44 protein-coding genes and 4 tRNA genes (1 of these 48 only partly in view) are annotated in these 41,126 nt (G+C 62.5%); 30 read left to right on the top strand and 18 right to left on the bottom strand.

What is annotated here, in order from left to right; translation table 11 throughout:
- The 3 genes from SM766_RS15440 to SM766_RS15430 form a co-directional block, all read left to right on the top strand.
- A partial coding sequence (locus tag SM766_RS15440; RefSeq protein ID WP_368948352.1) for a biotin/lipoyl-containing protein occupies positions 1-356 on the top strand: 356 nt, incomplete at its 5' end.
- 214 nt (positions 357-570) lie between these two features.
- Complete coding sequence (locus tag SM766_RS15435; RefSeq protein WP_368948351.1) at positions 571-2,145, top strand: hypothetical protein; 1,575 nt, start codon at positions 571-573, stop codon at positions 2,143-2,145.
- Positions 2,146-2,344: 199 nt separating this feature from the next.
- Entirely contained in the window at positions 2,345-2,731 is a 387-nt protein-coding gene (locus tag SM766_RS15430; protein WP_274834958.1) for an MAPEG family protein, read from the top strand.
- Positions 2,732-2,749: 18 nt separating this feature from the next.
- Here SM766_RS15430 and SM766_RS15425 read toward each other — a convergent pair whose 3' ends face one another.
- Complete coding sequence (locus tag SM766_RS15425) at positions 2,750-2,947, bottom strand: hypothetical protein (protein ID WP_274834960.1); 198 nt, start codon at positions 2,945-2,947, stop codon at positions 2,750-2,752.
- Positions 2,948-3,101: 154 nt separating this feature from the next.
- Between SM766_RS15425 and SM766_RS15420 the strand changes: the two genes are divergently transcribed.
- The 7 genes from SM766_RS15420 to SM766_RS15390 all read left to right on the top strand — a co-directional run bounded on the left by SM766_RS15420 (position 3,102) and on the right by SM766_RS15390 (position 8,229).
- Positions 3,102-3,176, top strand: a tRNA-Gly gene (locus SM766_RS15420).
- 187 nt (positions 3,177-3,363) lie between these two features.
- Positions 3,364-4,323, top strand: a complete 960-nt coding sequence (locus SM766_RS15415) for a DNA cytosine methyltransferase (RefSeq protein WP_065273031.1) — start codon at positions 3,364-3,366, stop codon at positions 4,321-4,323.
- A gap of 57 nt (positions 4,324-4,380) precedes the next feature.
- The gene (locus tag SM766_RS15410) at positions 4,381-5,277 is read left to right on the top strand and encodes a NaeI family type II restriction endonuclease (RefSeq protein ID WP_065273030.1); all 897 of its coding nucleotides are present in this window, start codon (positions 4,381-4,383) and stop codon (positions 5,275-5,277) included.
- 114 nt (positions 5,278-5,391) lie between these two features.
- Positions 5,392-5,466, top strand: a tRNA-Gly gene (locus SM766_RS15405).
- Between the two features lie 146 nt (positions 5,467-5,612).
- Positions 5,613-5,687, top strand: a tRNA-Gly gene (locus SM766_RS15400).
- A 214-nt stretch (positions 5,688-5,901) separates the two neighbouring features.
- Positions 5,902-7,254, top strand: a complete 1,353-nt coding sequence (locus SM766_RS15395) for an aminotransferase (RefSeq protein WP_368948350.1) — start codon at positions 5,902-5,904, stop codon at positions 7,252-7,254.
- Between the two features lie 156 nt (positions 7,255-7,410).
- Positions 7,411-8,229, top strand: coding sequence for a calcium-binding protein (locus tag SM766_RS15390; RefSeq protein ID WP_274834966.1), 819 nt, complete (start codon positions 7,411-7,413; stop codon positions 8,227-8,229).
- 92 nt (positions 8,230-8,321) lie between these two features.
- On the opposite strand, the gene SM766_RS15385 is transcribed toward SM766_RS15390, so the two are convergent.
- Positions 8,322-8,561, bottom strand: a complete 240-nt coding sequence (locus SM766_RS15385; protein WP_065273027.1) for an Lrp/AsnC family transcriptional regulator — start codon at positions 8,559-8,561, stop codon at positions 8,322-8,324.
- 214 nt (positions 8,562-8,775) lie between these two features.
- Here SM766_RS15385 and hisB point away from each other — a divergent pair, with 214 nt between their 5' ends.
- Positions 8,776-9,363 carry an imidazoleglycerol-phosphate dehydratase HisB gene (hisB, locus tag SM766_RS15380; protein WP_368948349.1) on the top strand — a complete coding sequence of 196 codons (588 nt, stop codon included), beginning with the start codon at positions 8,776-8,778 and terminating at the stop codon, positions 9,361-9,363.
- 18 nt (positions 9,364-9,381) lie between these two features.
- Here the strand turns inward: hisB and SM766_RS15375 are convergent, their stop codons facing one another.
- Complete coding sequence (locus SM766_RS15375) at positions 9,382-10,017, bottom strand: DUF2306 domain-containing protein (protein ID WP_368948348.1); 636 nt, start codon at positions 10,015-10,017, stop codon at positions 9,382-9,384.
- A 103-nt stretch (positions 10,018-10,120) separates the two neighbouring features.
- Here SM766_RS15375 and SM766_RS15370 point away from each other — a divergent pair, with 103 nt between their 5' ends.
- On the top strand, positions 10,121-10,711 hold the full coding sequence (locus SM766_RS15370) for a TetR/AcrR family transcriptional regulator (RefSeq protein ID WP_347509602.1): 591 nt from the start codon (positions 10,121-10,123) through the stop codon (positions 10,709-10,711).
- A gap of 73 nt (positions 10,712-10,784) precedes the next feature.
- Entirely contained in the window at positions 10,785-11,423 is a 639-nt protein-coding gene (gene hisH, locus SM766_RS15365) for an imidazole glycerol phosphate synthase subunit HisH (protein ID WP_274830038.1), read from the top strand.
- 30 nt (positions 11,424-11,453) lie between these two features.
- Here the strand turns inward: hisH and SM766_RS15360 are convergent, their stop codons facing one another.
- Complete coding sequence (locus tag SM766_RS15360; protein WP_274834972.1) at positions 11,454-12,182, bottom strand: helix-turn-helix transcriptional regulator; 729 nt, start codon at positions 12,180-12,182, stop codon at positions 11,454-11,456.
- A 136-nt stretch (positions 12,183-12,318) separates the two neighbouring features.
- Here SM766_RS15360 and SM766_RS15355 point away from each other — a divergent pair, with 136 nt between their 5' ends.
- The 3 genes from SM766_RS15355 (at position 12,319) to SM766_RS15345 (ending at position 14,660) form a co-directional block, all read left to right on the top strand.
- Positions 12,319-12,855, top strand: coding sequence for a peroxiredoxin-like family protein (locus SM766_RS15355; RefSeq protein WP_274833007.1), 537 nt, complete (start codon positions 12,319-12,321; stop codon positions 12,853-12,855).
- A 399-nt stretch (positions 12,856-13,254) separates the two neighbouring features.
- The gene (locus SM766_RS15350; RefSeq protein WP_368948347.1) at positions 13,255-14,250 is read left to right on the top strand and encodes a calcium-binding protein; all 996 of its coding nucleotides are present in this window, start codon (positions 13,255-13,257) and stop codon (positions 14,248-14,250) included.
- Between the two features lie 158 nt (positions 14,251-14,408).
- Positions 14,409-14,660, top strand: coding sequence for a WGR domain-containing protein (locus SM766_RS15345; protein ID WP_274830041.1), 252 nt, complete (start codon positions 14,409-14,411; stop codon positions 14,658-14,660).
- Between the two features lie 48 nt (positions 14,661-14,708).
- Here the strand turns inward: SM766_RS15345 and SM766_RS15340 are convergent, their stop codons facing one another.
- The gene (locus SM766_RS15340; RefSeq protein WP_368948346.1) at positions 14,709-15,107 is read right to left on the bottom strand and encodes a DUF2147 domain-containing protein; all 399 of its coding nucleotides are present in this window, start codon (positions 15,105-15,107) and stop codon (positions 14,709-14,711) included.
- A gap of 158 nt (positions 15,108-15,265) precedes the next feature.
- Between SM766_RS15340 and hisA the strand changes: the two genes are divergently transcribed.
- From hisA to SM766_RS15320, 4 genes are read left to right on the top strand one after another with little or no spacing between them, the layout of a single operon-like run.
- Entirely contained in the window at positions 15,266-15,988 is a 723-nt protein-coding gene (gene hisA, locus SM766_RS15335; protein ID WP_274833024.1) for a 1-(5-phosphoribosyl)-5-[(5-phosphoribosylamino)methylideneamino]imidazole-4-carboxamide isomerase, read from the top strand.
- Positions 15,989-15,992: 4 nt separating this feature from the next.
- A complete protein-coding gene (locus tag SM766_RS15330) occupies positions 15,993-16,313 on the top strand; it encodes a hypothetical protein (RefSeq protein ID WP_368948345.1) in 321 nt (106 codons plus the stop codon).
- A gap of 2 nt (positions 16,314-16,315) precedes the next feature.
- Positions 16,316-17,077 (top strand): imidazole glycerol phosphate synthase subunit HisF, encoded by a 762-nt coding sequence (gene hisF, locus SM766_RS15325; RefSeq protein WP_274830045.1) that lies wholly within the window; start codon positions 16,316-16,318, stop codon positions 17,075-17,077.
- A gap of 15 nt (positions 17,078-17,092) precedes the next feature.
- Complete coding sequence (locus tag SM766_RS15320; protein WP_065273020.1) at positions 17,093-17,410, top strand: phosphoribosyl-ATP diphosphatase; 318 nt, start codon at positions 17,093-17,095, stop codon at positions 17,408-17,410.
- A gap of 240 nt (positions 17,411-17,650) precedes the next feature.
- Here the strand turns inward: SM766_RS15320 and SM766_RS15315 are convergent, their stop codons facing one another.
- The 4 genes from SM766_RS15315 to rlmB all read right to left on the bottom strand — a co-directional run bounded on the left by SM766_RS15315 (position 17,651) and on the right by rlmB (position 20,192).
- A complete protein-coding gene (locus tag SM766_RS15315) occupies positions 17,651-18,121 on the bottom strand; it encodes a CoA-binding protein (RefSeq protein ID WP_368948344.1) in 471 nt (156 codons plus the stop codon).
- A 310-nt stretch (positions 18,122-18,431) separates the two neighbouring features.
- Positions 18,432-18,884: a YHS domain-containing (seleno)protein gene (locus SM766_RS15310; protein WP_065273018.1), complete on the bottom strand. Its 453-nt coding sequence runs from the start codon at positions 18,882-18,884 to the stop codon at positions 18,432-18,434.
- Positions 18,885-19,044: 160 nt separating this feature from the next.
- Positions 19,045-19,296, bottom strand: a complete 252-nt coding sequence (locus tag SM766_RS15305) for a hypothetical protein (protein WP_274833000.1) — start codon at positions 19,294-19,296, stop codon at positions 19,045-19,047.
- Positions 19,297-19,400: 104 nt separating this feature from the next.
- On the bottom strand, positions 19,401-20,192 hold the full coding sequence (rlmB, locus tag SM766_RS15300) for a 23S rRNA (guanosine(2251)-2'-O)-methyltransferase RlmB (RefSeq protein WP_065273016.1): 792 nt from the start codon (positions 20,190-20,192) through the stop codon (positions 19,401-19,403).
- 120 nt (positions 20,193-20,312) lie between these two features.
- Between rlmB and SM766_RS15295 the strand changes: the two genes are divergently transcribed.
- A tRNA-Tyr gene (locus SM766_RS15295) sits at positions 20,313-20,396 on the top strand.
- A 290-nt stretch (positions 20,397-20,686) separates the two neighbouring features.
- Here SM766_RS15295 and SM766_RS15290 read toward each other — a convergent pair.
- The 8 genes from SM766_RS15290 to bioB all read right to left on the bottom strand — a co-directional run bounded on the left by SM766_RS15290 (position 20,687) and on the right by bioB (position 29,895).
- Positions 20,687-21,208: a DUF2478 domain-containing protein gene (locus SM766_RS15290; RefSeq protein ID WP_065273015.1), complete on the bottom strand. Its 522-nt coding sequence runs from the start codon at positions 21,206-21,208 to the stop codon at positions 20,687-20,689.
- Between the two features lie 120 nt (positions 21,209-21,328).
- Entirely contained in the window at positions 21,329-23,365 is a 2,037-nt protein-coding gene (locus SM766_RS15285) for an ABC transporter permease (RefSeq protein ID WP_368948343.1), read from the bottom strand.
- Positions 23,362-24,417, bottom strand: coding sequence for a quaternary amine ABC transporter ATP-binding protein (locus tag SM766_RS15280; protein WP_274830052.1), 1,056 nt, complete (start codon positions 24,415-24,417; stop codon positions 23,362-23,364). The genes SM766_RS15285 and SM766_RS15280 overlap by 4 nt, the downstream gene beginning before the upstream one ends.
- Positions 24,418-24,428: 11 nt before the next feature.
- Positions 24,429-25,388 carry an ABC transporter substrate-binding protein gene (locus tag SM766_RS15275; RefSeq protein WP_368948342.1) on the bottom strand — a complete coding sequence of 320 codons (960 nt, stop codon included), beginning with the start codon at positions 25,386-25,388 and terminating at the stop codon, positions 24,429-24,431.
- Positions 25,389-25,766: 378 nt separating this feature from the next.
- Positions 25,767-27,062: an adenosylmethionine--8-amino-7-oxononanoate transaminase gene (bioA, locus tag SM766_RS15270; RefSeq protein ID WP_368948341.1), complete on the bottom strand. Its 1,296-nt coding sequence runs from the start codon at positions 27,060-27,062 to the stop codon at positions 25,767-25,769.
- 15 nt (positions 27,063-27,077) lie between these two features.
- Positions 27,078-27,707, bottom strand: a complete 630-nt coding sequence (bioD, locus tag SM766_RS15265) for a dethiobiotin synthase (RefSeq protein WP_368948340.1) — start codon at positions 27,705-27,707, stop codon at positions 27,078-27,080.
- A complete protein-coding gene (locus SM766_RS15260) occupies positions 27,704-28,891 on the bottom strand; it encodes an 8-amino-7-oxononanoate synthase (RefSeq protein WP_368948339.1) in 1,188 nt (395 codons plus the stop codon). Before SM766_RS15260 ends, bioD begins: the two co-directional genes overlap by 4 nt.
- Positions 28,888-29,895 (bottom strand): biotin synthase BioB, encoded by a 1,008-nt coding sequence (bioB, locus tag SM766_RS15255; RefSeq protein ID WP_368948338.1) that lies wholly within the window; start codon positions 29,893-29,895, stop codon positions 28,888-28,890. The genes SM766_RS15260 and bioB overlap by 4 nt, the downstream gene beginning before the upstream one ends.
- 470 nt (positions 29,896-30,365) lie before the next feature.
- On the opposite strand from bioB, the gene thiC reads away from it, so the two are divergent.
- The 7 genes from thiC to thiD are packed head-to-tail and all read left to right on the top strand — an operon-like array spanning position 30,366 to position 36,440.
- A complete protein-coding gene (gene thiC / locus SM766_RS15250) occupies positions 30,366-32,186 on the top strand; it encodes a phosphomethylpyrimidine synthase ThiC (RefSeq protein WP_274837718.1) in 1,821 nt (606 codons plus the stop codon).
- Positions 32,183-33,151 carry an FAD-dependent oxidoreductase gene (locus SM766_RS15245; RefSeq protein ID WP_368948336.1) on the top strand — a complete coding sequence of 323 codons (969 nt, stop codon included), beginning with the start codon at positions 32,183-32,185 and terminating at the stop codon, positions 33,149-33,151. Before thiC ends, SM766_RS15245 begins: the two co-directional genes overlap by 4 nt.
- On the top strand, positions 33,120-33,317 hold the full coding sequence (thiS, locus tag SM766_RS15240; protein ID WP_347509634.1) for a sulfur carrier protein ThiS: 198 nt from the start codon (positions 33,120-33,122) through the stop codon (positions 33,315-33,317). The genes SM766_RS15245 and thiS overlap by 32 nt, the downstream gene beginning before the upstream one ends.
- 3 nt (positions 33,318-33,320) lie before the next feature.
- Entirely contained in the window at positions 33,321-34,088 is a 768-nt protein-coding gene (locus tag SM766_RS15235) for a thiazole synthase (protein WP_368948335.1), read from the top strand.
- A complete protein-coding gene (locus tag SM766_RS15230) occupies positions 34,088-34,681 on the top strand; it encodes a thiamine phosphate synthase (protein ID WP_368948334.1) in 594 nt (197 codons plus the stop codon). The genes SM766_RS15235 and SM766_RS15230 overlap by 1 nt, the downstream gene beginning before the upstream one ends.
- Positions 34,678-35,652 carry a ThiF family adenylyltransferase gene (locus SM766_RS15225; RefSeq protein WP_368948332.1) on the top strand — a complete coding sequence of 325 codons (975 nt, stop codon included), beginning with the start codon at positions 34,678-34,680 and terminating at the stop codon, positions 35,650-35,652. The genes SM766_RS15230 and SM766_RS15225 overlap by 4 nt, the downstream gene beginning before the upstream one ends.
- Positions 35,649-36,440 (top strand): bifunctional hydroxymethylpyrimidine kinase/phosphomethylpyrimidine kinase, encoded by a 792-nt coding sequence (gene thiD, locus SM766_RS15220; protein WP_368948331.1) that lies wholly within the window; start codon positions 35,649-35,651, stop codon positions 36,438-36,440. The genes SM766_RS15225 and thiD overlap by 4 nt, the downstream gene beginning before the upstream one ends.
- A gap of 30 nt (positions 36,441-36,470) precedes the next feature.
- On the opposite strand, the gene SM766_RS15215 is transcribed toward thiD, so the two are convergent.
- Positions 36,471-38,966 carry an ATP-binding protein gene (locus SM766_RS15215; protein ID WP_368948330.1) on the bottom strand — a complete coding sequence of 832 codons (2,496 nt, stop codon included), beginning with the start codon at positions 38,964-38,966 and terminating at the stop codon, positions 36,471-36,473.
- Positions 38,967-39,492: 526 nt separating this feature from the next.
- Between SM766_RS15215 and dctP the strand changes: the two genes are divergently transcribed.
- On the top strand, positions 39,493-40,590 hold the full coding sequence (gene dctP / locus SM766_RS15210; protein WP_065273001.1) for a TRAP transporter substrate-binding protein DctP: 1,098 nt from the start codon (positions 39,493-39,495) through the stop codon (positions 40,588-40,590).
- A 94-nt stretch (positions 40,591-40,684) separates the two neighbouring features.
- A protein-coding gene (locus tag SM766_RS15205) for a TRAP transporter small permease subunit (protein WP_368948329.1) crosses the window boundary here: on the top strand, positions 40,685-41,126 show its start. 881 nt of this gene lie beyond the right edge of the window; the window shows 442 of its 1,323 coding nt (coding positions 1-442); its start codon is at positions 40,685-40,687; its stop codon lies off the right edge, out of view.

Raw genomic sequence — 41,126 nt, 5'->3', positions numbered from 1 at the left:
GCCTGCAGGCCATCGGCGAGACCGATGAGAACGGCGAGGTGAAGGTGTTCTTCGAACTCAACGGCCAGCCGCGGGTGATCCGGGTGCCGAACCGTCTGGTGAAATCCACCACCGCTGCCCGTCCCAAGGCCGAAGCGGGCAACCCCGACCACATCGGCGCGCCGATGCCCGGCGTCGTCGCCTCGGTCGCGGTACAGGTTGGCCAGCAGGTGCATGAGGGCGACATGCTGCTGACCATCGAAGCGATGAAGATGGAAACCGGCCTGCACGCCGAACGCGACGCGGTGGTCAAGGCCGTGCACGTCCAGCCCGGCGGCCAGATCGATGCAAAGGACCTCCTCATCGAACTGGAATAAGACACAAGGCCCAGACCACAAAAAAACCACAAGCCGCAGCCCCAAAAGGCTGCGGCTTTTTTCGTGCCGCACGCAGGCCGGATCCACTGCCCCGCGAATACGCGACAACGGGGAAAATTCGGCAAGCCTCCTCATTTCGCTGCTGTCAATCTTGATCCTTTGCGGGACCAGCCCAAAATAGCTGCCAGTTTTTATCCAGTTTTCGAGGTTTCCAATGTCTTCAGCGAAATTGACAGCTCCTGTCGGTCAGTCCCCACGCTCCAGTTCCGGGGATGAGGTCAAGAACAAACCAGACGACGTGCTGTTGGTGCGCAGGATGCTGGAGGCCAATAAGATCGGGCCGCTTGGCGCCTCCAAGAAGATGGATACCGGCCTGCTGAAGGCCATCGGCACCTTTCAGAAGAAAAGCGGCTTCAAGAATCCCGACAAGGTCGTCGATCCCGGCGGGCGCACCTTCAAGGCGCTGCTGCCAGCCTACAAGAAGATGAAGGCCGAAGAGGAAAAGGCCGCCAAACAACCCATGATGGAGGTCACCTTCCGCGGCAAGAAGATCCGCTGCACGCCCAAGGAATACGAGAAGGTCAAGCTGGACGTCCTCAAACGGCTGACGCCCTATATGAAATCGGTCCTGCGCAACCATGAAACCGCGCTGGAGACCTATCAGCACTATCTGGACGTGGCTCAGCTGAAAGATGGCGTGCTGAACGCCGTCGCGCAGGTCATCATCATCGAGGCCGGATCGGTCAAGATGCCCGATAACAAGCTCTGTGGCCGCTCCATCCGTGCCAGTGGCAAGCTGGAGCGGGCGATCATGACGAAGGACCTCAAGCTGATCGATGAGGCCCTGCCCGAGGCAGAAAAGGCGATTGGCGCCTTCAACGCGGATCTTTTGCGGTTTCTGAAGGAATTCACCGGCTCTGCCCGGACTACGGCCACCGTTCTGTCCGTCTCCTCGGCCGCCTGTTTTGCCGTCGTAGGGGCGCTGGCCGCCCCGGTTCTGGTGACCGGAGCGGGCATGACGGCTGGCGGCGCGGCTGTCACCTCTGGTGCCGGTGTCGGCCTTTTGCAAAGCGCCAGTCAGGAGCTTGGCAAACATGCCAGCGGTCAGAAGGTGACCGTCTGGGGTTCGATCCAGGCCATGGTGATCGATGGCACCGTCGGCGGGTTGACCGGCGGGATCGGCAGCAAGGTACCGCTCGGCTTTTGCGATGACGCGGCAAAATGGGTCGCACCCAAGCTGGCGTCCAAGGTCGCCTTCCTGTCCACCAAACAGCTTGAGAAATTCATCGCCAATTACATCGCCGGCTCCGGACAAGAGGTGATCAAAACCGTTCTGGGTGAAGCCGTGAAGGAAGTCGGCCGGATCATGAAGACCGGCAAGCCCCCGACCGAAAAGGAATTCCAGGCCATCGTAACCTCACTTCTTTATTCGGCACTTCTTGGCGGGATGGTGAAGAACCTCGGCAGCTTCCAGAAAAAATGGGCCTATAAGAACAAGGATCTTCTGCAGGGCACGATCCTGCCGGAGCGGCTGGCGAAACTGGCCAAGACCAACAACATCCCAAATACGCTCAAGGCCAAGCTCTGGGCTGAGGTGTTGAACAAGGTCAGCGATGAAAGCCTGAAGGTCGGCTATGGCGTGATTCTGTCCCGCGCCACCGGCAAGGAAAGCGAGGCACAGATGACCGATATGGCTGCCAAGGCCGCCGCCAAGGACAAGGCGCTGATGAAACTGGTCGACAACGAACTGGCCAAGGCGCTGAAAAAGCACAAGATCCCGGTCAAATAATCACCTCAACGGATACGCCCCTGGAGCAGTGGGGACCACTCCCCCTGCCCTCGGCATCCCGCCCGCGCTTCCGCGGCGCGCATTCCCTCGCGTGAACCCGCTCTGAATCGGCTTCAAAAGCCCCGCAGGATTGTTCAGTATTAAGTTCCAAAAACGAACCCACTTATCACACTGCAATTCCTATGGGGAGGATAGGCCGATGCTTCCGATTACATCACTTTATGCCGGCGGGGCGGCGCTCTTGTTTGTCTACCTGTCGCTTGGCGTCAGTCGCCAGCGGCTGAAACACAAGATTTCCGTCGGAGATGGCGGCAATCGCGCATTACTGATGGCCATCCGCGCGCAGGGAAATTTCGTGGAATATACTGCGCTTGGCCTGGTTCTTCTGGCGCTGAGCGAAGCACAGGGCGCACCTGCACTGGCCACGCATGCGCTGGGGGTGATGTTGCTGGGCGGACGGCTGATGCACGCGGTCGGTTTTACCGCGCGCCCGCAGATCCTGATCCTGCGTCAGGCCGGGATCGTGCTGAACCTTCTGATGCTGCTCGTCGCAGGGCTGGGTTTGATCGCGCACGCGCTTTTCTAAGGTGAAGAGTGGCTGAGCCTAAACGTCGTGCCCCTGCACCGGGGCCGTGACCTCGGGGGCGCTGATCGTTTTAACATAGACCGGCGCGGGCCGGATCGCGCCCGGGTCAACCTCAGATGCGGTTTCCGGGCTCTGTCCCCCCGCGGGCGACAGCGCCTTGGCCAGCGCTATGGTCGCGATCAGCGCGCCAATACGGGCATAGTCGGCAGGTTTCATCTTAGACAGCTCCCCTCTGTTTCTTTTCATCTGTATGAAACGCAGCAGCCCGCAGGTTCCGTCGCAGAAAATGAGAGTTTTTTCCGGGGCGGCACGATTTTCCACTTGCAGCCCCGCGGCGGAATGAATATTTCACCCCTCACCGAATGGCAGCGCGGGCGTAGCTCAGGGGTAGAGCATAACCTTGCCAAGGTTAGGGTCGGGCGTTCGAATCGCCTCGCCCGCTCCATTTGGACCACTAAAAGGCCGCCGCTCTGGCGGCCTTTCGTGTTTTCGGATCCTGGTGTTTTTGGGCCTTGCCAGTTCCTGTCGCCGCAGGGGAAGACGCCGCGAGAGACTTGCGCGGAATCGCCTTTGCGGCTACCACTTCTGCGCAAGGAACAGAGCAAGAACGACAAACGGGGCTGACAGGCAGGATGCTGACATCGGTTGAATTATGCGCAGGTGCAGGCGGCCAGGCCCTTGGGCTGGAGCGCGCGGGCTTTGATCACACCGCGCTCGTCGAGATCGACAAACACTGCTGCGCCACCCTGCGCCACAACCGCCCCACATGGAACGTGCTGGAAGAGGACGTGCGCCGGTTCAAGGAAGAAGCCAGTGATTACAAGGGCATCGACCTGCTGGCCGGCGGCCTGCCCTGCCCGCCGTTTTCCGTCGCCGGCAAACAGCTGGGCGAACAGGACGAGCGCAACCTCTTTGACGATGCCATCGATATCGTCGATGCCACCCGCCCCCGCGCGGTGATGATCGAAAACGTGCGCGGGTTTCTGGACGCGGTGTTCCACGACTACCGCGAGAAACTGAAAGGCCAGCTGTCGAAACTGGGCTATGAAACCGACTGGCGGCTGCTGAACGCCTCGGACTTTGGTGTGCCGCAGCTGCGCCCGCGGGTTGCCATCGTGGCCCTGCGCAAGGAATTCGCCGGGCAGTTCAACTGGCCCGATCCGCTGCCGCACAACCCACCCACGGTGGGCGCCACCCTGCTGGACCTGATGCAGGAACGTGGTTGGCGCGGCGCCGAAGACTGGGCCGCCAAGGCAGATGAAATCGCCCCAACCATCGTTGGTGGCTCCAAGAAACACGGCGGACCGGATCTGGGCCCCACCCGCGCACGCCGCGCCTGGGCCGCGCTTGGCGTCGAGGGGCGCACCATCGCCAACGAGGCGCCCGATCCCTTTCACAACGACATGCCGCGCCTGACCGTCCGCATGGTGGCGCGCATCCAGGGCTTTCCCGACGCCTGGCATTTCACCGGCGCCAAGACCAACGCCTACCGTCAGGTCGGCAATGCCTTCCCGCCGCCGGTGGCCGAAGCGGTGGCCCGCCAGTTGCGCGCCGCGATTGCCAAGCCGAATCTTCATGCCGTGCGGGCCTAAAGCCGCCTTGCCCAATCTGAGCCAAGAGCTGGGCCCGGCGGCCGGGCGGAGCCCAGGATGAAACAGACCCTTCCCGACAGCCTGATTCTGCCCGGACACCCGGATTATGATCTCCTGACCGAGATCGCAGGCGAGATCACCGCCCGCGCAGGTGGCGCGATGGAACTGGCGAGCCGGTTTCCAGCCATGCTGCGCACCTGCATCGACGATGTGATCATGACGCCGAAAACCGGGCGCCGCGCCTATGAGGAACTGGAAAAGACCGAAAAGACCTATATCGGCACCCGCGTCGAGATCGAGCTTCGCGCTCTCTTGCGGCTGCCCCGGGGCCGCCTGGATACCGAGGTTCTGGGCCGCGACATGGATATCAAGAACACCATGGGCAGCAATTGGATGATCCCGACCGAAGCGCTGGATCAAGTCTGCCTGCTGGTGGCCGCGGACGAGGCTCGCGCGCGCTGTTACCTTGGCCTGATCCTGGCGCGGCCCGACTACCTTACTGCCGGGCAGAACAAGGACGCCAAACGCTCGGTCTCGGCCATGGGGTTCGGCCATATCCTGTGGCTGCTGAGGGATCATCCCTACCCAGCGAATTTCTGGCGCAGCCTGCCCGAGGAGACCGTCACCCGGATCTTCTCCGGCGCCACCGGCAACGAACGCATGGCGCGGCTGTTCCGGCTTGTTCAGGGCCGCCCGGTCGACCGCGACGTGGTCGAGGCGGTGGCCCAGCAAAAGGACTTCATGCGCCGGATACGCTCGGACAAAGGACGCGGCACCCGCGACATTCTGGAGCGCGAGGGGATCCTGCTGTTGTCGGGACAATACGATGGCCAGCTGATCCGCGCGCTGGATCTGCCCGCCTGCCCCGCCAGCGCCTTTGTCTCTTGCCAGCCTGAAACAGAGCAGCATCGGCGCATGGCGCTGCAGGCCGGGTTCGATCTGCCCAGGGCGTGAATGCCAACCTCCCCCAGCCATCGGGCGGCTCTGCTTTTTCTGTACCGGCGGGCATAATTTTCCTCTTGCACAGTCTCCGTGAAGCTCCTAAATACCCGCTCATCGAATGGTAGCGCGGGCGTAGCTCAGGGGTAGAGCATAACCTTGCCAAGGTTAGGGTCGGGCGTTCGAATCGCCTCGCCCGCTCCATTCGGATCAAAACAGCCGCCCTCCGGGGTGGCTTTTTGTTTTCCGCTTTCCCGCATTTGACCAGTCATAGAAATCCCCGCAGAGGCGGCATTTTTCCCTTGCAGCCCCCCGCATGATTTCCTAAACACCGCTCACCGAATGGCAGCGCGGGCGTAGCTCAGGGGTAGAGCATAACCTTGCCAAGGTTAGGGTCGGGCGTTCGAATCGCCTCGCCCGCTCCATTTGGACACAAGAGGCCGCCCTTCGGGGCGGTTTTTGTGTTTTTGGCCCTTTCCTCCCTCCCCCTATCTCATAGGCCAATCCCCCCGCTGCCACCTTTTGATCAAATTCCTTTTGACGCCACCTACAAAACGCGCCAATGCTTGCCGCATCCCTGCCCCGTGCAGTCCGCCGTTCCAGCCCGCCCCGCGCGTTTTTCTTCAAAGGAGTTCAGTCATGGCACCTGTCATCTATCCCACCACCAACCTGACCGCGACCGAGCAGATGTGCATTGACCACGCCCAGGGGATCTATGTCTACGACACCGACGGCAAGGAATATATCGAAGGTCTGGCAGGTCTGTGGTGCACCTCGCTGGGCTATGGCAACACCGAGCTGATCGAGGCGATCACCGAGCAGCTGACCAAACTGTCCTTTTCCCACACCTTCGGCGGCAAGACCCACGCGCCGATCCAGGAACTGGCGGAAAAACTGAAGACTATGGTGCCAATCGAGGATGCCTATTTCTTCTTCGGCAACTCCGGCTCGGATGCCAATGACACCCATTACAAGATGCTGCGTTACTACTTCAATGCCATCGGAAAACCGGAAAAACGCAAGATCATCACCCGCGAGCGTGGCTATCATGGTGTGACCGTCGCCGCCGGATCGCTGACCTCCCTGCCCGCAAACCTGGCGCATTTCGACGCGCCCGTTGAGGCTCTGCACATCCTGCGCTCGGACGCACCGCATTACTACACGGGCCGCAAGGGGAACGAGACCGAAGCACAATTTGTCGACCGTATCATCGACAATCTGGAGCAGCAGATCCTTGCCGAGGATCCCGACACCATCGCCGCCATGATCATGGAGCCGATCACCGGCGCCTCTGGCGTGATTGTCCCGCCCGAAGGCTATTACGAAAAACTGCAGGCGGTTCTGCGCAAATATGGCATCCTGGTCTGGGCGGATGAAGTCATCACCGGCTTTGGCCGCACCGGCGCCGATTTCGGCTGCACCACCATGGGCATCAAACCCGACCTGATGACCTTCGCCAAACAGCTCTCCTCGGCCTATTTCCCGATCTCCGCCTCCGTGATCCCCGGCTGGATGTACAAGGAAATGGTTGCGCCCTCGAATGAGGTCGGCGTCTTTGGCCACGGCTACACCTATTCCGGTCACCCTGCCGCCTGCGCCGCCGCCCTCAAAACGCTGGAAATCTATGAGCGTGACAACCTGTTCGGCCACGCGGCCGAGGTTGGCGATTACATGCAGGCGCAACTTCGCGAAATCTTCACTGATCACCCGCTGGTGGGCGAGGTCCGCGGCAAGGGGCTGATCGCGGCGCTGGAACTGGTGTCGAACAAGACCACGGGCGCAACCGTACCCGGCGGCAAGGGCGGCGCCCTCGCGGTCAAGGCCTGCCAGGACGAAGGGCTGATCCTGCGCGCCGTCGCGGGTAACGCGCTCGCCTTCTGCCCGCCGCTAGTCATCACCAAGGCGGAAGTGGACGAAATGCTGAAACGCGCCAAATCCGCCGTGGACAGCACCTATGAAGCGCTGAAGGCCGAAGGGCTGATCGACGGCTAAACCCACCCTCGCGCGCCCCGGACTGCCCAAAGACCGGGGCGCGATCTCGGCCCTGCCGATCTGCGTCTCTTCTGCTGTATTTTCCCCTTACTCCCGCCAGCGCTTTGACCTGTAACTGAAACCGGTTTGGTATCAGTAATTGCAGGAGACATGCATATGGTTGAGTTGATCTATGAAGGCACGGAACGCTACGTGATGACCCAGAGCGGCATCGGCTGGTTCAGTTTTCATTTCAACCTGAAGGCCGAAGTCACGGACGCATCATCCACCGGGTTTACCCTGATGCGAAATACCGATCTTGGCATTCCCGGCTTTGATCCGATCCCCGACACCTCTCCCGATGTCTACAACGGGACTGGCCTGCAATTCCAAAGCATCACCCGCGACGGCCACAGTATCCTGACGCCGTATTCCGGATTGATCGAGGGCGTCACCGAAACCGGCACCAATTTCACCACAACGGTCACCAATCTCAACATTGATGCAGAAGATTTCTTCCGCGTGTCTGAAACAGACCGCAATCGGGACAATGTGAAATTGTTCAAACAGGTCTTTTCCGGCGATGACTTCTTCGATCTGGGGTCCCGCGGAGACAAGGTCAAAGGCTACAATGGCAATGATGAAATGCTGGGCCGGGGCGGCGGTGACAAGCTTTGGGGCGGGCGTGGCAATGATACCCTCAAGGGCGGCGGCGGCCGTGACCTTTTGCAGGGCGATCAGGGCGATGACATGCTGGTGGGGGGCCGCGGCGCCGACACCTTCAAGTTCAAGGGGCGCAACATCGGCGATGATACGATCGAGGACTGGCGCGATGGGACTGACCTCATCGCCATCAAACACCGCAGCGTTGATGATTTTTCTGATCTGACGCTGACCCAGAATGGCAACGATGCCGTGATTTCCTATCGCGCGGGCAGCATTACCCTGGCGGATACCAATATTTCCGATCTGGACGGGTCGGATTTCCTGTTCTGATTTAGGTCTTCTTCAGGTGCATCGGCGCAGGAACGAAAAACGCCTGATCTCCGGCAGGGGATCAGGCGTTTTGCATCAGCAATGCGGACGGCTCAGAAAACCTTGTAGGTCATCGTGGTTAGCGAGCGTTCGATATTCGGGATCACCAGCAGGTGGTCGTTGATGTATTTCCCGACATCCGCGTCCTTGGGGATGTAAAGCTTCATCAGCAGGTCGTATTCGCCGCTGGTGGAGTAGAGCTCGGAATGAATTTCGCGCAGGGCGATATCTTCGGCCACCTTGTAGGTGGTGCCGGGTTTGCAGCGGATCTGGATGAAAACGCAGGTCGACATGGGCGCCCCTTCATTGGGTTTTCTTGAGTAACGATTTGGCCGCTAAGCTGGCACGCCGCGCAGGCAGGCGCAATCCCACAGATGCAGCTGCAACAGGGCCCGAGTTTCGTCCTGCGCGCTCTTGAGTGAGACAGCCCCTGCACCCTATAAGCGCAGCACCAGCCCATGGGCGCCATATGGCCCAAGGGGCAGTTTGACGAAGGATGGCCCGCAGATGCGCAGCGCTCAGATCACCCGCTCCACCGCCGAGACCGAGATTTCGGTGGAGATCAACCTCGATGGTACCGGGGCATATGACAACCAGACCGGTGTCGGCTTTTTCGATCACATGCTGGACCAGCTGGCGCGGCACTCGTTGATCGACATGACCATTCGTGCCAAGGGTGATTACCACATCGACGATCACCACACGGTCGAGGATACGGGCATTGCGCTGGGTCAGGCGCTGGTCGCCGCGCTTAGCGACAAGAAAGGCATCCGCCGCTATGGCGAATGCCACCTGCCGATGGACGATGCCCAGGTGCGCTGCGCGCTGGACCTGTCGGCGCGCCCCTTCCTGATCTGGAACGTGACCCTGCCGACGCCCAAGATCGGCACATTCGATACGGAACTGGTGCGTGAGTTTTTCCAGGCGCTCAGCACCCATGGCGGCATCACCCTGCATATCGACCAGATCCACGGGTTCAACAGCCATCACATCGCCGAAGCGGCGTTCAAGGCCGTGGCCCGCGCCCTGCGCGATGCGGTCGAAACCGACCCGCGCAAGGCAGACGCCATCCCGTCGACCAAGGGCGCGCTCTGACGTCTTTTCAGACCGCAATCAGACCGTGGCGCCCAGCGGCGCGCCACGGCCCCGGCGCAGGATCCATTCCGCGAGCAGAAGATTGGGCACCCAGGCCAGCCAGCAGATGATCGGATAGCTGGCCTCAAACCCCACGGTCGCCACCCCGACGGGCAGGTAAATCCGCAGCGTCACAGCCGCCAACGTCAGTGCGGCAGAGCGGATCATCCAGGCCCGGTGCTGCGCAATACGGCGGTTCATCGCATGCCAGATCGCCGTGCCCGTCACCCACAGCCAGAGCAGCGACAACACCCCCAGGCCCGCCGCGGCCACCGGCCCCTCCTCGGTTGTATAGGCCAGCCAGATACCGCTGATCCCGGCCAGCAGGATCGCGACGCCGTATAGACGCCCCAGCCAGCGGTGCATCCCACGGCGCCGTTGCCGGATCCTCGTGGAAAACTGCACCGGCAGCAGTGCCAGCGAGATCGGCGCAAGGCCGATGTGCAGGTAGAGCATCACCGGTCGCTCTAGCGCGTGATGCAGCATCGCGGGCATCACCAGCGCGATATCGGCAATCAGGAACCGGTAAGATCCCACCGCAATCAGCACCGCAGACACCCACATCGTCATGACAACCCATCTGGGATAGCCCATCGCCCGGGTTTCACTCGACATCTCATCCCTCCTTGCGCCCTTGGACGACTCAAACTTTACACTGTCAAGTTAACATCTGGCAGGCAAACTTGACGCCGTCAAGATGAAGGGCGATACCTGCCGCATGACAAAAGAAGACGTGAAAAGCCGCCACCACCACGGCGACCTGAAGGCCGCTCTGATCAAGGCAGGCATCGATCTCCTGGAGGAAGGCGGCCTCAGCGCGCTGTCTTTGCGCAAATGCGCTGCACGCGCCGGGGTGTCGCACGCGGCGCCCGCGCATCATTTCGACGGGCTGGCGGGGTTGAAACAAGCCATCGCCGAGGAAGGCTTCCGTCTGTTCTCATCCTACCTGCAAAGCGCCTGCGACAGCGGCGCGCAGGATCCCCGCGGGCGGGTCCACTCGCTGTGCCGGGGCTATCTGCAATTCGGGCTGGATCATCCCGGCATCCTCGCGGTGATCTTTGGCGATCAGGGACTTGCGGGTCTGGTCCATGGCGGCGGCAAGGAAGAGGCCGACGCCTATCTGACCTTACGCGCGGTGGCCGCGCCCTTTGTGGCGCCCGGTCAGGACCGGTTGGTGGTGGAAACCCAGATCTGGTCGCTGATCCACGGGTTTACCCTGCTCTACCTCGCCGGGGAGTTCGGCAACCCGCCCCCCCCCATCGACGACGGCCCTTTGACGCAGGTGATCGCCCTTCTGGACCGACTGTAGCCTGTAGCGCCCTCTTGACCCCGGGACGGTTTCCGGCCACTTCAAAGACGCAAGACAGGAAGGACCAGGCCCCATGCTGACGGCGATCATCGATTACGAAAGCGGCAATCTCCACTCTGCCGAAAAAGCCTTTCAGCGCATGGCGCGCGAAATGGACGCGGGTGAGGTTGTGGTCACATCCGACGCCGATGTGGTGGCCCGCGCAGACCGTCTGGTGCTGCCCGGCGATGGTGCCTTTCCCGCCTGCGCCGCCGAGCTGCGCGGTCACAAGGGCATCTATGATGCCATGGTCCACGCGGTCGAGGACAAGGGACGTCCTTTCCTTGGAATCTGCGTCGGCATGCAGCTGATGGCCACCACCGGCCATGAATACGAAGACACCCCCGGCCTGGACTGGGTGGGCGGCGACGTTGTGAAGATCACCCCCGAGGATCCCGCCCTGAAGGTGCCGCATATGGGATGGAACGATCTGGTGATCGACCACGATCACCCAGTTTTTGCGGGCATTTCATCTGGCGATCACTGCTACTTCGTGCACTCCTACCATTTCCGCGTCGCCGATCCGACCGAGCGGCTGGCGCATGTGGACTATGGCGGCGATGTCACCGCTGTCATCGGCAAGGGCACCATGCTGGGCATGCAGTTCCACCCGGAAAAAAGCCAGCACGTCGGCCTTCGCATGATCGGCAATTTCCTGACCTGGGCGCCCTGAGCCTCCTGCCCCCGTCATTTTGCCTGCAGCCTAGGCTGCGCTTTTGCGCAAAGACACCGGAGCGCAGCCATAGGCCTTGCGAAAGGCGCGGGTGAAGCCTTCGGGGGAATCATAGGCATAGCGGCGCGCCACCGCCTCGACCCGATCACCGCGCAGCATGTCCTGCCGCGCCAGCGTCAGCCGCCAGCGCCGCAGATAATGCATCGGGCTTTCCCCAACCTGCTGGGAAAACAACTCGGAAAACCGTGACAGGGACAGCCCCGCCTCGGCCGCCAGATCCTGCGTGGTCCAGACCCGGCCCGGATGGTCATGCATCGCCACGATGGCGCGGGCCAGCCGCGCATCAGAAAGCCCCGCCAACAGGCCCGGCTCCGCCGTGCCCACCTCGATTAGGTGCCGCAACAGCCGCACCATGGCCGCCTGCCCCAGGCTGGCCAGAATACTCTCGGCGCCGCAGCGGTGCACGGCCAGCTCCTGCTGCATCAGATCGAGCACCGCGCGCAGCCCTGTCGCGTCAGCCAAAGCCACTTCGACCCGCACCGGCAATGCAGCCACCAGCGGATTATGCTCCCCGGCCCAGTCCACCCGCAGCGCAAGGCTGGGTCCGTCTTCTGCCTGCGGCACCGCCCCACCGGCAAAGAACACCAGCCGCGCCAAAGCCCCGTCCGGATCAGTATAGACACGCAGGTTTGCCGCCTCCGGCGTTGCCACCTCGACCGTCATGCGAAACCGGGCCATCAGGCTCGACAATCTGTCCATTATCTCTCTCCCGTGCAGAGTTCCGGTGTTTTTGTCAGATTTTTCGGATTTTTCAAGCCCAGATCCGTTGCACAAGGCCACCACCATCACTCACGGCCGCTTATGCGGCAGCAACATTCATACTCGGAGACCCGCTATGCTGATCCCCCGCCAGAAAACCCCGAACCTGTCCCTGCCGCTGCTCGGCGGCGGCACCTTTGATCTGTCCAAGGCAGACAGCGAACGCGGCACCGTGATCTGCTTTTATCGTGGACTGCACTGCCCGATCTGCGCCAACTACCTGAAAGAGCTGGAAAAGAAGACCGCCGATTTCGCTGAGCGCGGCGTTGCCACCATCGCCATCAGCGCCGACGGTGAAGAGCGCACCCAGGCGATGGCCGACAAGATCGAAGCCAAATCCCTGCGCTTTGCCTATGATCTTCCGCTGGACGTGGCAAAGCAATGGGGTCTCTACATCTCGACCTCGCGCGGCACCACCTCGATCGGTCTGGAAGAGCCCGCGCTGTTCTCCGAGCCGGGCCTGTTCATGGTGACCCCCGAGCAGACCCTCTACTACGGTTCGGTTCAGACCATGCCCTTCGTGCGTCCGCATTTCTCGGAACTGGTGTCGGCGCTCGATTTCGCCATCGCCAACGACTATCCGGCGCGCGGCGAATACACCGGCGCCGTCTGATAGGCCTGCCGGATAGGCCTAACTGATAGACCGGTCTGACGGAGCAGTCGGACCGGTCCCAGAGATCAACGCGCCGCGAGTGAAGCATCGTATCTGGCGCGTTGTTCCCGCCGGGCTGCCCTCCCGCAGTCCGGCACCGGTGTTTGCGCCAGGCGAACCGCCCCCCCCTCACGCGCCGCCGCGTTTTCCACCCGCCCTTTCTTGACAATTTTTATCAGGCTGAGTAGCACAGCCCTGCCAGGTACCGGACTCTGTGGCCCAATGCCCAGTCACCATGCAGCAGCTCTGCCGCATCCCCGACCCAGCAAATCATTTGAGTTTTGCAACGCGAACACGGTCACGCCCGGCCCCATCTGACGCTTGTCATGCGATCAGCGATGGGTCGGCACAGGAGATGCCATGACGATCACCATCACAACCGGCAACCGCCAGGTTACCGACTTCACCGCCTATATCGAAGACTTCAGCGCCAATTTCGAATCCGCCGGGCGCGGTGTCTTCTCCAACGGTCTGGGCGGCGATTACGCCGGCGCCGAGGCACAGATCACTGACACCGCAACCCCGGATGCACAGGCCTATATCCTGCGCGACGACATTGTTTACAGCATGAGCACCCACACGCTCAGCGGGACGGTCAGCGGAATTGAACTGGGCTATGGCGCCACCGCAACCGACGCGGAGAACGGCACACAGGACATCGCGCTGGATCAGCTGGATTATTCCATCGAGTTTTCCCCCGCTGTCGACGGCGCCGATGCCTCGGCGGCGCTGATCTACGGCATGCTGGACGCGGATTTCGAACCGCTGATCGATCAGCTGAAAGCGCAGGACATCCGCTTCTTCGGCTCCGCTGGTGATGACAGCTTCAGCGGCTACGGCAATGATGACCGTCTGAAAGGCGGCCTTGGCAATGACCGTCTGCAGGGCAATCGCGGCGAGGACGTTCTGATCGGCGCCAAGGGCCGTGACACGCTGCTCGGCGGTGCGCAGGACGACAAGCTGAAAGGCGGTCTTGGCCGTGACGTTCTGAAAGGCGGCAAAGGCGAGGATACTCTGCTGGGCGGCGCCCACGCGGACAAGCTGAAAGGTGGTGCGCATAACGACGTGCTGAACGGCGGCAGCGGCCGCGACAAGCTGATCGGTGGCGGCGGCGAGGATACCTTTATCTTCAAAGGCGACTTTGGCCGCGACGTGGTCCGGGACTTCACCATTGGTGAGGACGTGCTGGACCTCTCCGCCCTCACGGATGAGGCGACCAGCCTCGACGCCTTTGTCGATGCCGCGACCGACACGGGCAGCCGCGTGATCTACGACATGGGCGATGATGGGCAGAACGTCATCATCCTGAACGGCGTCAGCCTGGATGACCTCACGGCGGATGATTTCCTCTTCTGATCACCCTACCTCTCCGCCAGCTCCCCATTACGGGGGCTGGCCCCAGCCAATGCCGCACAGCAATCAAACATACGGCAATTGTGACGGCACGGCGATGGACAGGGCGCCCGCTTCGCGGCATATGGAACCGGTGTGAAACCCGTTCAGGCCCCGCCCCTTTGCAGATCAGACTGGAAAAATTCGACCATATCGAAGGCCGCCACCGCTATTGCGTGCTGCGGCTAAGCCAGACCCTGTTTGGCGACTGGTGCGTCGAACAGGCCCTGGGTCCGATCGCCGCCCCCGGAGGTCAGGAACGGCGCGCCTATTTCAACCAGCACGCCGAGGCGATGCATCTGTTCGAAACGGTGCGGGACCGGCAGGTCCGCCGTGGTTTTGTGCCGATCCCGGTTCAGCTTGGGCTGCTATGATCCACGTCCCGGCGCGTCCATGCGGCGGGAGATCACTTCACCCGTTTCTCAGTTGACCCGTTTCCAGGTCTGTCCCCGGCAGATCAGCCCGCCTGCGACGCAGCCCTTGACGGTCAGGCGGTTGCCGTCCAGCGACATCTTGGACTTGTAGGTCTTGTCCGCATCGGGCGCCCAGATCTTACCCCCCGAATAGCTGCCGCCACCATCGGCCTTCATATCCCAGATCAGCTTCTTGCCCAAATGCTCATAATCCGCCGACACGCCGCCATTTGCGTCATAGGCGGTGGCGATGGTGCCGCAAATGTTGGCTCCGCAGGGCGCGATATCCACGTGCAAATAACCGCCTTCATCGCCCTCCTCGGTCTTCCATTTGCCAGCAACCTGATCGGCCAGCGCGCCCGTGGCCAGCGACATCGCCAGCGCCAGACCCAATGTGACTGTCTTCATCTCAAAACCTCCCTGTTTGCCCCACCTTGGCGCGGCATGTGGTTTTCAGGCAAGCTTGACTTTGGGTCGCGTTGCAATCCCGGCGCCGACCGTGCCATAGAACCGGCAAAACCCTGCCGCCAGCCCGGCGGCGCCCATTGATGACAAAGGCCAGCGACATGATCCTTTATCCCGCCATTGACCTCAAGGACGGCCAAGCCGTGCGCCTTCTGCATGGCGACATGGACAAGACCACAGTGTTCAACGACAACCCCGCCGCCCAAGCGCTGGAGTTCGTCGAAAAGGGATGCGAATGGCTGCACCTCGTCGATCTGAACGGTGCCTTTGCAGGTGAGCCGGTGAATGCCGCCCCGGTCGAGGAAATCCTCAAGCAATGCAAGGTGCCCGCACAGCTGGGCGGCGGCATCCGCGACATGAAGACCATCGAAAACTGGATCGACAAGGGGCTGGCCCGGGTGATCCTTGGCACTGTAGCGGTGGAAAACCCCGATCTGGTGCGCGACGCAGCGCGCGAATTCCCCGGCAAGGTCGCCGTCGGCATCGACGCCCGCAATGGCAAGGTCGCGACCAAAGGCTGGGCCGAGGAAACCGACGTGATGGTCACCGATCTTGCGAGATCCTTCGAGGACGCAGGCGTTGCCGCCATCATCTACACCGACATTATGCGCGATGGCGCGATGAAGGGCCCCAACGTGCAGGCCACCGCCGATCTGGCCAATGCGGTCTCGATCCCGGTGATCGCCTCCGGCGGGGTCTCCTCGCTTGAGGACCTCCGGGCGCTGAAATCCTGCGGTGCACCGCTCAATGGCGCCATCTCGGGCCGCGCGCTTTATGACGGCGCCATCGACCTCGCTGAGGCGCTGGCCATCCTGAAAGGCTGATCCCATGGCGCAGGAGCCGGGACAGGGACCAGCCATCGGACGCAATGCGCATCGCATCCTTGCGCTGCTGACCCTTGGCCCCATCCTGCTCTGGGCGCTGGCCTTTGGCGCGGTCTTGTTCCTCGGCGCGGTCCTTGGCTGCACCATCAACGAAGGCTTTGCCGCGCCCTGCCTCCTCCTTGGCCGCGATATCAGCGACACGGCCTATGCGCTGGGACTGTTCGCGGCCTGGGGGCCACTTGTCTTTGCCCCCTTTGTCATGGGCGCTGGTCTTTCCTGGGCCATTCTGGCATTGATCGGCGCACTCCGGAAAAGAAAGAGCTGAAGATGCTGAAAACCCGCATCATCCCCTGTCTCGATGTCGCTGATGGCCGCGTGGTCAAGGGCGTGAACTTCGTCGGCCTACGCGATGCGGGCGATCCCGTGGAGGCGGCCAAGGCCTATGATGCGGCGGGCGCTGACGAGATCTGTTTCCTCGACATCCACGCCACCCATGAAAACCGCGGCACCATGTTCGACATGGTGCGCCGCACCGCCGAGCAGTGCTTCGTACCGCTCACCGTGGGCGGCGGTGTACGCACCAAGGAAGACGTGCGCGCGCTTTTGCTGGCGGGGGCCGACAAGGTCTCCTTCAACTCCGCCGCCGTCGCCAACCCCGATGTGGTGGCCGAGGCCGCCGCGCAGTTTGGCAGCCAGTGCATCGTGGTGGCGATCGACGCAAAGACCGTCGCGCCGGGCAAATGGGAAATCTTCACCCACGGCGGACGCCGCGAAACCGGTATTGATGCCGTGGAATTCGCAAAGACCGTTGTGGCCAAAGGCGCGGGCGAGATCCTGTTGACCTCGATGGACCGTGACGGCACCAAATCCGGCTTCAACCTACCCCTGACCCGCGCAATCTCGGATGCGGTGGATGTGCCGGTGATCGCCTCTGGCGGGGTCGGCACGCTCGATCACCTTGTCGAAGGCGTCACCAAGGGCGGCGCCTCGGCGGTGCTGGCCGCTTCGATCTTCCACTTCGGCGAATATACCATCCAGGAGGCCAAGGAACACATGGCCGCCGCCGGTATCCCGATGCGCCTCGGCTGAGAAAGGCCCACCGCCATGACCCTGCTGCACGACCTCGAAACCACCATCCAATCCCGCAAGGGCGCGGACCCTAGCAGCTCCTGGACCGCAAAACTCCTGTCCAAGGGGCCCGAGAAATGCGCCGAGAAATTCGGTGAGGAAGCCATCGAGGCGATTATCGAAGCGGTGAAGGACGACAAGGCGAAACTCGCCAGTGAAGGCGCCGATGTGCTTTATCATTTTCTGGTAATGCTTGCCGCCCGCGATGTGGCGCTGGACGAGGTCCTTGCCGTTCTGGCCGAACGTCAGGGCCTCAGCGGCATCGCAGAAAAAGCCGCCCGCCCAAAAGGCTAACCCCTGCTCCTCCAGACGCCCGTTCTGATCCGGGTCAAGGGCCGTGCCAGCGGCCGCGCAAGGCGCGGTTCACCCTTGAGGCGGAACAGATCGGATAACACTCGCCATGGCACTTCAGGGCAGTGCTGCCACTGAAGCGCTTCTCAACAGAAAACCGCCGCGCGTCAGCGCGGCGCCCGGCCCAACGGGAGCCTTCACATCTTTGATGTGACGCGCGACGGGCGGGAGCCCCCCAGCGCGCTATAGTTTCGACGAAATGATACCAGTGGCAAACCCACCCATGCGGAGTTCGCCGAACAGGCGCTGGTATTCGATCTTGGGGCAGCGGTTCTGAATCACGTCGATGCCGCGCGCCTCGGCCTTGGCGGCGGCCTCGGCGTTCTCGACGCCGATCTGCATCCAGATGGTCTGAAGATCCGGGAACAGCTCGAGCGCCTCATCCACAATGGGTGGCACCGCTTCGGAGCGGCGGAAGATATCGACCATATGCACCGGTTCATCGATCTCTGACAGGCTGGCGCGCACGGTGGCGCCGAACAGCCGCTTGCCCGCGTGGCCGGGATTGACCGGAATCACCCGGTAGCCCTTGAGGCCAAGGTAGCGTGCCACATAGTAGCTGGGGCGCACAGAATTCATCGACACCCCCACCACCGCGATGGTCCGGGTCCGTTTCAAAATCTTGCGCAAAAGGTCGTCGCTATAGCTGGTCATGGCCAGACCCTACTGTGCTGCCGCCGCGTGGAAAAGCCAAATTCGCGGCATTGGGCGACGGAAAACCGACGGCAATAACGAACCGGCCGATGAGCACATCAGCATCCCCAAAAAGAAAAAAGCGCCCGGAAGGGATCCCGGGCGCGAGGTATGGAACGAGGGACAGTGAAAAAGGTCTACGGATGTTCCGTTCCGCAGCCCTGAATTATATGTGGGTCTTCGGAACAGGCTTTTAAAGGGGCTCGATGTTTGGAAGGGTTTTGCAGGGGCTTTGAAGGGCTTACGTCACCAAATGTCGCCGCAGATCCCTTTACTCGGGGTGCAAGGCGGCGGGCCAATGGGCGTCGGCTTCGGCGATCAGCTGCGCCGCCTGTGCCCGCCACCGCGTCAACGCACCCTCATTGTTCAAAAGGAACAGCCGCCCGTCAACAATCACCCACAGCTGCGGGTCCCCGGCCTTCAACACGCCCCGCGCCATGGCAGAGGCGCAATAGCCACCGAACATCGGTGCATAGGCACGCGGGTTCATTTCAAACCGGATCTGATTGCTTTGAGACGCGAAACGCCAGATGACACCTTTCCACACAACGGAATAGCGTGCCTGCCCCGCCACGGCCTCTCCAACGTCGAAAAAGGCCACCGTGTCATAACCGCCAAGCGCCACCCCTTCGCGCGCCGCAAACAGGGGCGAATCCGCCAGCGCGCCCCGGGGCGGGACGGACAACAGGACGGCAGCAACCAGAACGAACAGGCGCAGAAACAAGAGACGACTCCACAGGATCAATTTGAGATGACCCAATTCTGCCCCATGCGTATCAGGCTGAACAGGCGTGTTACGAATAAGTGAACGCCGTGTGTCTGCGGCCACAGGGCCGGTCTGATCTCATTCGGAAAGGCGTCGGGTAACCCCCCACCAGCCTGCCTCAGTCGAAAATATCCTCGATCACGTCAAAGGCCTCAGACAACACTTTTTGAAACATGCTTTTGCGTTTCTTGCGCGGCTTGCTCTTCTTCGGCTTATAGGCGGGTTTCACTGGCGCAGGCTGGTGCGAAATCTTGGACCGCGACGCGGGCACAGCCGTCGCCGGGGTTTTGGCCCCCTTGCCCGGCGCCAGTGGCCGGGCCTTTTGCGCCGAAAGCGGCGCCCCGCAGGTTCCGCATATCAGCGTGGACATGCCACGCCCACCCGGCACAAAGGCCGATTGAACGCCGCAGTAACAACAACTGAGGATCTTACCTCCGGAAATGCTGGAATGTGCGATGCCTGCCTCCTGTCTGCTTAGGATCTTTCTCTGGAAGCATATAGGGCGATTGCCGCAGCATTTGAGACGTTGAGCGATCCGAATCCCCCGGCAAAGTCGATTTTCACCAGTTGATCCACGGTTTCCTTGGTCTTTTGCCGCAGCCCCGGCCCCTCGGCGCCGAGCACCAGCGCCACCGGGCGGTCCTTGCGCCCTTCGAGCGCCTGTTCGATGGTCTGCTCTGCCTCGCCATCGAGGCCCAGCACCAGAAAGCCCATATTCTGCAGCTCGGTGATGGTATCCGAGAGGTTGCGCATCCGCAGATAGGGCTGACGTTCCAGCGCGCCGCTGGCGGTTTTCGCCAGAGCGCCGGTTTCGGGCGCCGAGTGATGGCGGGTGCCGATCACGGCGCTGGCGCCCAGCACCTCGGCCGAACGTAGAATCGCGCCAACGTTATGCGGGTCAGTCACCCGGTCCAGCAGCAGAACCCGCGGCACTTCGGCGCCGATGCAGTTTTCCGCAAGACTGCCCCAGTTGAGCGGTTTCACCTCCAGCGCCGCGCCCTGGTGCACCGAATTGGGATCCAGCGGCGCGTTGAACTTGCGCGGATCCACCACCTCGGGTTCGATCCCGGCAGCCGCGATGGCCTCTTCCAGCTTGTTCTGGGCATTCAGCGTCACGATCAGCCGCAGTTTCTCCCGGCGCGGGTTCATCAGCGCATCGCGCACCGCGTGCAGGCCAAACAGCCAGACGGTTTCGCTCGCGCCTGCCTTCTTGGCCTGTTCCTTTTCGATGACCCACTGGGGTTTCTTGGTGGGTTTCTTCGACATTGCTCTCTCCGACAAAAGGAATTTCAGGCCAGCGCAGAAAACTTGGTATTTTCCTGTTGACGCCCGTTGGTGCCGCTAGTAATCACGCCTCCACGTTAGGTGCAACACTCACCTGACAGTGGGCGACAGGCCGCAAGGTGTGGCAGGGGACTGTAACTCCCTCGCGGAGACGCACGCCTGGTTCGATTCCAGGGTCGCCCACCATCTTCCTCCTTGAAATGATTGATATTTTCATCGGGAATGATGGTGGCATCCGCCCGTGTCGGGTCTAGGCCTCCCAATACAGCACTCCCCACCGCTTCAGCTCTGGCAGCCGGTTTTGCCCCGTTTCCAGCCTCATATTCCCCTTCCCCTGCCCCCATAACGGGCATCGGTTTCGGGTCAGATTCCCCTAAAGGACCCGCCCCCGGCAGGATGCAAAAAGACCCGGTACAGGACCGGGTCAATCTTCAAAGTCCACTGATATTCGGCAGTGGGGACCGCGCCCTGAGGCGTCACTCTGCCGGGGTTTTGACCGCCTGCATCACCCAGGCCTCCAGCGCATCAAGATCGGCGTCAGCCGCCTCTGCCAGACCGCCGGAGAAATCCTTGAAAGCCTCCACATTCATACGATTGACGCCAGAAACGACCGGGATACCCATGGCGAGCGCCTCGCCAATGACGGGGCGCATGCCGCGGCCATCGGCCTCGTGCTTGCCGAACTTGTTGACCAGAAGCACCTGCGGTGCGGGCGTCTGAGCAAGGCTCTCGGTGACCTGCCCTACCGCCTGCTCCAGCGCACCGGGGTTCAAGCGGCAGCCGCGGGCCTCTGGCCCCAGAGACTGGGAAATGCGGATCACCTCATCCCCCGGCAGCACCCGCACATCCATGTCGCAGAGCTTGTCATCATAGCATTCGGTATTGGTCTGGACGATTCCCGCCAGACGCAGCCCGCGCGTCTGCAAACGTTCGGCCAGCGCGGTCAGCAGCCGGTCGGTGGCGCCGCGTTCAGTGGTCATGACATAGGCCAGGCTCATCGGGAGACCTCACTTGGTTGTGGTTCTGTTCAGCAAAACAGATCCTAGCGCGGTTTCGGGGAGTGGGCCAGAGGGGCATTTGCCGCGCCACCAGAGGGGCAGCGCGGCAAGAGAGGAGACTTAGAGACCCAGCGCGTGGCGGCGTTCCTCGGCAAAGCCTTGCACGATCCGGTCGGCAATCAGCGCCAGAATCGCCATCGCCGCGCCAGCAGAGATGCCCAGCCCCACATCCGCCTGCCCCAGCGCGAGGTAGATCGACTGACCCAGACCGGTGGTGCCGATCAGCGCCGCGATCACCAGCATGGCAAAGGCATAAAGGATGGTCTGATTGAGCCCCAGAAGGATGGTCGGCGCCGCGTAGGGCGCCCGTACATCGCGCATCATCTGCCAGCGGGTCGCGCCCGAAGCGGTCGCGGCCTCGATCATCTCGGCGGGTGTCTCGGTCAGACCATGACGGGTGTAGCGGATCATCGGAACGATGGCATAGGCCATGATGGCGAGAAAGGCCGAGAACTCGCCAATCTGGAACACCATCAGCACCGGGATCAGGAAGACAAACAGCGGGATCGTCTGCAGCATGTCACAAATGGGACGCACTACGCGCCAGACCATGGGTGAGACTGCCGAGGCAAGCCCGATGGCGCCGCCCAGGACCGCGCAGGCAAAGACCGAAGCCCCCGACAGGTACAGGGACAGAAGCGCCCGTTCCCACAGGCCAGACAGCAGGACCGTTATCAGGAGAACCACAGACAGCGCCGCCAGACGCACGCCGCCTGCAACAAAGGACAAAGCCCCTACCCCGACCAGCACAAAGGGCCAGGGAAGCTGCGAAATTCCCGTTTCCAGCATGCCCGTGGCGATCAGGATCACCACACCCAGCGTCAGCTTGCCGCGATAGGCACAGTACAATCCTGCAACGGCGCCTGCAGCAAAGAGCGCAAGGCTCATCCCCGTGGTCCAGACAAAGCCCCAGGTGAAAGGCAGCACCGCCTGGTCAAGCCCGATCCGCAGCGGCAGCAGCACGTAGAACATCACGCCGTTCTTGACGCTGGTCAGCAGCTCGGCATTGGCGCTGGTAAAGGCCGACAGCCCTGCGTCGACACGATCCGCCGTACTGTCGAACAGCGCATAGTCGCCCGGATGCTGCAGCTGGCCGTAAAAGGCCAAACTGACGATTGCGCCCAGCACAAGGATCGCCAGCGACACGCGCCCGTCATAGCTGCGGCGCCTTTCATCGGCGAGCGTGCCGCTCATCCGGTCGATCAGGATGGCAAAGATCACGATCACAAAACCGGCCAGCAGGCTGGCGCCGAACTGCGCCTTGCGCATGGTCAGCAGCACTTCCCAGCCGATGTCGTCAAAACCCCCGATAACGGCAGCGATGATCACCATCGATAGGGCCGCCATCAGGCATTGGTTGACACCCACCATGATCTGGGTAGCAGCGGCGGGGATTTCCACCTGAAACAGCTGCTGCATGCGGGTGCCACCAGCCATCACGGCGGCTTCCTTGATCTCCGGTTCGATCCGCTCCAGCCCCAGCATCACGTTGCGGGCCATCGGCGGCGCCGCATAGATGGCCGAGGCGATCAGCCCCACCACCGGACCAAAGCCGAAGAGCACCAGTAAGGGCGTCAGATAGGCAAAGGTCGGCACCGTCTGCATCACGTCCAGGAGCGCCTGAACCGGCGCCCGCACTCGGGGGTATTCATTGGCCAGCACGCCAATGGCACCACCAACCACCAGCGCGAGCGGCACCGAGACCGAGACCAGCGCCAGCGTGTTCATGCTTTCGGGCCAGTAGCCCGAGGCCAGCACCGCGCCGAGCCCCACGGCCGCCATCAGCGCCATTGCCAGCCCGCTAAGGCGCCAGCCCAGCGCCACCGTGGCCGCGATCAGCAGCGGCCAAGGCGTTTCGCTCAGGATCCAGCCTGCGGCCTCCATCGGATAGGCCATCAGCGCAGAGAACATCCGCGCCGCCGGTTTGATCAGGGCGAGGAAGCTCTCCATTATGCTGCCGACCCAATCGGTCGCGGGAAGCACCCAGCCTTTGGGGAATGAAACAAGCCAGGGCGCGACGCCTTCCAGCGCCAGACACAGAATGCCCACCACCAGCGCGATCAGCGCGGCGCGGCTGCCTTTGCTGAGCGTCATCATGCCGCCGGATCCACCTGCAGGGCCGCCGCCAGATCTGCCGGGTTCACCACGCCCAGCAGCGCGCCGTTTTCGTCACGCACCGGCACGGGTTCATAAAGTTCCATACAGCGCGCCAGCGCCGCATCCAGCGTCATGTCGCGGCGCAAGCCCGGATCGTCGGGACCATGGGACAGATCCCCGCCGGTCTGCATGACCGAGGCCACATGAGCGTGCTGCCCCTTGGCAACGTCCTTGGAGAATTCGCGCACGTAATCATCCACCGGGTTCAGCACGATGTCCGAGGGCGTGCCGATCTGCACGATCTTGCCATCGCGCATGATGGCGATGCGGTCGGCCAGCTTCAGCGCCTCGTTGATGTCATGGGTGATGAAAACGATGGTGGTTTTCAGCTTGGCCTGAATGTCGAGGAATTCATCCTGCAACTGGCGGCGGATCAGCGGATCCAGAGCCGAAAACGGCTCATCCAGAAACCAGACGGAACAATCCGCCACGAGGGAGCGCGCGATGCCGACCCGCTGGCGCTGCCCGCCGGACAGTTCACGTGGGAAATTCTTTTCGCGCCCGCCAAGGCCGACCAGTTCGATCACCTGCTGCGCCTTCGCCAGCCGGTCTTTCTTGCGCATCCCCTGCACCCTCAGCGGATAGGCGACATTTTCGGCCACGCTCATATGCGGGAACAGGCCGAAGTGCTGGAACACCATGCCCAGCTTGTTTCGGCGCAGCTCGATCAGCCGTTTCGGGCTGGCGGTGCGGATGTTTTCGCCGTCGATCAGAATATCGCCGCCGGTGCCCGGCAAGAGCTGCGAGATACAGCGGATCAGCGTCGATTTTCCCGACCCGCTGAGCCCCATGATGACGAACAACTCGCCCTCTTTCACTTCAAATGTGGCGTCCTGCACCGCGGGCGTCAGCCCCTTGGCGCGCAGCGCCGCGGCAGCCTCTTCGGCAGATTGAGTTTCGGACAGCGCCTGTTTCAGAGCACTATCCGCATGGGCGCCGAACACCTGCCAGACATTCTGGCAGGTGATGGCCGGTGTCGACGTGTCACTCACGGCGCTTTGGCTCACTTCAGCGCGGCGTCCACGACCGGGCGCCACTTGTCCTCATTGGCCGCCATCCAGTCGGCAACCACTTCCTCGACGCTGCCACCATCAACGTCGATGGCGCCCATCATCGGCTGCTGGTCTTCAACGGCCAGCGTGTAGGACGACAGGATCTCATGCGCTGCGGGCCAGGTTTCGGCCAGACCGGACCAACCCGCCTTGAAGATGCGCGAGGGGGCAAAATCGCAATCGTTGACCGCGTTGGGGTTCGGGCCCCATGCCGGATCGGTAAAGCAGGCCTCTTCGCCCGCGGGCAGGTCGACGAATTTCACGTCATAGGCCGACATCGCCCAATGCGGCTGCCAGAAGGTGATCAGCAGCGGCGTCTTGCGCTCGGTCGCGGCGCGCAGTTCAACGATCAGCGCCGCTTCGGAACCTGCCGGAACCGCCTTGAACGGCAGATCAAGACCGGCCATGCGGTCGGCGCCGGGGGTGCCCCAGTCGGCCGGGTAATCCACCAGACGGCCCTGCGGCAAGGTTTCAGCGGTGGCAAACTGCGGCGCGCAGGCCTTCAGCGCCTCCCATGCGGGCAGACCCGGGCACAGCTCAGCCACGTGGGCGGGGTAAGCGATGCCTTCCTTGGCGTCGAGTTCCAGATCACCCAGCTCCTCGACGGTACCTTCGGCGACCTTCTTGGCGTATTCGTCCGATACGTTGGAGGACCAGATTTCCAGCGTCGCGTGAATGTCACCATCCGCAATCGCCTGGAACTGGTTCATCATGCCGGCCGAGACATATTCGACCTTGTAGCCCGCAGCCTTCAGCATCTCACCAGCGATATGAGTGGTGACGTGCTGGCCAGTCCATTCGTTGACCGCCAGTTTGATCGGCGTGTCCACCGCACCCAGATCAGCCGCTGCCGCGGCACCGGAAAGCATGGCAGAAGCGCTCAGCGCCAGTGCAAAAGAAGTTGATTTCATGGATGTCATCCCCGTTCTGTGGGCGCATCAGGCGGACCCGAAGTCCCGCGCCCTTATGTGATTGTGGTCGTCTGGTGTCGCGGACTGCGCGGCCCATCGGCCGCCACCTGCCGCTTCGCCACCGCCGGTCCAAGCCGTTCATCTCAGCGTATTGATGATCCAGTGTGACCGGCTACAGGACAAGGTTTTGCCTTTAATACGACCATTTGTCGAGCATTCACGGCGCTGCCGACGCATTTTCTTGATTTTCCATTTAAATTTTTGGATGGAAATTCAATTTTGAGACCGGATACCCCGTACCTCCGCCTGGCGATGCACGCCTCAGAAAGAATCAGGGGCGGCACAGATGATCGGTCGCCCCTTTCTAGTTTCAGGTGGTTACAGCACCCGCGCAAGCCGCAGCATCGCTGCAGTCACCGCGCTCAGCTGTTCTGGCGTGCTGATAAAGGGCGGCATCGTATAGATGTTATGTCCAAAGGGACGCAGGAATACGCCGGTGTCCGGCGCCAGCGCATGGGCTTCATCGGCGGACACCGGATGATCCATCTCGATCACGCCGATCGCCCCCAGAACCCGCACATCCCGCACCCCTGGCAGGTCGCGCGCCGGGGCCAGCTCTGCCTGCATCTGCGCCGCGATATCTGCAATGCGCCCCCGCCAATCCTGCCCGGTCAGCACATCGATCGCAGCGCAGGCAGCTGCGCAGGCCAGTGGATTGGCCATATAGGTCGGTCCATGCATGAAGATACCGGGATTGCCGCCACCGATGCCTTCCGCCACCCGGTCATTGTTCAACGTCACCGCAAAGGAAATATGCCCCCCGGTCAGCCCCTTGCCGAGGCACAGGATATCCGGCTCAACCGAACAAAAATCGGTGGCGAACATCTGTCCGGTGCGGGCAAAGCCAGTGGCGATCTCATCAAAGATCAACAGGACGCCGAATTCATCGCAGAGCGCCCGCGCCTGATTGAGGTACTCGGGGTGGTAGAAATACATGCCCCCCGTACCCTGCACCACCGGCTCCAGAATAAACCCAGCGATGCGGTCCTGCCCGGCCTCCAGCACCCGGCGCAATTCGCCGAGGCCGTTTTGCTCGGGGTCCGGGTTCCAGTCCCGCCCCATCGCCACCGGCGGGCGAGAGACGAAATGCTGAACGCTGAGCGCGCCCTGAAACAGGTGGTGCATGCCGGTGTCGGGATCGCAGACGCTCATCGCCTTCCAGGTGTCACCGTGATAACCCGAGCGCACCGTGGCAAATTCGCTGCGCCCCGGTTGCTCCATGGCGTGCTGGTATTGCACCGCCATCTTCATCGCCACCTCGACCGAGACCGAGCCGCTGTCGCAGTAGAAGATCCGCTGCAGGCTGTCCGGCGTGATCTCCAGCAGCCGCCGTCCCAGCTCCACCGCCGGCTCATGGGTTAACCCGCCGAACATCACATGTGGCAGGGTGTCGATCTGTGCCTTCATGGCCGCCGTGATCACCGGATGCCGGTGCCCGTGCATCATGCACCACCACGAGGACATGGCGTCGATCAGACGGGTGCCGTCCTCCAGCGTGATATGGACGCCTTCCGCTTCCTTTACCAGAAAGGTCCGGCCGGGTTTGGTGACATTGGTATAGGGGTGCCAGAGGTGTTTCTGGTCAAACTCCAGCGGGGTCAGCGGCGGGTTCATCGGGATGTCCTTCCTTCAGGTCAGCGCCATGCGGATGGTGGCAAGGTCGACATACGCGGCGCAGGCCTCGGCCAGCGTCACCGGGGTCAGCGGATCCAGGTGCGGAAGCCGTCCCAGATGCGGCACCTGGCCGAACTGACAGATGGTGTCCTCCACCTCGGGTTCGGGATCGCCACTGAACAGCACGCCGACGACAGGGCATCCCAGATCCTTGAGCGCCATCAGCGAGAGCAGCGAATGGTTGATCGTGCCGAGCCGTGTCGCCGCGCAAAGCACCACAGGCGCACGCCAATGGGCAAAGAGATCGAGAAACAGCTCACGCCGGTTCAGCGGCACCATGACGCCGCCGGCGCCCTCGACGACCAGGGTGCCCGCGCCTTCGGGCAATGCAAACTCGGCCAGCGAGATCTCGACCCCCTCAGCCTCGGCCGACAGATGCGGCGAAGCAGGCAGCTGCAGCCGGTATGCTTCGGGCAGAACCTTGCGCCCGGTCATGCGCGCCACGAACGCGCTGTCGGTTTCCTCCTCAAGACCGGACTGAACCGGTTTCCAGTAGGTCGCGCCCAGCGCCTGCACCAGTGCAGCGGAAATCACCGTCTTGCCGATGCCGGTGTCGGTTCCGGTCACCACCAATGTGCGGCTCATGGGCGCTGCTCCAGCACCTGTGCCAGATCGGTGAACATTTCCGTCACCACCGATTTTGAAGTGTTGAGCGTGATCGACACCCTGAGCCGCGAGGTGCCCGCAGGGACCGTCGGCGGGCGAATGCCGCGAATGTCATATCCAAGCGCCTGCAGATCCGAGGCCAGCTGCATCGTGCGCCCGTCCCCGCCTGTGATCACTGGTAGGATCTGACAGGCAAAGCCGGTCAGACCGCACAGGCGCGCAGCCTCGGCATGGGCATGATCAATCACCTCCCAGGCACGGTCGATGCGCGACGCATCCTGCTGCAGCAAGGCCAGCGATGCCCGCACCAGCGCGGCATTGAGCGGTGATGGCGCGGTGGCAAAGATGAAAATCCGCCCCTTGTTGATCAGCATGTCGATCAGCACCTTCGGCGCGCAGATCAGCGCGCCCGAGGCACCCAGCGCCTTGCCGCAGGTGTGCAGGCTGATGACGTTGGGCCGATGCGCGATGTCATACGCCAGCCCGCGGCCCTGCGGTCCGAACAGGCCGGTGGCATGAGCCTCGTCCACCACCAGAACTCCGCCGGACGCGTCGGCCAGCGCCATCAGCTCGGTCAGTGGCGCCAGATCGCCATCCATGGAATAGACCGCCTCGACCGCGATCCAGACCTGCCCGATGCCGCCCGCCGCGCGCCAGTCAGAGATCACCCGCGCCGCATCAGCCACATCGTTATGGGCAAAATTTTGCGTTTCGGCCCGGCCCAGCCGCATCCCTTCTCGGACGCTGGCGTGAATCAGATCGTCATATAGCACCAGATCGCCGCGCTGTGGCAGGGTCGCGAAGATCGCCACATTGGCGTTGAAACCGCCGCCCATGAAGAGCGCCGCCTCGCTGCCGAAAAAGGCCGCGGCCTCTTCCTCAAGCTGTTGGTGTTCGCTGTCATTGCCTCGCAGCAGGCGCGAACCACCGGCGCCGACGGGCACACACCGCTGCAACGCCGCCATCGCAGCGGCGCGCATTTCATCGCTGGCCGCAAGCCCCAGATAATCGTTCGATGAAAAATCGTGCCCGGCCCGCGGGATCAGACGGCGATAGCGATCCTGATCTGCAAGAGATGTGAGCAGCGCCTGCTGGCGCGGAAACAGAGCCGCGACGGGATCGGCGGTGGGGGCGGTGGTGGTGTCGGTAGCGGCGATACTCATTCGCCCGCCTCGCCAGTCCGCCCCTCGCCGACCCGCCCCTCGCAATGGGCCTCCATGGCCACCAGCCCAAGCCGGTCGAACAGCTGCTGGTCCTTGTCTTCCTCGGGGTTGTCCGCAGTCAGCAGCGTTTCCCCGACAAAGATCGAATTGGCCCCGGCAAAGAAACACATCGCCTGCAGCTCGTCGCTCATGTCGGTGCGGCCTGCCGACAGACGCACATGGCTGTTCGGCATCAGGATCCGGGCCAGCGCGATGGTGCGCACGAATTCGATGGGGTCGAGTTTCCGGACGTCTGCCAGTGGCGTGTCGGCAATCGGGATCAGCATGTTCACCGGCACCGAATCCGGGTGTTCATCCAGCGTTGCCAGCGCCAGCAGCATGTCGATCCGGTCCATCTGTTCTTCGCCCATGCCGACGATGCCGCCCGCGCAGACCTTGATCCCCGCCTCGCGCACCCGATTCAGGGTCTCGATCCGGTCGGCGAATGTGCGGGTGGTGATGATCTCGGAATAGTAACGCTCCGAGGTGTCGATATTGTGGTTGTAGTAATCCAGCCCCGCATCGCGCAGGCGGAACACCTGATCCTCCTCCAGCATGCCCAAGGTCATGCAGGTCTCCATCCCCAGCTCCCGGACCCCATGGATCATCGCCTCCAGCGCCGCCATGTCGCGCTCTTTCGGGCTGCGCCAGGCCGCCCCCATGCAGTAGCGTGTGGCGCCTGCGTCCCGGGCCTTTTTCGCCTCGGCGATCACCCGCTCCACCTCGATCAGCTTGCTGGCAGAGAGTTTTGCACCATTGCGCGCGGATTGGCTGCAATAGGCGCAATCCTCGGGGCAGCCGCCGGTCTTGATGCTCAGAAGCTTGGATTTCTGTACCTGATTGGGGTCGAACGCCTGGCGATGCACGGACTGCGCCTGAAACAACAAATCCATGAAGGGCTGATTGTAGATTTTCTCAGCTTCGGCACGTGTCCAGTCGGTTCTGATCGGCGCAGCATCCAGCATCTGGGACCTCCCATCTCTATTTATAGATTATTTATCAAAGGCCACCGCCCCGCTTGATTTTTTTATAGATAACTTAGACCAGCAAATACAAGCCCCGGACTGTTGATTTTCGGAACGGGATTATTTCGTTATATTTCTGCAACTTAACACAATCCACTTAACGAAAGACGCGACTGAAGAAACCCTCTTGACGGCGCGGGGGCAGCTCCCCTAGGTGTGAAAGCACGCAGGGGAGTCCCGCCACGGGGACTGAGAGGCTGACAGGACGGGAACACTTCCGGCCGGTGACGCGACCCTTAGAACCTGACCCAGTTGACACTGGCGTAGGAAGCTAGGATGCGCGTCGTTGCGGCCCCGTACAGGTCCAATTCCGCGCTGCCCGAACCGAACGGTAGGTACGACCGTTCCGCGTTTCCCCGTCCAAACCTCATCTGGTGTCTTTTCCGAGTTTTGGCTTCGAGGAGCACCGCATGACCCATCAGAATTCCACGATCGCGCCCAGCGTTACCACCGGCCCGCTGCCCGCATCGCGCAAGATCTACGTCTCCGGCGACATCCACCCTGAGATCCGCGTGCCAATGCGCGAAATCGCAACCCACCCCACCGCGGGCGAGGCGCCGCTGCCGGTCTACGACAGCTCCGGTCCCTATACCGATCCCGATCACACCACCGACATCCGCCAAGGCCTGCCCGCCCTGCGCCGGGACTGGATCCTAACGCGCGCCGATGTGGAGGAATACCAGGGCCGCGATGTGAAGCCCGAGGACAACGGCTTTGTCGAAGGGGACCGGCTGACGCCGGAATTCCCCCAACGCCCGGCCCCGCTGCGCGCCACGGGCGACAGGGCGGTGACGCAGCTGGCCTATGCCCGCGCCGGGATCATCACGCCCGAGATGGAATATATCGCCATCCGCGAGAACCAGTTGCGCGAGACCTCGCCCTGTCATCGCGATGGCAACGATTTCGGCGCCAATATTCCCGATTACGTAACGCCCGAGTTCGTCCGTCAGGAGGTCGCCGAAGGTCGTGCGATCATCCCCGCCAACATCAACCACCCGGAGCTGGAGCCGATGATCATCGGCCGCAATTTCAAGGTGAAGATCAACGCCAATATGGGCACCTCGGCGGTGACCTCCTCGATGGAGGAGGAAGTGGACAAGCTGGTCTGGGCGATCCGCTGGGGCGCCGATACGGTGATGGATCTGTCGACCGGGCGCAACATCCACAACACCCGCGAATGGATCATCCGCAACTCCCCCGTGCCCATCGGCACCGTGCCGATCTATCAGGCGCTGGAAAAGGTGAACGGCATTGCCGAGGACCTGACCTGGGAGGTGTTCCGTGACACGCTGATCGAACAGGCCGAACAGGGCGTCGATTACTTCACCATCCACGCAGGCGTGCGTCTGCACATGGTGCCGATGACCGTCAACCGCGTGACCGGGATCGTGTCGCGCGGCGGCTCGATCATGGCAAAATGGTGCCTGCATCATCACAAAGAAAGCTTCCTTTATGAGCATTTTGAGGAGATCTGCGACATCTGCCGCCGGTATGACGTCTCCTTCTCCCTGGGCGACGGGCTGCGCCCCGGATCGATTGCCGATGCCAATGACGAAGCGCAATTTGCCGAGCTGGAAACCCTGGGCGAACTGACCAAGATCGCCTGGGCCAAGGATTGCCAGGTGATGATCGAGGGGCCGGGCCATGTGGCCATGCACAAGATCAAGGAGAACATGGACAAGCAGCTGGAGTGCTGCCACGAGGCACCGTTTTATACGCTCGGCCCGCTCACCACAGATATCGCGCCGGGCTATGACCACATCACCTCCGGCATTGGCGCCGCGATGATCGGCTGGTTCGGCTGCGCCATGCTCTGCTACGTGACGCCCAAGGAACACCTGGGCCTGCCGGACCGCGATGATGTGAAAACCGGCGTGATCACTTACAAGATCGCCGCCCATGCCGCCGATCTGGCAAAGGGCCTTCCCGGCGCCCAGCGGCGCGATGATGCGCTGTCCCGCGCCCGGTTCGAATTCCGCTGGGAAGATCAGTTCAACCTCTCGCTCGACCCGGAAACCGCGCGCGATTTCCACGATGCGACCCTGCCGAAACAGGCGCATAAGGTGGCGCATTTCTGCTCCATGTGCGGGCCGAAGTTCTGCTCCATGCGGATCAGCCACGACATCCGTGCCGAGGCGCAGAAGGAAGGCATGGAGGCGATGGCCGCCAAATTCCGCGAAGGCGGCGACCTATACGTGCCCGTAAAAGACACTGAGGACGCGGGGGCATGATCACCATCGCAGGCGCGGGCCTTGCCGGGCTCGCCGCCGCGCATGAGCTGGCCCGGCGCGGGGCCGAGGTGACGCTTTATGAACGCAGCGCCCACATCGGTGACAAAAGCGCCTCCCGCTATGCCGGCGGCATGTTGGCGCCCTGGTGCGAGGGCGAAAGCGCCGAGGAGGAAGTGATCACCCTCGGCAGCCGCGCCCTCGACTGGTGGGCCCAGATCACCCCGGTGGTCCGGCGCGGCACGCTGGTGCTGGCCCCCGCCCGCGACCGGGCCGAGCTGACCCGTTTTGCCCGGCGCACCCGCGCCCATGTGGCGGTCGATGAGACGCAGATCGCCGCGTTGGAGCCGGAACTGGCGGGCCGGTTCCGCGCCGGGCTGCATTTCACGGAAGAGGGCCATCTGGACCCGCGCCGCGCGATCCGGGATCTGGCAGCCCGGGTACAGGAGATGGGCGTGACCCTGCACTGCGGCACACCGGCGCCGTCGCGGGTCACGCTGGATTGCACCGGGATGGCTGCGCCCCTGCCGGGCCTGCGCCCGGTGCGTGGCGAGATGGCGATCCTGCACGCGCCCGGGGTGGAGATCAGCCGCACACTGCGGCTTTTGCACCCGCGCAGCCCCATCTACCTGGTGCCGCGCGCCGATCACCATTTCATGCTGGGCGCCACCATGGTCGAAAGCAGCGCCAGCGGCCCACCCACCCTGCGCGCCCTCAGCGAGCTGATGAATGCGGCCTATACGCTGCACCCCGGCCTGGCCGAAGCGGCGGTGGTGGAGATCGGCGCAGGACTGCGCCCAGCCTTTGCCGACAACCTGCCGGATCTGATCTGGCAGGACGGCACCCTGTACCTCAACGGCCTGTACCGACACGGCTTTCTTCTGGCGCCCGCCATGGCCGCGCGCGCCGCAGACATTCTGATTCCGGAGACTAGTGATGCAGATCATCGTGAACGCAGATCCGCGTGACATCCGCGCCACCACCCTCGCTGCCGCGCTGGAGGAGCTGGGCTTTACCAGTCCGGCGATTGCTACCGCGCTCAACGGGCAATTTATCTCGCGCGCCAAACGCGATGATACAAGGTTAACGGCAGGCGACCGGCTGGAAGTCCTCGCCCCGATGCAGGGGGGCTGAGCGATGCGGCTATATGATGTCGACCTTTCCTCGCGGCTCTTACTGGGCACCGCGCAATACCCCTCGCCGCAGGTCCTGACCGACGCAGTGCAGGCCAGTGGCAGCGAGGTTCTGACCGTCTCCCTGCGCCGTGAAACCGCGGCGGGATCGGGCGCAGGGTTCTGGGACATGCTGCGCCAGACCGGCGCGCGCATTCTGCCCAACACCGCGGGCTGCCACACCGTGCAGGACGCCGTTACAACTGCGCAGATGGCGCGGGAAATCTTCGACACCCCCTGGATCAAGCTGGAGGTGATCGGCCATGGCGATACGCTGCAACCGGATGTCTTTGCCCTGGTCGAGGCCGCGCGGATCCTGTCCGAGGATGGCTTTCAGGTCTTCCCCTACACAACAGAGGATCTGGTTGTCGCCGAACGGCTTGTCGAGGCGGGCTGCGAGGTGCTGATGCCGTGGGGGGCGCCGATCGGTTCCGGTCAGGGGCTGCGCAATCCAGATGGGCTGCGCGCCATGAGGGCGCATTTCCCGGAGGTGCCGCTGATCGTCGATGCCGGGATCGGGCGGCCATCGGATGCGGCGGAAGCCATGGAACTGGGCATGGATGCGGTCCTCTTGAACACCGCGGTTGCCAAGGCGGGCGACCCTGTGGCTATGGCCCGCGCAATGGATCTGGCCATTCGGGCCGGGCGCGCGGGGTTCGAAGCGCAGCCAATGGAGCCGCGGGACTTGGCGGTGCCTTCGACGCCGGTCCTTGGTCTTGCAGAGTTGATGTGATGGAACGTTTTTACCTGATTGTCGGCCACGTCGGCCGACTAGAGCTACTAGTGCCCCACGGGGTGAAACTGGTGCAGCTACGCATAAAGGACCAGACGGATGCAGAAGTGCGCCGCCAGATCGCCCGCGCCCGCGACATCTGCGCCGTGCATGGCGCGCAGCTGGTGGTCAACGATTACTGGCAGGCGGCGCTGGATCTCAACTGCTCCTTTGTGCACCTCGGACAAGAGGACATGGAGACGGCCGATTTTGCCGCCCTGCGCCGCGCGGGCGTGCACTATGGGCTTTCAACCCATGACGAGGCAGAGCTGGATCGCGCCCTGTCGCATGATCCGGCCTATGTGGCGCTGGGGCCGGTCTATCCGACCCTGCTGAAAAAGATGAAGTGGAATCCGCAAGGGCTGGAGCAAGTGACCCGCTGGAAGTGCCTTGCCGGTAATACTCCGCTGGTGGCCATCGGCGGGCTAACGCCCGAGCGTCTGCCGGGTGTCTTTGCTGCGGGGGCCGACAGCGCCGCCGTGGTCACCGATATCCAACAGGCCCCCGACCCCGAAGCCCGCACCCGGGAATGGATCAGGGCCTGCGCATCATGAAGCAGACCGCAAGATATGCCCGCCAGATCGCCCTGCCCGAGGTCGGCGCCGAGGGACAGGCGCGGCTTTCGGCGGCGCATGTGCTGGTGGTGGGCGCCGGGGGGCTTGGCTGCCCGGTGCTGAGCTATCTAGCCGGGGCTGGTGTGGGCGAAATCACCCTGATGGACCCCGATGTGGTGGAGGAAAGCAACCTGCACCGCCAACCGCTGTTCGATATGCGGGATCTCGGTACGCCAAAGGTAGAGGCAGCCCGCCACCACCTACTACGGGCGCATCCTGATCTGCGGCTGCATGCAGATCCGCACGCACTCGACCCGCTCAACGCGCCCGCCGCCGTGGCACAGGCCGATCTGGTGGTAGATGCCGCCGACAGTGTCGCCGCCTCCTATATCCTGTCCGATTGCTGCAAGGCGCAGAGTACGCCGCTGATTTCCGCCTCGGCGCTGGGACAATCCGGCTATGTCGGTGGTTTTTGCGGCGACGCGCCATCCCTGCGGGCGGTCTTTCCCGATCCCCCGGCCAGCGGCGCCACCTGCGCCAGCGCCGGGATCATGGGGCCGGTGGTGGGCAGCATTGGAGCACTTCAGGCGCAGATGACGTTGAAGGCGCTCTTGGGACATGCGCCCTCACCACTGGGGCAGTTGATCACGCTAGACATGGCGACGCTGACCCCCGGCGGCTTCCGCTTTGACGAAGCGGAAGAGCCGGAAATCGCCCTGCCCTTCATCGCCGCAGCCAACATCCAGCCAGAGGATCAAGTCGTCGAGCTGCGCGATCCGTCCGAGGCATCAGCGCCGGTGACACCGCAGGCCCTGCGCCTGCTGCCACAGGATATTCTGAGTGCCGACCTGCCAGACGACTGCCGGATCGTCCTGTGCTGTCACAGCGGGTTGCGGGCCTGGAGCGCCGCCCGCTGCCTGCAACAGCGCGGCTACAAAAATCTAGCGCTGCTGGCAGCGGGTGCCACGTGATCGAGCCGGGAACTCCGCGCATTCTGGTGATTGCAGGCACGGATTCCAGTGGCGGCGCGGGCCTCACCCGGGACACGGCAATGGCGCAACGGCTGGGCTGCAGCGTGGCGCCGGTGGTCACAGCCGTCACCGCCCAGACCAGCACCGCACTCACGTCGCTCTGGCCCGTACCGCCCGAAGATATCGCAGCGCAAATCACCGCTGCGCTGCGTGAGGCGCCTGTTCAGGCGATCAAGATCGGCATGCTGGGCACACCCAAAGCTGCCCGCGCGGTCGCCGAGTTGCTACCGCCAGAGATGCCGGTGGTTCTGGACCCGGTACTGAAGACGTCTTCCGGAGGGACGCTCGGCGACCTGATCAGCCTAGCGCCGTTGCTCCGACGGGTGGCGCTGCTGACCCCAAACCTGCAGGAAAGCGCATCCCTGTCCGGGCAGCCCGTGAGCGCGGCGCTGCCTGATCTGCAACGACAAGCGAAGATCCTGATGGGCTGGAATGGAAAAACGGATCCAGCCGGATCCTCAGTGCAGGTCGCCCATACTTCGGGGCCAAACGCAGTTCTAATTAAGGGTGGCCACGCGAAGGGAGCAATCAGCACCGACCATCTGTTTCAGCCTGGGCGGCACGATGCATATCACGCCCCACGCCTGCCCCACGGGCACCGGGGCACCGGCTGCGCGCTGGCTACGGCCATCTCCTGCCAGCTGGCGCAGGGGCACGCGCTGGAGGAAGCCTGCGCACGGGCCAAGACGGCGTTGACCGAATGGCTGGTTCAGCAGCAAATCGATTAAGAGCATGGGAAGCGGCGGCCCGATCCTGCGCTATCCGACCCGCACTTCTTCGGCCTCCGGCATGCGGGCCATCTGCAAAGTAGCCAGCGTCTGGAGAAGGACGGCCTTGCGGATCGGTTTCTGCAGGAAATGATCCATTCCCGCCTCCAGACATTCTGTGCGGTGGCTGTCAAAGGCATTGGCAGTCAGCGCCACGATCACCGGTTGCGGGCCGTCCAGAGCGCGGATTTCCCTTGTCGCCTCGACCCCGTCCAGTTCCGGCATGGACATGTCCATCAGCACGAAATCCGGCATTTGCTCCCGGCAGAGATCAACTGCTTTGCGGCCATTTTCGGCCTCGACGCACTCAACAGGAAGCCCGGCGAAATATTTCTGGATCAGCAGCCGGTTGGTCCGGTTGTCCTCAGCCAGCACGATCCGGGCGCCGGTCAGAACCTCGGTTGCCACCGCAGGAGCAGTTTCCGTTTTCTGCTGAGCCGCTGGGGTTTGTTCCGGCTCCAGTTGGACTTCGAGCCGGAAACAGGAGCCCTGTCCGGCGGCTTGTTTCGGCTGCAGCGAAATGGTGCCGCCCATCCGCTCGGCCAGGATGCTGGAGATGGTCAGGCCAAGGCCGGTGCCCCCAAAGGCACGGGTAGTGGCCGCGTCCGCCTGCGCAAAACGGTCAAAGATATGCTCTGCCTGGCTTTCGGAAATGCCGATCCCGGTGTCCTCGACCTCAACCACGAGCCGGTAGGGCGCCTTCGGATCACTGGTGACACGCACGACAACCTCGCCCTGCGCCGTGAACTTGACCGCGTTGCCCACAAGATTGACCAGGATCTGGCGCAAGCGGCCATCGTCACCGCGCATGCGCTGCGGCAGGGTTTCGTCGATCTCCACCTCAACCGTCAGCCCCTTGCCGTTGGCTTTGGGCCGCAAAAGGTTCACTGCCTGCACGATACAGCTGCGCAGATCGAAATCCGTCGGGGTTATGTCCAGCTTGCCGGCTTCAAGGCGCGAGAGATCAAGAATGTCGTTGATGATTTTCAGCAGAGCATTGGAGGAATCGCGGATGGTTTCCACATAAAGCTGCTCTTCATCTGGCAGTTCCGCCTCGGCCAGAAGATCCGCCATGCCAAGGATGCCATTCATCGGTGTGCGGATTTCATGGCTCATATTGGCGAGGAATTCCGATTTCGCCCGGTCCGCCTGTTCGGCGTTGAGCTTGGCCTCGTGTAGCTCGCTGTTGCGCTGGGTCAGAGCCCGGTTGGCACGGATCAGCTCTTCGCGCAGGTGCACATCGCCAGAGACATCCCAATCGACCCCGATCATGCGCAGTCTCCCAGAGGCATCGGAGAAGGCGCAGCCCAGCGCCCGGATATGCTTTTGCTCGCCGTTCTCTAGCAAGATGCGGTATTCCGAGAGGTAATTCTTGCCATCGTGCGTAGCGCGCCAGAAGGTTTCCACGGCTTGCTGGCAATCGTCCGGATGCAGGCACTTCTTCCACTCGGAGAAATTGATTTTCCCGTTCAGCGCCTCGATCCCATAAAGGTCGGACATGCGCCGATCCCAGATCAGTTCACCGGTCTCCGCGTCCAGCTCCCAGATGCCGATCTTGGAGGTCTCAACGGCAATCTCCAGACGCCGGGAAAGGGTTTCCAGATCCCGTTCGCGGCGTTTGAGTTTCTCGATCGCGTGGCTGCGGGCATCGGCCATGCGGGTGGCAAGCGCGGTGGGCACAAGGACCAGCAGCCCGCCTGCGAGCAGCAGCAACCGCAAGGTCCAGAGGTTGTCCGGCATCACCTCCCAACCGCCCTTCGGCGTGGCGGCCAGCACCCAATTGCCTTCGGCCAGCGACACATCGGTGCGCACCGGGTTGTTTTCCATCACCTCTTCGGAGCCAAAGAACTGACCGCCAGCCGCGCCCTTGCCGTCTTTTCCAAGGATCGCGATATCGAGGCCCAGATCCGGGTCGGTTAGACCAACGGTCTCGTATAACCCATCGGCACTGATGACTGCTGACAAAATACCCCAAAAGCGCAAGGGACCGTCCTGCGAGGTAAAAATAGGGAAGCGCGCCACGAAGGCCTCGCCGCCCTGTACCAATTTGACCGGTCCGGCCAGAACGATTTTGCCAGTATCGCGGGCCTGCTCAGCGGCCGCGCGCTGCGCCTTGTGCTGGTTGTAATCAAGACCTAGTGCAGCCTCGTTGCCCTTCAGCGGGTGAATGAGGGAGATCACCAGATCGGGCGCGGCGGCAAGATGGGTAATCTGCCCGTCCCGCCCGATCATCTGCGCACTCAGATCGGAAAACCGCTGCTGTGTCATGTCCGGCTCGGTCGACATCACTGCAACCAGGCCCTGCACCAACTGAATATCGGCATTGAGCGCGCCCTCAAGCCGGGATCGGATCAACCCGACCTCGCTTTGCACATCCGCGCGCAGACGCTGGCTGTAGATGGTGGAGTTCTGCTGCTCGGCAAATATCGAGGCGCCGACTAGTACCACAATGGTCACAAGCACCGACAGGTAAGAGCGATTGGACACTCCCCTGGCCACACGGCGCAAATCTGCACGTGTATTGGAACTCACGACCATCAAAAGCCTCTTAAAATTGCAATGGGTGCCGCAAAACAACCGGCAATTCCCCTTATGGCCTTAAGTGGTTCAATAGCTCTTAACGGTAGAAATATAAACATCCCCGTTGCACCTTCACCCTACCCAACGGACGTCCGCTCTCCTTTTGGCGGTACGCCATCTGGCCGCCGCAACAGCACAGCCGCCCCCTGGGAGCAAGGACAATATGGCTGAACACGCGCTCCCATGCCGATAAAACCTGTGCAAAGTGACCCAAGGGAAACACCGACAAAAAATACAGTCCGCGGTCGCGTGCCGGAAGGAACGGTATTCCCGTAGTTGAATCAAATCCTTACCCGAGCGTTATCCATCCCTTTGCGAAAAACAACATATATGATTTTGAAAATTTGTACTTCCCCGCCTAACATATTCAAGAACCTGCAGGAGGAAGCGGGTTCGGAACTGTCGCAAGACAGGTTTAGGGAGGAAAAAAATCATGTCAAAAATCGTAACGCGCCGCGGCGCGCTGACAGGTCTTGCCGGTCTGGGTGCAGCGGGACTGGCCGCACCCCATATCGCAACGGCGGCGAGTCACACAAAAACCTGGAAGGTGCAGACATCCTGGCCGGGCGGTGCAGGTCTGCAGATCTTCAAGGACTGGTGCGGTAGCATCGTCGAAAAGACCGGCGGTGAGCTGGCCTTTCAACCCTTTGGCGCCAATGACGTCGTCGGGGACTTTCAGCTCTATGACGCGGTGAAGAATGGGGTTCTGGACGCGGTGAACCCCTTTACCATCTATGCCCAGGGCATCATCCCGGCGGCGGTGTTCCTGTCGTCCTTCCCGCTGGGGCTGCGCAACCCGCATGAATATGACGTGTTCTACTATGGGCTTGGCGGCCTTGATATGGCGCGCGAGCTCTACAAGGCGCAGGGCATGCATTTCGTCGGCCCGATCCACCACGGCCCGAATATCATCCACTCCAAGGTTCCGATCCGCTCGATCGACGACTTCCGTGGCCGCAAGATGCGCCTGCCCGGTGGCATGGTCGCCGAGATCTTTACCGAGATCGGCGCCGAAACCACGGTTCTGCCCGGTTCGGAAATCTTCCCGGCGCTGGAGAAGGGTACCATCGACGTGGCCGACTACGTGGGCCCCGCAGTGAACTACTCGCTCGGCTTCAGCCAGGTGACCGACTATATCGTCATGGGTCCTCCGGGCTTCATGTCGCTCTACCAGCCGGTGGACATCATGGACCTGACCGTGGGCATGGAGAGCTGGAACGCGCTGTCGCCGCAGATGCAGCAGTTCGTCGAAATGGAGACCCACGTCTATTCCGACATGCACCACGCCGCGATCCAGGCCGCCGACCAGGAAGCCTGGAAAAAGTTCGAGGCCGACGGAACCGAGGTTACCCGCCTCAGCCAGGACGATGTGGAGCTGATGACCGAAGTCGCCGTCCCGGTCTGGTACAAATACGCCAACCGCGACAAATCCAGCGCCCGCATTTTCAAGACCATCCTCGACTACATGCAGTCCGGCTCGCTTGGATATGTGGACCCGGCCCTGACCGAAGGCATGTCGCTGGATCTGTAATCAGACCCCAGGCGACGCTGACCAATGCGGACCCGCACATCGCGTGCGGGTCCGTTGCTCTGACCTCAAACAATCAAAAATAACGGGGGACCCCATGCCCAGCCTCGATGTCACCTTGCCCCATTGGGCCTATTGGGTGGGACTGATCGTCTTTCCGCTGGTGGCCATGGTCCTGGCCAGGCGGCCACGGACCGGCCCCAGCAAATATACCAACGCGCTTGGCTATTTCATTCTCGTGACCGGCGGCATGCTGGGTCTGCACCGCTTCTATCTGCGCAGCCTGATGGGCCTGGCCTTCATTCCGGTCTTCATTCTGATCCTGATCTCAAACTCCAACGGCCAGGAAGCCCGCAGCGTGCTGTCGGATGCCTCCAACGTGGTGCGTCAGGCGGAACGGACGCTGGAGCGCGAAACCGGCCGGATCGAAGCCGCCGAGGCGGACCTGCCCAAGATGCGCGCGGATCTGGCCGAGGCCGAAGAAGGCACCTTTGCCAAACGCCGCGCTGAAAAGAACATCGCCCGCGCCGAACAGCGGC

Source organism: Pseudophaeobacter sp. A-200-2, from assembly GCF_041008815.1.
Taxonomy (GTDB): Bacteria; Pseudomonadota; Alphaproteobacteria; order Rhodobacterales; family Rhodobacteraceae; genus Phycobacter; species Phycobacter gallaeciensis_A.
This window is presented reverse-complemented; position numbering and strand designations above follow the sequence as displayed.

Coding starts and splice junctions, on each gene's coding strand:
- SM766_RS15435 (WP_368948351.1), top strand. CDS start 571: ATGTCTTCAGCGAAATTGACAGCTCCTGTCGGTCAGTCCCCACGCTCC.
- SM766_RS15430 (WP_274834958.1), top strand. CDS start 2,345: ATGCTTCCGATTACATCACTTTATGCCGGCGGGGCGGCGCTCTTGTTT.
- SM766_RS15425 (WP_274834960.1), bottom strand. CDS start 2,947: ATGAAACCTGCCGACTATGCCCGTATTGGCGCGCTGATCGCGACCATA.
- SM766_RS15415 (WP_065273031.1), top strand. CDS start 3,364: ATGCTGACATCGGTTGAATTATGCGCAGGTGCAGGCGGCCAGGCCCTT.
- SM766_RS15410 (WP_065273030.1), top strand. CDS start 4,381: ATGAAACAGACCCTTCCCGACAGCCTGATTCTGCCCGGACACCCGGAT.
- SM766_RS15395 (WP_368948350.1), top strand. CDS start 5,902: ATGGCACCTGTCATCTATCCCACCACCAACCTGACCGCGACCGAGCAG.
- SM766_RS15390 (WP_274834966.1), top strand. CDS start 7,411: ATGGTTGAGTTGATCTATGAAGGCACGGAACGCTACGTGATGACCCAG.
- SM766_RS15385 (WP_065273027.1), bottom strand. CDS start 8,561: ATGTCGACCTGCGTTTTCATCCAGATCCGCTGCAAACCCGGCACCACC.
- hisB (WP_368948349.1), top strand. CDS start 8,776: ATGCGCAGCGCTCAGATCACCCGCTCCACCGCCGAGACCGAGATTTCG.
- SM766_RS15375 (WP_368948348.1), bottom strand. CDS start 10,017: ATGTCGAGTGAAACCCGGGCGATGGGCTATCCCAGATGGGTTGTCATG.
- SM766_RS15370 (WP_347509602.1), top strand. CDS start 10,121: ATGACAAAAGAAGACGTGAAAAGCCGCCACCACCACGGCGACCTGAAG.
- hisH (WP_274830038.1), top strand. CDS start 10,785: ATGCTGACGGCGATCATCGATTACGAAAGCGGCAATCTCCACTCTGCC.
- SM766_RS15360 (WP_274834972.1), bottom strand. CDS start 12,182: ATGGACAGATTGTCGAGCCTGATGGCCCGGTTTCGCATGACGGTCGAG.
- SM766_RS15355 (WP_274833007.1), top strand. CDS start 12,319: ATGCTGATCCCCCGCCAGAAAACCCCGAACCTGTCCCTGCCGCTGCTC.
- SM766_RS15350 (WP_368948347.1), top strand. CDS start 13,255: ATGACGATCACCATCACAACCGGCAACCGCCAGGTTACCGACTTCACC.
- SM766_RS15340 (WP_368948346.1), bottom strand. CDS start 15,107: ATGAAGACAGTCACATTGGGTCTGGCGCTGGCGATGTCGCTGGCCACG.
- hisA (WP_274833024.1), top strand. CDS start 15,266: ATGATCCTTTATCCCGCCATTGACCTCAAGGACGGCCAAGCCGTGCGC.
- SM766_RS15330 (WP_368948345.1), top strand. CDS start 15,993: ATGGCGCAGGAGCCGGGACAGGGACCAGCCATCGGACGCAATGCGCAT.
- hisF (WP_274830045.1), top strand. CDS start 16,316: ATGCTGAAAACCCGCATCATCCCCTGTCTCGATGTCGCTGATGGCCGC.
- SM766_RS15320 (WP_065273020.1), top strand. CDS start 17,093: ATGACCCTGCTGCACGACCTCGAAACCACCATCCAATCCCGCAAGGGC.
- SM766_RS15315 (WP_368948344.1), bottom strand. CDS start 18,121: ATGACCAGCTATAGCGACGACCTTTTGCGCAAGATTTTGAAACGGACC.
- SM766_RS15305 (WP_274833000.1), bottom strand. CDS start 19,296: ATGTCCACGCTGATATGCGGAACCTGCGGGGCGCCGCTTTCGGCGCAA.
- rlmB (WP_065273016.1), bottom strand. CDS start 20,192: ATGTCGAAGAAACCCACCAAGAAACCCCAGTGGGTCATCGAAAAGGAA.
- SM766_RS15290 (WP_065273015.1), bottom strand. CDS start 21,208: ATGAGCCTGGCCTATGTCATGACCACTGAACGCGGCGCCACCGACCGG.
- SM766_RS15285 (WP_368948343.1), bottom strand. CDS start 23,365: ATGATGACGCTCAGCAAAGGCAGCCGCGCCGCGCTGATCGCGCTGGTG.
- SM766_RS15275 (WP_368948342.1), bottom strand. CDS start 25,388: ATGAAATCAACTTCTTTTGCACTGGCGCTGAGCGCTTCTGCCATGCTT.
- bioA (WP_368948341.1), bottom strand. CDS start 27,062: ATGAACCCGCCGCTGACCCCGCTGGAGTTTGACCAGAAACACCTCTGG.
- bioD (WP_368948340.1), bottom strand. CDS start 27,707: ATGAGCCGCACATTGGTGGTGACCGGAACCGACACCGGCATCGGCAAG.
- SM766_RS15260 (WP_368948339.1), bottom strand. CDS start 28,891: ATGAGTATCGCCGCTACCGACACCACCACCGCCCCCACCGCCGATCCC.
- bioB (WP_368948338.1), bottom strand. CDS start 29,895: ATGCTGGATGCTGCGCCGATCAGAACCGACTGGACACGTGCCGAAGCT.
- thiC (WP_274837718.1), top strand. CDS start 30,366: ATGACCCATCAGAATTCCACGATCGCGCCCAGCGTTACCACCGGCCCG.
- SM766_RS15245 (WP_368948336.1), top strand. CDS start 32,183: ATGATCACCATCGCAGGCGCGGGCCTTGCCGGGCTCGCCGCCGCGCAT.
- thiS (WP_347509634.1), top strand. CDS start 33,120: ATGCAGATCATCGTGAACGCAGATCCGCGTGACATCCGCGCCACCACC.
- SM766_RS15235 (WP_368948335.1), top strand. CDS start 33,321: ATGCGGCTATATGATGTCGACCTTTCCTCGCGGCTCTTACTGGGCACC.
- SM766_RS15230 (WP_368948334.1), top strand. CDS start 34,088: ATGGAACGTTTTTACCTGATTGTCGGCCACGTCGGCCGACTAGAGCTA.
- SM766_RS15225 (WP_368948332.1), top strand. CDS start 34,678: ATGAAGCAGACCGCAAGATATGCCCGCCAGATCGCCCTGCCCGAGGTC.
- dctP (WP_065273001.1), top strand. CDS start 39,493: ATGTCAAAAATCGTAACGCGCCGCGGCGCGCTGACAGGTCTTGCCGGT.